Annotated in this window: 45 protein-coding genes (1 of these 45 cut by a window edge); 25 read left to right on the top strand and 20 right to left on the bottom strand. The window is 70.1% G+C overall.

Annotated features, from left to right (window positions below):
- Nucleotides 1-406 precede the first annotated feature (406 nt).
- The 8 genes from fxlM (FRADC12_RS12015) to FRADC12_RS11980 all read left to right on the top strand — a co-directional run bounded on the left by fxlM (FRADC12_RS12015) (nt 407) and on the right by FRADC12_RS11980 (nt 11,847).
- Entirely contained in the window at nt 407-1,678 is a 1,272-nt protein-coding gene (gene fxlM, locus FRADC12_RS12015) for a methyltransferase, FxLD system (protein ID WP_045876708.1), read from the top strand.
- Between the two features lie 169 nt (nt 1,679-1,847).
- Nucleotides 1,848-3,125: a methyltransferase, FxLD system gene (gene fxlM / locus FRADC12_RS12010; RefSeq protein WP_045876707.1), complete on the top strand. Its 1,278-nt coding sequence runs from the start codon at nt 1,848-1,850 to the stop codon at nt 3,123-3,125.
- Nucleotides 3,122-3,322, top strand: a complete 201-nt coding sequence (locus tag FRADC12_RS12005) for a hypothetical protein (protein WP_045876706.1) — start codon at nt 3,122-3,124, stop codon at nt 3,320-3,322. The genes fxlM (FRADC12_RS12010) and FRADC12_RS12005 overlap by 4 nt, the downstream gene beginning before the upstream one ends.
- Before the next feature lie 88 nt (nt 3,323-3,410).
- Nucleotides 3,411-6,539, top strand: coding sequence for a lantibiotic dehydratase (locus tag FRADC12_RS12000; RefSeq protein WP_045876705.1), 3,129 nt, complete (start codon nt 3,411-3,413; stop codon nt 6,537-6,539).
- Nucleotides 6,536-7,768: a lanthionine synthetase C family protein gene (locus FRADC12_RS11995; RefSeq protein WP_045876704.1), complete on the top strand. Its 1,233-nt coding sequence runs from the start codon at nt 6,536-6,538 to the stop codon at nt 7,766-7,768. The genes FRADC12_RS12000 and FRADC12_RS11995 overlap by 4 nt, the downstream gene beginning before the upstream one ends.
- A gap of 38 nt (nt 7,769-7,806) precedes the next feature.
- Complete coding sequence (locus FRADC12_RS11990) at nt 7,807-8,793, top strand: thiopeptide-type bacteriocin biosynthesis protein (protein ID WP_232303746.1); 987 nt, start codon at nt 7,807-7,809, stop codon at nt 8,791-8,793.
- Nucleotides 8,794-8,894: 101 nt separating this feature from the next.
- The gene (locus FRADC12_RS11985; protein ID WP_045876702.1) at nt 8,895-10,004 is read left to right on the top strand and encodes a coiled-coil domain-containing protein; all 1,110 of its coding nucleotides are present in this window, start codon (nt 8,895-8,897) and stop codon (nt 10,002-10,004) included.
- A gap of 307 nt (nt 10,005-10,311) precedes the next feature.
- On the top strand, nt 10,312-11,847 hold the full coding sequence (locus FRADC12_RS11980; protein WP_198152872.1) for a restriction endonuclease: 1,536 nt from the start codon (nt 10,312-10,314) through the stop codon (nt 11,845-11,847).
- A 262-nt stretch (nt 11,848-12,109) separates the two neighbouring features.
- Here the strand turns inward: FRADC12_RS11980 and FRADC12_RS11975 are convergent, their stop codons facing one another.
- Nucleotides 12,110-12,868, bottom strand: coding sequence for a GntR family transcriptional regulator (locus FRADC12_RS11975; RefSeq protein WP_045876701.1), 759 nt, complete (start codon nt 12,866-12,868; stop codon nt 12,110-12,112).
- A gap of 167 nt (nt 12,869-13,035) precedes the next feature.
- On the opposite strand from FRADC12_RS11975, the gene FRADC12_RS11970 reads away from it, so the two are divergent.
- The 3 genes from FRADC12_RS11970 (at nt 13,036) to FRADC12_RS11960 (ending at nt 16,009) form a co-directional block, all read left to right on the top strand.
- Nucleotides 13,036-13,758, top strand: a complete 723-nt coding sequence (locus tag FRADC12_RS11970) for a hypothetical protein (protein WP_045876700.1) — start codon at nt 13,036-13,038, stop codon at nt 13,756-13,758.
- Nucleotides 13,759-14,265: 507 nt separating this feature from the next.
- A complete protein-coding gene (locus tag FRADC12_RS11965; protein ID WP_045879470.1) occupies nt 14,266-15,306 on the top strand; it encodes a DUF2637 domain-containing protein in 1,041 nt (346 codons plus the stop codon).
- A 427-nt stretch (nt 15,307-15,733) separates the two neighbouring features.
- Nucleotides 15,734-16,009 (top strand): MerR family transcriptional regulator, encoded by a 276-nt coding sequence (locus FRADC12_RS11960; RefSeq protein WP_045876699.1) that lies wholly within the window; start codon nt 15,734-15,736, stop codon nt 16,007-16,009.
- 102 nt (nt 16,010-16,111) lie between these two features.
- Here the strand turns inward: FRADC12_RS11960 and FRADC12_RS11955 are convergent, their stop codons facing one another.
- The gene (locus FRADC12_RS11955; protein WP_045876698.1) at nt 16,112-16,528 is read right to left on the bottom strand and encodes a DUF6924 domain-containing protein; all 417 of its coding nucleotides are present in this window, start codon (nt 16,526-16,528) and stop codon (nt 16,112-16,114) included.
- Nucleotides 16,529-16,575: 47 nt separating this feature from the next.
- A complete protein-coding gene (locus FRADC12_RS11950; RefSeq protein ID WP_232303745.1) occupies nt 16,576-18,489 on the bottom strand; it encodes a helicase C-terminal domain-containing protein in 1,914 nt (637 codons plus the stop codon).
- 363 nt (nt 18,490-18,852) lie between these two features.
- Between FRADC12_RS11950 and FRADC12_RS11945 the strand changes: the two genes are divergently transcribed.
- The 4 genes from FRADC12_RS11945 to FRADC12_RS11930 are packed head-to-tail and all read left to right on the top strand — an operon-like array spanning nt 18,853 to nt 21,731.
- Nucleotides 18,853-19,284 carry a hypothetical protein gene (locus FRADC12_RS11945; protein WP_198152776.1) on the top strand — a complete coding sequence of 144 codons (432 nt, stop codon included), beginning with the start codon at nt 18,853-18,855 and terminating at the stop codon, nt 19,282-19,284.
- A 52-nt stretch (nt 19,285-19,336) separates the two neighbouring features.
- The gene (locus FRADC12_RS11940) at nt 19,337-20,701 is read left to right on the top strand and encodes a DDE-type integrase/transposase/recombinase (RefSeq protein ID WP_045875782.1); all 1,365 of its coding nucleotides are present in this window, start codon (nt 19,337-19,339) and stop codon (nt 20,699-20,701) included.
- Nucleotides 20,698-20,919, top strand: a complete 222-nt coding sequence (locus tag FRADC12_RS11935; protein WP_045875783.1) for a hypothetical protein — start codon at nt 20,698-20,700, stop codon at nt 20,917-20,919. The genes FRADC12_RS11940 and FRADC12_RS11935 overlap by 4 nt, the downstream gene beginning before the upstream one ends.
- Complete coding sequence (locus FRADC12_RS11930; protein ID WP_045875784.1) at nt 20,916-21,731, top strand: ExeA family protein; 816 nt, start codon at nt 20,916-20,918, stop codon at nt 21,729-21,731. The genes FRADC12_RS11935 and FRADC12_RS11930 overlap by 4 nt, the downstream gene beginning before the upstream one ends.
- 117 nt (nt 21,732-21,848) lie before the next feature.
- Here the strand turns inward: FRADC12_RS11930 and mobF are convergent, their stop codons facing one another.
- Entirely contained in the window at nt 21,849-24,617 is a 2,769-nt protein-coding gene (gene mobF, locus FRADC12_RS11925; RefSeq protein WP_052710865.1) for a MobF family relaxase, read from the bottom strand.
- A gap of 543 nt (nt 24,618-25,160) precedes the next feature.
- Nucleotides 25,161-25,754 carry a riboflavin biosynthesis intermediates N-glycosidase gene (gene ybiA, locus FRADC12_RS11920; protein WP_084011321.1) on the bottom strand — a complete coding sequence of 198 codons (594 nt, stop codon included), beginning with the start codon at nt 25,752-25,754 and terminating at the stop codon, nt 25,161-25,163.
- Between the two features lie 514 nt (nt 25,755-26,268).
- Here ybiA and FRADC12_RS31200 point away from each other — a divergent pair.
- Nucleotides 26,269-26,724: a hypothetical protein gene (locus FRADC12_RS31200; protein ID WP_157488820.1), complete on the top strand. Its 456-nt coding sequence runs from the start codon at nt 26,269-26,271 to the stop codon at nt 26,722-26,724.
- A 948-nt stretch (nt 26,725-27,672) separates the two neighbouring features.
- Here the strand turns inward: FRADC12_RS31200 and FRADC12_RS11915 are convergent.
- Entirely contained in the window at nt 27,673-28,851 is a 1,179-nt protein-coding gene (locus FRADC12_RS11915) for an ISAs1 family transposase (protein ID WP_045876696.1), read from the bottom strand.
- A 307-nt stretch (nt 28,852-29,158) separates the two neighbouring features.
- Here FRADC12_RS11915 and FRADC12_RS29610 point away from each other — a divergent pair, with 307 nt between their 5' ends.
- Entirely contained in the window at nt 29,159-30,160 is a 1,002-nt protein-coding gene (locus FRADC12_RS29610) for an NACHT domain-containing protein (RefSeq protein ID WP_157488818.1), read from the top strand.
- A 443-nt stretch (nt 30,161-30,603) separates the two neighbouring features.
- On the opposite strand, the gene FRADC12_RS11910 is transcribed toward FRADC12_RS29610, so the two are convergent.
- The 4 genes from FRADC12_RS11910 to FRADC12_RS32200 all read right to left on the bottom strand — a co-directional run bounded on the left by FRADC12_RS11910 (nt 30,604) and on the right by FRADC12_RS32200 (nt 37,439).
- Nucleotides 30,604-31,602, bottom strand: coding sequence for an IS30 family transposase (locus tag FRADC12_RS11910; RefSeq protein ID WP_045875091.1), 999 nt, complete (start codon nt 31,600-31,602; stop codon nt 30,604-30,606).
- A gap of 1,834 nt (nt 31,603-33,436) precedes the next feature.
- Complete coding sequence (gene fxsT, locus FRADC12_RS11905) at nt 33,437-35,956, bottom strand: FxSxx-COOH system tetratricopeptide repeat protein (RefSeq protein WP_084010609.1); 2,520 nt, start codon at nt 35,954-35,956, stop codon at nt 33,437-33,439.
- Nucleotides 35,957-36,943: 987 nt separating this feature from the next.
- A complete protein-coding gene (locus FRADC12_RS34870) occupies nt 36,944-37,156 on the bottom strand; it encodes a site-specific integrase (RefSeq protein WP_198152871.1) in 213 nt (70 codons plus the stop codon).
- A gap of 115 nt (nt 37,157-37,271) precedes the next feature.
- A complete protein-coding gene (locus FRADC12_RS32200) occupies nt 37,272-37,439 on the bottom strand; it encodes a PDDEXK family nuclease (RefSeq protein ID WP_198152870.1) in 168 nt (55 codons plus the stop codon).
- Nucleotides 37,440-37,517: 78 nt separating this feature from the next.
- On the opposite strand from FRADC12_RS32200, the gene FRADC12_RS11890 reads away from it, so the two are divergent.
- Both FRADC12_RS11890 and FRADC12_RS11885 read left to right on the top strand, forming a co-directional pair.
- Nucleotides 37,518-38,849: a DNA cytosine methyltransferase gene (locus FRADC12_RS11890; RefSeq protein WP_052710864.1), complete on the top strand. Its 1,332-nt coding sequence runs from the start codon at nt 37,518-37,520 to the stop codon at nt 38,847-38,849.
- The gene (locus tag FRADC12_RS11885; protein ID WP_045876694.1) at nt 38,846-39,976 is read left to right on the top strand and encodes a PDDEXK family nuclease; all 1,131 of its coding nucleotides are present in this window, start codon (nt 38,846-38,848) and stop codon (nt 39,974-39,976) included. Before FRADC12_RS11890 ends, FRADC12_RS11885 begins: the two co-directional genes overlap by 4 nt.
- 289 nt (nt 39,977-40,265) lie before the next feature.
- On the opposite strand, the gene FRADC12_RS11880 is transcribed toward FRADC12_RS11885, so the two are convergent.
- On the bottom strand, nt 40,266-40,685 hold the full coding sequence (locus tag FRADC12_RS11880; RefSeq protein ID WP_198152869.1) for a hypothetical protein: 420 nt from the start codon (nt 40,683-40,685) through the stop codon (nt 40,266-40,268).
- Between the two features lie 100 nt (nt 40,686-40,785).
- Between FRADC12_RS11880 and ligD the strand changes: the two genes are divergently transcribed.
- Both ligD and FRADC12_RS11870 read left to right on the top strand, forming a co-directional pair.
- Nucleotides 40,786-41,844 carry a non-homologous end-joining DNA ligase gene (ligD, locus tag FRADC12_RS11875; protein ID WP_232303744.1) on the top strand — a complete coding sequence of 353 codons (1,059 nt, stop codon included), beginning with the start codon at nt 40,786-40,788 and terminating at the stop codon, nt 41,842-41,844.
- Nucleotides 41,845-42,047: 203 nt separating this feature from the next.
- Complete coding sequence (locus FRADC12_RS11870; protein ID WP_045876692.1) at nt 42,048-42,452, top strand: hypothetical protein; 405 nt, start codon at nt 42,048-42,050, stop codon at nt 42,450-42,452.
- 103 nt (nt 42,453-42,555) lie between these two features.
- On the opposite strand, the gene FRADC12_RS11865 is transcribed toward FRADC12_RS11870, so the two are convergent.
- Both FRADC12_RS11865 and FRADC12_RS11860 read right to left on the bottom strand, forming a co-directional pair.
- Nucleotides 42,556-43,323 (bottom strand): hypothetical protein, encoded by a 768-nt coding sequence (locus FRADC12_RS11865; protein ID WP_232303743.1) that lies wholly within the window; start codon nt 43,321-43,323, stop codon nt 42,556-42,558.
- Nucleotides 43,311-44,429 carry an ABC transporter ATP-binding protein gene (locus tag FRADC12_RS11860; protein ID WP_045876691.1) on the bottom strand — a complete coding sequence of 373 codons (1,119 nt, stop codon included), beginning with the start codon at nt 44,427-44,429 and terminating at the stop codon, nt 43,311-43,313. The genes FRADC12_RS11865 and FRADC12_RS11860 overlap by 13 nt, the downstream gene beginning before the upstream one ends.
- Before the next feature lie 626 nt (nt 44,430-45,055).
- Between FRADC12_RS11860 and FRADC12_RS11855 the strand changes: the two genes are divergently transcribed.
- Entirely contained in the window at nt 45,056-45,334 is a 279-nt protein-coding gene (locus FRADC12_RS11855) for an FDXHR family putative zinc-binding protein (RefSeq protein WP_045876690.1), read from the top strand.
- A gap of 23 nt (nt 45,335-45,357) precedes the next feature.
- On the opposite strand, the gene FRADC12_RS11850 is transcribed toward FRADC12_RS11855, so the two are convergent.
- Nucleotides 45,358-47,340: an MHYT domain-containing protein gene (locus FRADC12_RS11850; RefSeq protein ID WP_045876689.1), complete on the bottom strand. Its 1,983-nt coding sequence runs from the start codon at nt 47,338-47,340 to the stop codon at nt 45,358-45,360.
- 307 nt (nt 47,341-47,647) lie between these two features.
- Here FRADC12_RS11850 and FRADC12_RS32195 point away from each other — a divergent pair, with 307 nt between their 5' ends.
- A complete protein-coding gene (locus FRADC12_RS32195) occupies nt 47,648-48,667 on the top strand; it encodes a hypothetical protein (RefSeq protein ID WP_045876688.1) in 1,020 nt (339 codons plus the stop codon).
- Between the two features lie 46 nt (nt 48,668-48,713).
- Here FRADC12_RS32195 and FRADC12_RS11840 read toward each other — a convergent pair whose 3' ends face one another.
- The 4 genes from FRADC12_RS11840 to FRADC12_RS11825 form a co-directional block, all read right to left on the bottom strand.
- Complete coding sequence (locus tag FRADC12_RS11840; protein WP_084010605.1) at nt 48,714-49,136, bottom strand: DUF3817 domain-containing protein; 423 nt, start codon at nt 49,134-49,136, stop codon at nt 48,714-48,716.
- A gap of 84 nt (nt 49,137-49,220) precedes the next feature.
- Nucleotides 49,221-49,712: a hypothetical protein gene (locus tag FRADC12_RS11835; RefSeq protein WP_045876687.1), complete on the bottom strand. Its 492-nt coding sequence runs from the start codon at nt 49,710-49,712 to the stop codon at nt 49,221-49,223.
- A gap of 511 nt (nt 49,713-50,223) precedes the next feature.
- On the bottom strand, nt 50,224-51,591 hold the full coding sequence (locus FRADC12_RS11830; protein ID WP_045876686.1) for a hypothetical protein: 1,368 nt from the start codon (nt 51,589-51,591) through the stop codon (nt 50,224-50,226).
- Entirely contained in the window at nt 51,588-52,436 is an 849-nt protein-coding gene (locus FRADC12_RS11825; protein ID WP_232303742.1) for a SigE family RNA polymerase sigma factor, read from the bottom strand. The genes FRADC12_RS11830 and FRADC12_RS11825 overlap by 4 nt, the downstream gene beginning before the upstream one ends.
- 859 nt (nt 52,437-53,295) lie before the next feature.
- Here FRADC12_RS11825 and FRADC12_RS11820 point away from each other — a divergent pair.
- Nucleotides 53,296-54,282 (top strand): NAD(P)H-quinone oxidoreductase, encoded by a 987-nt coding sequence (locus tag FRADC12_RS11820; RefSeq protein ID WP_084010603.1) that lies wholly within the window; start codon nt 53,296-53,298, stop codon nt 54,280-54,282.
- 74 nt (nt 54,283-54,356) lie between these two features.
- The gene (locus FRADC12_RS11815; protein WP_045876685.1) at nt 54,357-54,902 is read left to right on the top strand and encodes a bacterial proteasome activator family protein; all 546 of its coding nucleotides are present in this window, start codon (nt 54,357-54,359) and stop codon (nt 54,900-54,902) included.
- Between the two features lie 245 nt (nt 54,903-55,147).
- Here the strand turns inward: FRADC12_RS11815 and FRADC12_RS11810 are convergent, their stop codons facing one another.
- Together FRADC12_RS11810 and FRADC12_RS11805 are read right to left on the bottom strand one after the other, a co-directional pair.
- On the bottom strand, nt 55,148-56,551 hold the full coding sequence (locus FRADC12_RS11810) for a metallopeptidase TldD-related protein (protein ID WP_045876684.1): 1,404 nt from the start codon (nt 56,549-56,551) through the stop codon (nt 55,148-55,150).
- 84 nt (nt 56,552-56,635) lie between these two features.
- Nucleotides 56,636-57,671: the 3' portion of a TldD/PmbA family protein gene (locus FRADC12_RS11805; RefSeq protein ID WP_045876683.1), read on the bottom strand. The gene runs 530 nt beyond the window's last position; the window shows 1,036 of its 1,566 coding nt (coding positions 531-1,566); its start codon lies off the right edge, out of view; it ends in the stop codon at nt 56,636-56,638.

The raw sequence follows: 57,671 nt of genomic DNA, 5'->3' as shown, positions 1-57,671 counted from the left end.
CGGACGCGTGGAAACGTCCGGACGCGGGCGGACACCCGCCCTCTACTCGGACGCACGGAGTAACCGGCATCCTCCTGAAAGTGGCCGCGTAACCAACGCGAACGCCCGCCCCGCCCGAGAAGGAGGTCCGTCGTGCCGGCGCCATATCGATCGGAGTCCGCTGTCGCGACCGCATGGCGGCGCCCCTCCGTCACTGACGCGAAGGTGGTCGACGCCGTCGAGGCGGCCTGGTGCCGTCCAGGCGTGGCGGTTGTCCTGCGCGGCACTCTCAGCTGCCCGACCACGGTCTCCTCAGGTGCGTGGGCGGACTTCCTCGCCGCAGTCAAGCGCGGTGAGTACGACCAGCTGCCGTCAGGCGAGAGACGCCGTGCCCAGGCGACAAGCGATCACGCGCAAGGGACGCCCCGTGACTGACAGCGCCGGTACGGATGAGCAGGCAGCTCGTCTTCGTAACAAGGTTGTCGACGATCTTGTGGCCGACGGGACGATCGTGTCGCCGACTGTCGAGGCCGCGATGCGGCGGGTGCCGAGGGAGGTGTTCGCGCCGGAGGCCGAGCTGAGCGCGGTCTATCACCCGTGGAACGGGCTGGTGACCAAGCGGGACCCGGGTGGCCGGTCGTTGAGCTCCCTGTCAGCACCACATGCGCAGGCGCACATGTTGGAAGAGGCCCGGATCGAGCCGGGCATGACCGTCCTCGAAGTGGGCTCCGGCGGGATGAACGCCGCCTATCTGGCCGAGGTGGTCGGGCGGGCGGGGCGGGTCGTGACGGTCGACATCGACGAGTTCGTGACCGGCCGGGCCGCGCGGTTCCTGGTGCAGGCCGGCTATCCGGACGTCCACGTGGTGCTCGCTGACGCCGAGGCCGGTGTACCGGAGTTCGCTCCCTTCGACCGGGTGCTGGTCACGGTCGGAGCCTGGGACATTCCGCCGGCGTGGCGGGATCAGCTAGTCGAGGGCGGGCGGCTGGTCGTGCCTTTGCAGGTCATGGGCCTGATGCGGACCGTGGCGTTCGAGAAGGCCGGCGACCGGTTGGTCTCCGACTCGGCGAAGCAGTTCGGGTTCGTCCCGATGCAGGGCGCAGGCGCGCATCAAGGCGTCGAGGTGTCTCTGGCTGGGGGAGTGGTGACGCTGCTCTTCGACGAGGGGGCGCCGGCCGACCCGGCGGGGCTGGTCGACCTGCTCGACACCGAGCCGCTGGTGGTCGACAGCGGCGCGGGGCTTCGGATGGGTGAGCCGTGGGCGACGATGCAGATGTGGCTGGCCACAGCGCTGCCGGGGTTCTGCCGAATGACCATCGATAGCGAGCGGAACGAGTCTGCGGCTCGGCCGTTGCCCGGCCGAACTATCGGGTTCGCGGTCGTCCAAGCTGGCAGCGCCGCCTACGTCGTGCCCCGCCGTCTCGACGGTGACGACTTCACCCTCGACGTCTACGCCCACGGGTCAAGCGCCGCGGGTCTCGCCGTGACCGTCGCCGAGCAATTGCGGGTCTGGGACCGGGACCACCGTGGCGGCCCGGGACCCAGCTACGTCGTCGTCCCGGCCGGAGCTCCGGACGCCGAGCTACCGGCGGCGGGCCGCGTCATCGACAAGATCCACAGTCGGATCCTCCTGTCCTGGCCCCGTCCGGCGGACTCCCTCACGGACCAGAACGCAGCTCACCAACCCGTTCCCCAGTAAGGATCTGACCTGCGTGGCCGTGGGTTGTCTGCCTGTCCGCAGCAGCCGGCGGACAGGGACGCCGGGCGGTCTTGTCGCCCTCCGGCCGCAGGCCTGCGAACCGCCAACGATCGGGCTGGTCGGCTCCCGAGCCACCTATGGCTTGTCAACAGAAAGGGCCTCTAGCGACATGGTGCTGTCCACCGGGAAGGTCGCGGATTCGGACGCGGAGCGGCTGCGCGTGGCGATGGTCGCGCGTCTGGAGCCCGGGTTGGAAGCGATTGGTCTTCCGATGCCGGAGGCACTGCGGGCGGCGTTGCTCAGGACACCTCGCCATCTGTTCACGCCGGAGACCTCGTTGGAGCAGGCGTACGCGAACGAGTCGATCGTGACGAAGACCAGCGTCGAGGGGGTGAACCTCAGCGCGGTGTCGGCGCCGGGTGTCATCTCGGGGATGCTGGCGCAGGCGGGTGATCTCGCCGGGAAACGTGTCCTGGAGATCGGCAGCGGGGGATACAACTCGGCGCTCCTGCGGGAGCTGGTCGGCCCCGCGGGTGAGGTCACGACGCTCGACATCGACCCGGAGGTCGTCGACCGGGCCCGTACCTGCCTCGACCTCGCCGGCTACCACGATGTGCGAACGCTGTGTCGGGACGGCGAGTTCGGAGCCTCGGAGTACGCGCCGTTCGATCTGATCATCGCGACGGTCGGTGTATGGGACGTCACCCCGGAGTGGGTGCGGCAGCTGACACCGAGCGGCCGTGTCGTCCTGCCGCTGCGAACGCGCGGCCTGACCAGATCGTGGGCGCTGGACCGGGACGGCGACCGGCTGGTGGGCACCAGTCAGATCCAGTGCGGATTCGTCCCGATGCAGGGCATCGGCGAGCACCGCGGCCGGTCGGTCGCGCTCGACGAGTCCGGGGTCGGCCTCTGGCTCGACGAGCTCGGGCCCCTGGACGCCGACGGGCTGGCCGGGGTGCTGGGCCAGCCGCGCGCCGAGGTGTGGAGCGGGGTCACGTTGCGTCGGCGCGAGCTGTGGGCGGACCAGGACCTGTGGCTGCTCGCCGCGCCGCGGTCTTGCCAGATGACCAGCAGCCAGGCCGCTGTGGAGCGCGGCGTGGTCGACCCGTCCTGGCGGATTCTGACGCCTGCCCTGGTCGAGGGAGACAGCCTGGCCTACCGTGCCCGGCTAAAGCCGCTGGACGATCCCGCGACGGTGTTCGAACTCGGTGCCTTCGGCCATGGCCCACGCGGAGGCGAGTTGGCCGAGCAGCTCGGGCAGGAGATCCGCGACTGGGACCAGGCCCGCCGGCGCGGTGCCCGACCACGGCTGACCGTGCTGCCCGCGAACACCCCTGGCGAGGACCTGCCCGACGGCTACGTCATTGCCAAACGTCATTCCACGCTGGTCCTGTCCTGGGACCACGCCACCTCCGCACCACCCTCACCCGATGGGAGCCCGTCATGACCACCCTCACCACCGCGCCGCCGCCCGCGACCGACGAACTCGGGTACGACGAGTTCGACCTGGACGTGAGCATCGTGACCGCAGGCCTGCCGGCTGGCGGATTCGACTCGGCCGACTGCACCAGCGACAACTGCTCCGCCACCGAGGACAGCGCGGGCGTCACCTGCGACCAGGTGCAGCTGGGCTGCGCCGGCTGACCCACGACCTGTGGTCCTTGGCCGGTCGAAGGCTCCGTGGCCGTCCCGTGCTCTCACCGGGGCGGCCACGCATCGAGGGAAGGCGGGAATGGTCCGCTACCGGGGCATGGACGTCGCGGTCCTTCGGGCGAGCGCGCGCGGTGGCCCACCCAGACGACAGGACTGGCCAGATCTGACCGGCGAGACTCCTGAGCACGTCCGCGAATGGCGGGCCTGGCTTCGCCGGGCGTGGGGCGACGAGGAGCTGGCCGAGGCGATCGAGGTCGCCAGCCCCGCTCTCGCCACGGCGGTCCGGGAGATCGACAAGAACGACGCGATCACACCGGCGCGGGTGCGCCGGGCGGTCGAGTCGGTCATGTCCTATCTCCTGCGCATGACGACACGGCCGACACCGTTTGGCCTGTTCGCAGGCGTAGCACCGGTGACGTTCGGCGATCGAGCGCAGGTCCGCTGGGGCGATGCTTCCCGGCCGGTCGCCCGGCCCGACGCCCGCTGGCTGTCCGAGCTGGTCTCCGTCCTGGAGGCTGACCCTGCGGTGCTCGGCGGCCTGACGGTCGTGGCGAACACTCTGGCCTTCGTACGCGGGGAGCGGCTCGTTGTTCCCTGCCAGCCGCGGACTGATGAATCCGGCGCCGTCACCCTGGTGGACATCGAGGTGCGTCATAGCGGCCCGGTGCGAGCGGTCCTGCGGGCGGCCCAGGACCCTCGATCAGTCGCCGATCTCGTGGCGGTCCTTGCGGTCGACTTCCCCGAGACGCCGCGGCAGGTCGTCGATCGGATGCTCACACAGCTGGTCGCGACCGGGGTCCTGATCAGCGGCCTGCGCCCGCCGGCAGACGTGACTGACCCGGTGTGCCACCTGACCGAGCGGCTTCGCTCGATTCCGGAGGCCGGACGAACCAGCCTGCGCCCGTTGGAGGAGATCAGTCAGCTTCTCCGCAGCTACAGCTCTGCTCGCACGGCACGCGAACGCACCAACCTGCGTGCGGCGGCGACCGCCGGAATGATGGCGCTCCACGAGCGGCCCGCGCCCCTGCTCGCCGCCGATCTGGCCCTCGATGCGGGTGTCGTCCTGCCGCCCGTGGTGGTGCGGGAGGCAGCGACCGCGGTGGCAGCGCTGGTCCGGCTTGCGCCCGCTCCCTTCGGCGGACCTGGATGGCGGAGGTGGCACGGGCGGTTCCTCGAACGCTCTGGGCCGGGTGCCGTCGTCCCGCTCGGCGAGGTCGTCGACGCCGATCGTGGACTGGGCTTTCCGGACGGCTACCGGCGTACGGCGGGCGGCCCGTCGGCTGAGGCGGCGCCGGCGCGAGACCGCGTTCTTCTGCGTCTCGCCCAGCGCGCCGTGCTGAACGGTGAGGAACTCGTCCTCGACAACCACACGATTGCCGACCTCGCCGTCACCAGCGAGACCGCCGGCGAGCTAGCCGCGGTCGCGCAGACGGAACTACGTTTCGTCCTGCAGGCGGTCACACCTCGGGCGCTTGACCGCGGCGATTTCACGCTGGTCGTTGCGAGCGCGGCCAGGAGCGCCGGCACGTCCATCGGCCGATTCCTGTACCTGTTCGACCGCGCCGACCGCGACCATATTGGCAGCGCGTTCGCCTCCGTGCCGACGCTGAACCCCGGCGCGAGGGCTGTTCAGGTGTCTTGCCCGGCGCTGATGGCTCGGTCGCAGCATCTCGTCCGGACGCCGGCCCTGCTCCCGATGCTTCGCCTCGGCGAGCACCAGCCACCCACCGGCGCGAAGCAGATCGACGTCGGGGATCTCGCGGTGACGGGCGACGCGAACCGCCTCCAGCTGGTGTCGCTGTCGACCGGCCAGGTCGTGGAACCGATATCGCTGCATGCGCTGGACTTCCAGCACGCGACGCAGCCATTGGCCCGGTTCCTGTCCGAGATCACCACGGCCCTCGTCGCGCCGTGCGTCCCGTTCTCCTGGGGCGCGGCCCGCGCCCTGCCCGTCTTACCTCGGGTCCGGTTCGGACGCAGCATCCTGCGTCCCGCCTCCTGGACCCTGACCTCCACCGACCTGCCAGGGCGGCAGGCCCCGCAGATCGCGTGGGAACGGGCATGGGAGCGGCTACGCGAGGCCTACCGGATTCCGGCCGTTGTCTACGTCGGCGAACGCGACATCGTCGTGCGGCTCGACGTGTCCGAACCCGCGCACCGTGCGCTGCTGCGCTCCCGGCTCAACCGGGACGGCGCGACCACTCTCACCGAAGCGCCCGACAGCACCGCCTTCGGCTGGATCGACGGCCGCCCGCACGAGATCGCCCTCCCGCTCATCCGCGCCGACCCGCCGCCCGCTCCCACGTCCGTGCGTCGCCACCGGCCGGTGCCGATCGCACGGCTTGGCGGCCATCTCCCCGGCACGTCGCCGGTGCTCTATGCCCGGCTGTACGGGAATCCCCGCCGACAGGCCGAGATACTGACCGCGCATCTGCCCGAACTTCTCGACGCCTGGCCACACACGCGTCCGGAAGCGCGTCCCGCCCTTTGGCACCTGCGACACGACTCTGATCCGGCCCACCTGGGCCTCTGGATCGGCCTGACTACACCGGACGCCTACGGTGACGCGGCCCGCCACCTCGGCACCTGGGCGGAATCCCTCCGTCGAGCCGGCCTGCTGCACACGCTGGAACTCGGCACCTACCGACCCGAGATCGGCAGATACGGCACCGGGCGGCTCCTGGCCGCCGCCGAGGGCACGTTCGCCGCGGACTCCGGCGCCGCACTCGCGCAGCTCACCCTGATCGCGGCGTCCTCGGACCTGGACGTGCGGGCGGTCGCCGCGGTCAGCATGGTCGACCTTGCGGAAGGGTTCCTGGGGGACTGGGACGCTGCGGCGCGATGGTTGACCGACCATGTCCCCCACGGAGGCAGCCCGCGCCTCCCCCGGGACCTTCGCGAGCAAGGCCTCCGGCTGCTCACCACAGCCCGCGCCGAACTCACGACCAGCCACGGACCGCTCAACCGATCGTGGGCGCAGCGTCGCCACATCGTCCACAGCTACCGGCGCCGTCTTGACGAGACTGCCGCGGACGACGTGGCGCCCGACCTGGACGAGGTGCTCGCGTCGCTTCTGCAACTGCACCACGGCCGGATGATCGGTCTCGACGTCGAGTCCGAACGGTTCTGCCTACGGCTCGCCCGCGCCATCGTGCTGACCTCGCAGCTGCGGACCCCAGAACCTGCGGATCGCGGAAGCCCACGATGAGCATTGGCGACGACCTGTCGCGGGAGGCCGAACGGCGGGCACGCGGGCTCGCGCAGCCCGGGTCGGCCGCCGAGGCAGGCCCACCCGGACAGGCACTGTCCAGCGGCAGCGCTGGCATCGCGCTGCTGTTCATCGAACGCGCCCGCGCAGGACTCGACAGTTGGCAGCCCGCGCACCGCCACCTGCTCGACGCGTCCGCACGGCCCGTCGCCGACCACGACACGGCCGGCCTCTACTTCGGCGCTCCTGCCGTCGCGTTCGTCCTCGACATCGCAGCCGGCCAGTCCGCTCGCTACCGGGAAGGCCTCGCCGCCCTCGACGACGTGGTGACGCGGCTGGCCCATCGTCGGGCCCGTCAGGCCCTGGATCGGATCAAGGCAGCCAGGCCCCCAAATTTCGACGAGTACGACCTGTTCCTCGGGCTAACCGGGCTCGGTTCCCTGCTGCTCCGCCGCGCCCCCGCCAGCGGTGCGACCGAACAGGTTCTGACCTACCTGGTGGCGCTGACCCGACCGCTGACAGTCGACGGCGAGGCGCTTCCCGGCTGGTGGGTAGACCACGACCCGCACCGCGGCCGGGCCGGCTCCTTTCGCGGCGGTCATGCGAACGTCGGCCTCGCGCACGGCGTCGCCGGCCCGCTCGCGCTGCTCAGCCTCGCCGCCCGCCGCGGCCTCACCGTCGACGGCCAGCTCGAAGCGATCGCGACGATCTGCGCCTGGCTCGACACCTGGCGACGGGACGGCCCCACTGGACCGTTCTGGCCGCAGCACCTCACCCTCACCGAGCTGCGTTCCGGCCGATGCGAGCGAAGCCAGCCGGGCCGGCCCAGCTGGTGCTACGGCACCCCCGGCATCGCCCGTGCCGGCCAACTCGCGGCCCTCGCCCTCGACGACCCGGACCGCCGCCGCACCTACGAACAGGCGCTGCTCGCCTGCCTCGACGATCCCGCCCAGCAGGTCCTTCTCACCGACGCGAGCCTCTGCCACGGCCACGCCGGGCTCTATCAGACCGTCCTCCGCGCCGCCGCCGACGACCCGACCGGCCATCTCGCCACCCGCCTTCCGAAACTCGCCGGTGACCTGCTGCGCACAGCCCGAGCAGCGCCCGCCATGGGGCCGACCGAGCGCGGCTTCCTGACCGGCAGCGCCGGCACAGCGCTGGCCCTCCACACCGCCGCCGCACAGACCCCGCCAGCTTCGGGATGGGACGCATGTCTGCTGATCAGCTAGCGAGACCCATATCCGCCGACCCGACCGAGGCGGCCGTCATGGATCTGCTGTCCGGCCAGCCCCACGACGAGACCGCCGCCGCCGCAGGCCTCGGACCCGCGGATCTCCGCGCCGCAGCCGAGATCTACTGCACCGCCGGGCGCGCCGCGCTCGCCTCCCATCGAACCGCCGGCTGGCAGCAGGTCTACCTTCGCTTTCCTGCCGGAGTCCGTGCCGACGAGATCGCGGCCGCCCACCTCCTGCCCGTCCTGTTCGACGCCGAGCACCAGGGCACGCTCGACGGCTGGTGGTTCATCCGGAAGCACCCCTGCTGGCGCCTGCGCCTACGGCCCAGGGCCTCGGAAACGGGCCGCCTTGACGGGATCGTCGCCGCACTTGACCGGCTCGTCGCCTGCAGGCGTCTCCAGGCCTGGTGGCCCGGGATCTACGAAGCCGAGACCGCAGCCTTCGGCGGCGGCCTGGCGATGGATATCGCCCACGACCTGTTCACCGCTGACAGCCGCGCCATCCTCCAACTCGCCACGACCCCCACCGACGGCGAGCCCAGGCGGCGGGAACTGTCGATCCTGCTCTGCGGAGCGTTCCTGCGCGGCGCCGGGCTCGAATGGTACGAACGCGGCGATCTGTGGGCCCGCGTCTGCGCGGACCGCCACCGCCCCACCGACGTCTCCGGCGACCAGGTCGCGGCACTAAGCAAGACCCTCACAGCCTTCCTCCGGGCCGACACCGCACCCGACGGACCGATCTTCGGCCACGGTGGTCGGGCTGCGGCCCAAGCCGCCTGGGTCAGTGCCTTCACCGAGGCCGGCCGGCGGCTCGCGGACGCGAACCGGACGGGCCAACTCCACCGAGGCCTACGCGAAGTCTTGAGCTATCACGTGCTCTTCCACTGGAACCGGCTCGGCCTGCCCGGCCGCCAACAGGCCCTTCTCGCCCACGCCGCCCGCCAGGCGATCCTCGGACCCAGCCCGGCGAGCACCCATCCGCCGACGCCCGACCCTGCGGGCAGCGTCATCCACGAATGACGAGTCCGCCCTTCGAGGCGTGCGCTCGCGGTTGTACCGCCTGTGGACAACCGGACGTAGACGTCCGCATCCATCCATATCGTCATGCTATGAACGAACGAATGGATGTCGCGGAGCGACGGACGGTCTGCGCCTACCCCGGCTGCGGTGAGCCGGCCGCGCCGCCGCCAGCGACCGGCGGACCCGCACCGCGGTACTGCGCACGGCCAGACCACACAGCGCAGACAGCGTTTCGCGCGCGCCGGTCTCGCAAGGCGCCCGTCGGCGCGCAGGCTGAGCTGGTCGAGGCCGGTGATCGGCCGGCGAGCCTCGCGGGCGCTTCCCTGCGGGCCACGGTCGACCGGCTCGCCGAGCTGCTCGGCGAGTTCGAGGCCGCCGCCGGCGCGGCCAGAGAGCTGCTCGGGACCGCGACCGACCCGGAAGCCGTCGCCGCCGAACTCGCCGCCGTGCGGGCCGAGGCGTTGAAAACCGTCGCGAACGCCGAGGTCGGCCTGGCCGGCGAGCAGCAGGCCCGGCTGACCGCCGAGGACGCCGCAGCCGAGATGCAGGCCGAGCTCGAACGTGCCCGCGCCGACGCCGCCCAGGCCCGCCAGGAAGCCGCCGCGGCAGCCGCGCAGGCGGCGGAGCAGACGCGACGGGCGCAGGAAGCCGACGACCGCGCCGGCGACGCCATCCGACGGGCACAGGTCGCGGACGCTGCACGTGCGGCTGCCGAGGCCAGCCGCGACCAGGCGCAGCGTGCCGGCGAGGCCGCCATCCACCGTGCAGAGATCGCCGAGACCGAGGCCGCGCACCTAAGGACCGACCTCGACCGGGCCATGGAACGCGTCACCGCCGCCGAAGCCGGCCGCGACCAGGCCCACCGCGCACGCATGGACGCCGACCGGCAGCTCGCATCAGCCCGCGCGGACGAGTCCACCGCCCGCCAGAGCGCCGAAATCGCCCAACTGCGCGCCGCCACCACCGAACAGCTCCTGACCGCCGCCCGCGAGACCGCCGCCGCCCAGCAAGCCCGCGCCGACCAGGCCGTCACCCACCTGGAAGCCGCCCGCACCGAGGTCCGTGAGGCGGTCGAACGTGCCGCTCGTGCCGATGCGGCCCGCCAGGCCGCGGAGCAGTCGCGGGACGCCGCACTCGACGAGCTCGCCACGATCAATTTGCAGGCTGATCCGCAGATGATCGGCGAGCCGCGAGACTCATCAGGCTCCTGACCACGTGTTCTGTCCGCCGGCGGCGATGGCGCACCGCAACAACAGCGGAGTCGTTGCTGCGGCCGGGGGACGAGTCGGAGGAGAACTGGCCGAACGGTGATCAGGCGACGACATGGCGACGCTCCGATCAGCGGCAGGAATGGCTCCGGCACCACTGCCAACCGCGCGGGTAGCTACCGACTGGCCACGGACTTCATCCGCTGGCCGCGCCGGGCGGCGAAGCCCTCACAGTGGGCCACTAAGCTGAGTAAATCGCTGACTGGATGATGGTCGTCTCGCTACCCTGAGAGAGGGTGGGGAGGCGATCGTGGCTTCAGGTTCCGGGTCTTCGGAATGGCAGCGCCAGATGGCGGAGCAGCGTCGACGTCAGGCGGCGACTGATCGACAGGCCGCGCGGGAGGCGGAGCAGGCCCGCAAGCAGGCGTTCGAGGCTGGCCGCCGGCAGGAGGCCGCCGATATGACCGCTGCCCTCGAACAGAAGGTGCATGAGCTCAACAGCATTCATACGGCCGCTCTGAGCGCGCCGAATCCGGCAGTAGATTTCGGCGCGTTGAAGCGTGGCCTTGTTTTGCCGGGTCTTGATCTAGGAAATGATGCGAGACCGTTGCCATCGCCGAACTGGGCACAGTTCGAGCCACGTTCGCCGGGTCAGATCGGGAAGATCCTCGGTGGTCAGTCTCGCTATGCCGCCCGTTACGCCGAGGCGGAGCTGGCTTTCTCGAAGGCGATGGACGAGCACGCCGAGGATGAGGCGGCACGGCAGGTACGAGTCGCGGCCGCTCGACGCGCCCACGCCGCGCGGGTTTCAGCACTCAGAGCGGAGATTGAGAGGCACAACGCCGGAGTCGACCAGTTCGCCGCAGCAGTGAGAAACCGCGATCGCCACGCGGTCAGCGACTATTTCCAGATGATGGTGGACAGGGTCAAGGGCCCCGGCGGATTTCCGGTGCGACGGAGAGCTGGATTCGTACCCGAGTCGTCGCTCCTGGCGATTGAATGGTACCTCCCGGGACCGGATATCGTGCCGACAAAGAAATCGTTCAACTGGGTCAAATCTAGAGATGAGTTCTCTGAGTCCAAGCGGCCTGCCGAGGACATAAGAAAGATCTACCAGCAGTTGACGGCGCAGGTGGCGTTGCGTGCCCTGCACCTCGCCTTCCGAAGCGATCCGCTGCGTATCGCCGACGCTGTCGTGTTCAACGGGATGGTACAAACCATTGATCCCGTGACCGGCCAGGACATCGAGCCGTGTCTCATCACATTGCGTGCGACTCGCGAGCAGTTCGAGCCGCTTAAGATCGAGAGTCTTGATCCGGTCAAGTGTGTGCGCAAGTATTTTGCGGCGGACGTCTCGGTTCACCCCGACGAACTGGTGCCAGTAACTCCCGTCATGGAGTTCAAGATGGCTGACCCCAGAGTCATCGACCCGATCGACATCATCAGCCGGATCGACACGCGGCCGAATCTTCTGGAGCTGACGCCAAAGGATTTTGAACACTTTATCCAAAACCTGTTCACGAAGATGAAATTTGATACGCAGGTTTTCAAGGCGGACGGTGATGGCGGCGTCGACTGTGTCGCGTATGACCCCACGCCAATCCGCGGCGGTAAATACGTCATCCAGGTCAAGCTGTATAGGAAGACGGTCCCGCCAACGGCTGTTCGTGACCTCTACGGGACCATGCAGCACGAGGGTGCGAAGAGTGGGATTCTGATCACGACGAGTGGCTATGGCCCTAGCAGTTACGAATTCGCGAGTGGGAAGCCCCTGGAGCTCATCGACGGAACAGGTCTGCTTGCGATCTGCCATGAGCACGGAATCCCCGCGAGGATTGTCCGGTGAATTAAAAGCTGCGAATTTGCAGCGTGCCGGTGTCGGAGGTCTCGCAAAGACTGTCGGATGGTCATGCCGGTCGCGGCGGTCCGACTTTAGTCTTTGAAAGAAATCCCTTGGCAGGATGGGCCGGATGGTCACCCATTAGATCTGGACGGTCTCGAATGTCCAGTCGCTACCTGGCAATCATGCAGAGGCCCATGCTGGTACCTCGCGCGCGGCGAGTAAACGGACTGGCACTCGGCACGTCAACCTCTTGAATTCCTCTCCTTCAGCTGACGGCGAGGCGGTAGGCAAGGACGTTCCGGTGGCCGGCCATGACGATGGTGGCTGTCTCGACAGGTGTATCGCCGGCGTAGTAGGTCCGGTTCATTTCCAGGACTGAGACGCCTGGTGGCAGCGCGAGGGTCTGCACTTCGGCGGGGGTGGGTGGTCGGGCGGCGATCTCTTCGGTGACGGAGTCGATCCTCAGGCCGATTGCGTCGAAGCGGGCGACGACGCCGACGGCGGCGCCGGCCTCGGGCAGTTCGATCGGGGTTCCAGAGGTGAGGGCTGCGGGTTCCCAGGAGACGGCGGTCTGGATGGGTGCTCCGTCGTGGCGGTAGAGGTAGCGGGTGACGATGACGGGCTCGCCGGGTTGGATCGCGAGCCGGGCGGCGATGTGCTCGTCGGCGGTTTCGCGGGTGGTCTCGTGGTCCCAGGTGGGGTGGCCACCGGCGGCTTCGACGGTGCGCGCGAACGGTGAGGTGGGTTCGGCCGAGCTGGCCGGTCGGCGTTGGTAGAAGTCGGTCGCGATTCGGCGGACCGGCTGGCGCGTCTGGACGAAGGTGCCGTGCTGGCCGCGGGTCTCGACGAGTCCTTCGGCTTGGAGCTGGGCGATGGCCCGTCTGATCGTCTCCTGTGCGGCTTGGTAGGTGCGCGCGAGCTCGCGGTGGGGTGGCAGCCGTGAACCGGGTGGATAGTCGCCGGACTCGATCTTTTCGCGGAGTGAGGTGGCGATCCGCGTGTAGGGCGGTCCGTCGGGCGACATGCCCTAGACCATAGCCGCATCCGCTGTCCTGCAGCAGGATTGCATGCCTTAGGGCGCATGGACATGCCTTAAGGCATGGTGTTAGTGTCGGCCGACGCCTCCGGCCGGGGACCCTCGACGGCCGGTTTGCGTACCCGTCAGCCTCGTCGCTTGGTCTGGAGGACGCGATGGCCCGGCCCGCGCCACGCTCCCTGCTCACTCCGAATTCGGTCGGCCCGCCCTCGTCTCCCCGTGATGCGGCCGAGCCTCATCCCGACGCCGACCCACAGTCCGGGCCGCGCCCGGCAGTCGGCTACGTCTGTCTTCCTGGCGATGAGGACCAGATCAACGGCCTGCACCACTGTCTCGACGTCCAGGCTCGGCATGCGGGTCTGGACCTGGTCGAGGTGTTCGTCGACCGGCTGGCGCCCGATGAGGAGATCGCCCGGCCGGGGCTGGCTCTCGCCGTCGCGGAGATCGCCCGTCATCTGGACGCGGTGCTGCTCGTGCCGGACCTGTCGCATCTGCCCACGAGTCGGGAGGGGTGGGCGGCGTGGGAGGAGTGGTTCACCAGCGTGGTGACCGAAGTCCACAGCCTCAGTACGGCTGCTATCCCCACGCAGAATGCGCGTTCCCGGCTGGTCACCGCGGTCCGACGGTCCGGCGACGAGGCTCGCCTGGTCGAGGTCGGGGATGGGCGGCTGACGGCGCGGGGCCAGTTCGAGGTGACGGTCCGGCCCGACGATGACGCCGCCAGCGTGATCGCCGTCCTACGGCAACTTCCGCCCGAAGCGCGATTCGTTGAGTCCTGGGGCGACGTCGACACGACGCTGATCTTCGTGCTTGCACCGCGGCCGGAGCTGCCGGCCGGCTGGGACGGGTTCGACCAAGCGAGGTCACCGGGCCGCTAGGCCGGGAACTGGTCGGCTTCACGGCGGAAGATCTCGGCGCCGAGCTTCACGCTGCGTTGGCTGGCGTGGCGCTTCGCCCGGAGGACGAACAGGTCTTGGCGTGGCTGGCTGTCTGCCCAGGCGGCTGAGCGCGCCCTCACTGCGAGCAGCCTCCTGCGCCGTGCCAGTCCGGCCTGAGTCGACGACCCCGACGAGTTCGCCGGGGCGCGCGATGTGACTGCGGATGGTGCCGCCAATGACAGCTCGCACCTGGTGCGCGGTGCGGTGTCGTTGACGGTGACATGGACGGTGACGCTGGCGGTGACTCGTCGGGACCTTGGACCCCAGTTACCAGCGCCGGCTTCCGGAATCGGCCCGCAGATTCGCACTGCCTAAGTAAGGACCCAACCAGCTTGGTAGGCCGAGATGCCCCCTCCCACCCGCACCGAGCACCGCACTGTCCGACCAGCAGATGACCCTGAAGCTCCGGCCGTCGTCGCGCGCACCGCCGCCGGCCTGTCGACGCATCTGGCGGCCAGAACAGAATCGGCTGACAGAACCGCTGTCCGCGCTGCGCCGACGGCCAGGCCGCGCGACGACGTCGCCGTCGTCCCGCCCTCGGGTCGGCCGCGCGGGTCGCGATGGGGGAGCGGGGAGCTGTGGATCCGGCTGGCGACTGTCGCCGCCGTCGTCACGGTCGCGCTGATCGCTGGCATCGTGTCCTACAGACACATGGCAGGCGTCGCCCGTGAACACGGCGAAGACCACACCACCGCTGCCATCATGCCGATCTCCGTCGACGGACTGATCGTCGCCGCCAGCCTCACCCTGCTCGCCGACAGCCGCGCCGGCCGCCGCCGCTCCCCACTGCCCTACGCCCTACTCACCCTCGCTTCCGCCGCGAGCATCGCCGCCAACGTCATGCACGCCCAACCCGACCTCGCCGCCCGCGTGATTGCCGCGTGGCCCTCGGCCGCGCTGATCGGGTCCTACGAACTCCTCATGAGTCAGATCCGCAAAGCCCGCCCCCGGCCAGACACGACGGCCGGTCGAGGCAGCCCCGGCCCGGAGGGCGCCCGACACTCTGCATCGGGCCGCGATCCGCGGACCGGCTCCTACGGGCGCGTGGAGACCACCGGGATGCAGAGCGCTGCGGGCCAGAACGATCTCCTCGGGCGCCGACACGCGCAGCCCGCATCAACGGACGGACACGCCGGAGACCTGACCGCCCCGAGCCAGCTTGACTCGGCGCCTGTCCCGCGCGCCGACAACGACGCGTACTGGCTGCCGGAAGGCGTCACCCCTTGGCCAGACGACGCTGCCGGGTGGGACGAGGCGCCGGAGCCGATCTCGCGGGCCGTGCTCGACCGGGTCTTGCAGACGTCGCGACGTGGCAGCAAACGTGCCCGCCTCGCCGCCGTCCTGTTGCGCGACATCGCCCCTGACGACCCTCGCACCGACTACGCCCTGGCCCGCGACCTCGCGCCCGCCCTCGACCTCCACGCCGGCACCGCTCGCCGCTACCTGGCCGAATGGCGCCGGCAAGCCACCACCCAGTGCGCCGCCTGAGCGCGGGTGCCGAGGATGCCGACCGAGCCTTGCCTTCCGCGATCAGGACAGCGTCGCGAGGCCTGGGTGGGAGCGAGGGAGTGGGAACGGCAGGGCGGTCTCGTATGCCAGGCCGGATCGCTCGGCGACGGCTCGGCTGCCTCGACTTTTGGATTGGCCCTGACCTGCGGCGATGTCATTCGCGAGGACCCGCGCGTGAAGCGTCCTGTGCACGCTCGTGGCGGGGTCTGTTCTCCTCGCGGTTCGGGGGTGGTCGCGATGACCTCCGCGATGTTGCCGCGGATGACGGGTTTTCTGCGATGGCCTTTTGGGTGCCGTTCGCGGTGTCGGTAGGGATGTGGTCAGTGCGGACCGTGACGTGTCATGGAGACGCCGGGCGGGAGGTGGTCGGTGATGACTGCCTGGACGCCCGCTGGAAGGAGCGGTCGTGCGCAACCCGCTGACTCTTGCCGAGATTGAGGCGCTGCCGGCCGCGGTCGATCTGGTCACTGCCGGCCGCTCGCTCAACCTCGGCCGGACGCTCGCTTACCGCCTCGCCCGCGCCGGGCAGTTCCCGGTCCCGGTTCACCGCCGGGGCGGGGTCTATCGCGTGCACACCGCCGACATCCTCGCCGCGCTTCGCCCCGTTGACTCGGACACGCCGGCGTCTGCGTCCGGGCCGGACGGGTCTGGAGAAGGCCCGGGGCACGGCAGGTCCCGATGAGCCTGCCAGACATGGTGACCAGGCAGCCCGCCGAGCGGGCGACCCCGCCCGGCAAGCCCGTCGGTGGCGCTGCTCCAGCGTGAGCGTGTCCGCACGGGCCTGTCAGGTCGGGAAGCCGCGGAAGACGCCGTCAGGGGCGACGTTGTCGGCGAAGTCATGGAAGTCCATGTTCGCGAGCGACAGGTTGTTCTCGACGCTCCAGAGCTTGGCTGGCACGACGCGAAACCAGCGACCAGGCTCTCGATAGAGATCCACGACGACCAGAGACATCTCCGGATCGCGGACCGTACTGTGGTCGACGAGGAACAGGAAGGTGTGCTGAGCCGGGTACGGCGTCGCCGCCACCTGTGTCACGGTCAGGTCGGCGAACGCCCGGTCGCTGACGAACCACAGGTCCGCAAGAAAGCCATCCGGCGAGGGCTCTCTACTTACGGCTTGGACCGTCGCCCAGGCTGCGTCGTCCGTGAAATCGGCACGCAGGACGAGGGTTCCCGGCGTAGAAGGCAGCGTCAGCACCATTCCAGAATGCCTGCTAGAGACCGAGCGGGGTCTGGGTGCGCGTCGCGCTATTCCATCGCCAGTTGCCCGCCGTGCAGGTCCGCGATGTCCTGGGCCTGGTCGTAGTGGGCGGCGTCGGCGGGGTTGGTGGGGCGGTTGCCCAGTGCGTGGCGGGTGGGGTCGGCCGTGTCGGGCTGGGCGGGGGTGCCGTAGGGCAGGCCGAGGGCGTGGTGGCGGTAGTGCTCGATGCGTCCGGCTGCCTGCTCCCAGCTCATCGCATCGGCGCCGGCATCGTGCGGCCGGGGGCCGAGTAGCGCCGTCAGGTAGTCGGCGGGTTCGGACTGCGCGTGGAGGAGGGCGTCCGTGACTTGGCGGTCAAGCGCGGCTTCGACGCGGCGCAGTCTGTTTTCCAACTCCGCCCTTTCCCCCTGGGCCAATCGCCGGGCCGTGCCGCTATCGGCCGCCATAGCCAAGCCGGGGGCGGCGTGGTCGGCGGTGCGGGTGAGTGCCGTGGTGAGGCTGCGGCGTTCGGTGGCGAGGTCGTGGGTGGGGTGGGTGGCGAGGTGGGTGGTTTCGGCGCGGGTGAGCAGGTCGAAGGTGGTGTTCCATTCGTGCTGGGCGGTGGTGGGGGCGGGTAGGTCGTAGAGCGTCGGGTCGATCCCGGCGTGGTGGCAGAGGTCGGTGACGCGGTGGTCGAGGATCGCTGCCGCGGTCTGGATGTCGTGGATCGGGCCTTGGCGGAGGGTGGCGGCGAGGTCGGCCGGTGGGTGGCCGGCGTCGAGGAGGGCGTGTAGACCGGCGATGGCCCGCTGGCGGGGCACGGTCTGGCCGGGGCCTGTGAACCCTGCCCGGACGGGGTCGGGAAAGGTTGCGGCCCAGGCGTCCGCGAGGTGGACGGCTTGGTCGTGGAGCTGGAGCCAGGGGTCGTGTGCCCGGTCGTGGGGGGTGGCGCCGGGCGGTGGGCCGGCTGTCCAGCTGGGGGCGGCGGGCTTGTGGCGGGCGTGGTAGACGGCGAGTCCGCCGGCCGCGGCGTCCCAGATCGCGCGCTGCGGCCCGGCTGTGGGCCGGGGGCCGATCCGGTCGACGAGTCCATCCGGTGGGTCGGCGAGGGCGGCGGTGCGGATGGCGGCTTCGGCGGCGAGTTCGGCGCGGCGGAGCACGACCTGCCACGGCGGACGGCTGAGGGCCTGGCCGTTGCCGTATGCGTGGTCGGCGGTCGCGGCCGATCGCGCCTCTGGCCCGGCCACGCCGGTCTGGGCGTCGGCTGGCTTGTTCGGCGCGCAGTGTGCCGGGCGGCTCGGGGTGGCTCGCGGCTGTGGCTCGACCGGCGTGGCCCGGCTCGGCTCGGCTGGCGCGTTCGGCGCGGTGCGGCTCGGCTCGAACGGCGCGTTCGGCGCGGTCTGGCGCGACGGGCCAGGGGTGCGCGCCGCGCCGGGCCGGGCGGGGCGCGTTGTCGTCGGCGCGATCGCCGTCGGCCGGCGCGCGCCGAGGCGCGGCTGCGGGATCCGCTGGGAGAGGCGCAGGGCGGTGAGCTGGGCGAGGGTGTGGGTGGCGCGGAGCTGGTGGGCGGCGGTGGCGATCGGGTCGTGGGCGGCAGCGGTGTGTTCGGGTTCGGAGTGTTGGAGGTGGGCGGCGAGCCGGCTGATCGGGTCGAGCGGCCCCGCGGTCGCGGGGAGCCAGTTTTCGTCGTCGTCGCGGGCGGTGAGGTCGTCGCGGCGGATGAGGTAGGCCGCGAGGTCGGTGCGGGCGCGCGACAGCATGACGTAGAGGCCGGCGCGTGAGGTGTCGTCGGTGACGAGGGCGCGGGCGGTGTCCATCGTCGAGCCCTGTGCTTTCGCCGCGGTCAGGGCGTAGGCGTGGGCGAGGCCGCCGTCGCGGCCATCGTCGAACTGGTGGGTCAGGTAGGTCCACGGCACGACGACGGTGCCTTTGGACGGGAAGTAGACCGTCACTGTCTGGGCCGCCGGGGTGTCAGGTGTCACGCGTCGTTCTAGGTGGGCACGGCGAGGCGGGTCGGCGCCATCGTGCGTGGGCATGTGCCAACTGTGATCTTGTGGTGGGTTTCTTGTTGGTGCGCGACGACAGGGTGAGCACGTCGGAAATGGCGACGGCCCTCCCCTGATCACCTTGGCCGGTTCGGGGAGGGCCGTGCGAGGCGCGCGGAGGCGCTGGTGTTCACCGTAGACGTGGATCTGGTCGAGGTCGAACGGCGGTTGGCGGTGGGTGGCTTGACCTGTCCGGGGTGCGGGAGTGGTCTGGCTGGCTGGGGGTGGGCGCGGGTGCGCCGGGTGCGGGGGATCGACGGGGAGATCCGGCCGCGGCGGGGGCGGTGTTCGGGCTGTCTGGTGACGCATGTGCTGCTGCCGGTGTCGTGCCTGGCGCGGCGGGCGGACGCGGTGGCGGTGATCGGTGAGGCGGTCGGGCTCGCGGCCGGGGGGATGGGGGTGCGCCGGGTCGCGGCGGCGGTTGGCCGGGCGCCCTCGACAGTGCGGGGCTGGCTTGGCCGGCTGACCGGGCGGGCGCCGCGGCTGCGGGCGGCGCTGGCGGTGCGGCTGCGGGCGGTGGCCGTCGACCCCCGGGTCCTGGAGATCGGCGGTGGGCTGTTCGCGGGTCTGGTGGCGCTGGTCGTCGCGGTACGCGACGCGGCGGCGGGCCGCTGGGCGGTGCCCACGTTGTCGGCCTGGGAGTTGGTGTCGTTCGTGACGGCCGGCGGTCTGCTTCTGCCTGCGTTCGCCCCCGAGTCGATCAACACGGGTCCGCGTCTGCCCACCTGGTGATCGTTCCGCAAGGCTGTTGATGTTGCTGTCAACCGTCTTGTGGAGGTGGTGGATGTCGGTGTCGGACGCCGAGATGGCGCGGCGGGCGGAGCGGGCGCGTGCGGTGGGCCTGTTCCGCTACGGGCTGGTGCGGGAGGCGGCGGACCCGGGGCTCTCGGCGCGGGCGCGGGGCCGGCTGGTGCGCCAGTTGGCGGCTGGGGAGCATGCCGGGCCGGACGGGACGCCGGTGCGGGTGTCGCGCAAGACGCTTGACCGGTGGATCCGGGCGTGGCGGGTCGGGGGGTTCGACGCGCTGGTGCCCGCGCCCAGGCGGGTGGAGGCGCGCACCCCGGCCGAGGTGTTGGCGTTGGCCGCCGCGCTCAAGCGGGAGAACCCGGCGCGCACCGCGGCGCAGGTCGGGCGGCTACTGCGCGCGAGTTCGGGGTGGGCGCCGTCGGACCGCACGCTGCAGCGGCATTTCGAAGCCCTGGAGCTCAATACCCGGCCCGACGGGACGGCGCCGGCGGCGTTCGGCCGGTTCGAGGCCGATCGTCCCAACGACCTGTGGATCGGGGATGCGTTGCACGGGCCGCCGGTCGCCGGCCGCAAGACCTACCTTTTCGCTTTCATTGACGACCGTTCCAGGGCGCTGGTGGGCTACCGGTTCGGCTATGCCGAGGACTCCGTCCGTCTCGCGGTAGCGTTGCGGTGGGCGCTGGCCTCGCGCGGTGTTCCCGCCGCTGTCTACGTGGATAACGGCTCGGCGTTCGTGGACGCGGCGCTGCGCCGGGCCTGCGCAGTCCTCGGGATCAGACTCATACATTCCACCCCGGGCCGGCCCGAGGGCCGGGGGAAAATCGAACGTTTCTTCGAGACTGTTCGGGGCGAGTTCCTCGTCGAGATCGCCCCGGTCGGCACCCATGTGTTCGGTGACCTGTCGGCGTTGAACAACGCGTTCACCGCCTGGGTGGAGACGGTCTATCACCGCCGGGTGCATTCCGAAACACAGATGGCGCCGCTGGCCCGCTTCGAGGCCGGCGGCCCGTTCACCCATCCCAGCGACGCCGCCCTGGCCGAGGCGTTCAAGTGGGAGGAACACCGCAAGGTCCGCAAGACCGCGACGATCTCCCTGCACGGCAACACCTACCAGGTCGAACCGCACCTCGTCGGGCGCACCGTCGCCGCCGTCTACGACCCGTTCGACCTGTCACACGTCGAGATCCGCTGGCAGGGCCGCCCCGCCGGGGTCGCGATCCCCGCCGTGATCGGCCGCCACGCGCACCCGAAAGCCCGCCCCGAGACCCCGCCCACCCCACCACCGGCGGCGACCGGCATCGACTACGTCGACCTGCTCACCGCCGCCCACGACACCGAGCTCGCCGCCGCGACCATCAGCTACGCGGCGGCCACCGCCCCCACCGGCCAGGACACCCCGTGACCGGCGCCCACCTCGACGACGCCCTCGCCCTCGCGCACCGCGCCGCCGACCTCGCCCACGCCGCCGCCACCCTCGCCGACCCCTACCACACCGACGACCAGCTCCTCATCGCCGAAACCGTCCTGACCACCGCCCTCGCCGTCGAACGCCTCGCCACCACCCTCATCGACCAGTGCATCGAGGACCCAAACCCCGACCAGGAAGGACCCAGCCGGTGAGCATCGACCGGATGCAGGCCCACTACGGCTTCACCCGCATGCCCTTCGGCCGCGACCTACCCATCTCCGCGCTGCACCGCCACCGCGCCCACAACGAGGCCGTCGCCCGTATCGGCTGGCTCATCCACACCCACGGCCTCGGCGTACTCACCGGCGAGGTCGGCGCCGGCAAGACCGCCGCCACCCGCGCCGCCACCGCCACCCTCGACCCGTCGCGGAACACCGTCGTCTACCTGCCCAACCCCGCCGTCGGCGTCCGCGGCATCCACAACGCCATCGTCACCGCCCTCGGCGTCACCCCCCGCTTCCACCACGCCACCCTCGTCCCCCAGACCGCCGACGCCCTCGCCGCCGAAACCACCGAACGCGGCCGCCACGTCATCCTGATCATCGACGAGGCCCACCTCCTCGACACCACCCAACTCGAGGCCGTCCGCATGATCACCAACGCCGACATGGACTCCGCAAGCCCCCTGACCTGCCTCCTGATCGGCCAGCCCACCCTGCGGCGCCGCCTCAAACTCGGCGACATGGCCGCCCTCGACCAGCGCATCACCCTGCGCTACACCATGCCCGGCCTCGACCCCGACGAGACCCGCGCCTACATCACCCACCACGTCCGCTTCGCCGGCCGCTCCGACACCCTGTTCTCCGACGACGCCATCGACCTCATCCACACCACCGCCCGCGGCCTGCCCCGCGCCGTCAACAACCTCGCCATCCAAGCCCTCATCGCCACCTACGCCCAGAACAAGACCATCGTCGACCACGCCGCCGCCCGCACCGCCATCACCGAGGTCACCACCGAATGATCACAAAGGCGGCGACAAGCTGAGCACCACGACGACAACCCGAGCACCAAGGCCCCGCCGGCACCCCGCCGACGGGGCCTTCCTCATCCAAGATCATGCCCACCGTCAACGACGCCATCATGGACATCCAGCGCGGCGCCTAACATCAGGGTCGAGGTGGATGGCGGTGATGACGCCGATGGTGCCGGTGCGGATGTAGGCCGAGCCGGGCCGGCCGGTGGGGATAAGGGTGTGGCCGGTCTGGGTGAGGGTCACGACCTCGTCGCCTACCTGGAAGTCTCGGCCTGCGACCGTGAGGGCCGGGCCGGTGAGGGTGCCGTCGGCGGTCAGGAGTGTGCGGGCGGCGCGGTTGAGCGCTTCGACATCGCGGTGGCGTTCAGCCATCAGGTGCGTGCTGATCGGCTTCGGTGGCCGGAGCGGCGGAGGCCGGCTACCGTCCGGACCGGGCCCGCCGTCGGCTGGCGGTGGTGGGGTGGCGTCGAGCTGGCGGCGGCGTTCGGCGTACCAGTCGGCGACGGCCTGGGTGAACAGCGCGTCGGGGTCGTCGACCAGGTGGATCTTCCCGGCTGTGGCGAGCCGGTCGAGGGCGGCGATCGGGGTGCCGGTTTCGGCGCGCAGCGCGTCGAGCGCGGCGCGGATCGCCGCCATGCCGGCGCCGGCCTGGCGGTGCACCGTCGTCAGGGTCGGGACGTCGGGGGTCGTCTCGACGAGGTGGCCGAACCAGCCTCCGGCGGTGACCGATCCGAGCTGCGCCGGGTCACCAAGCAGGATCACCACGGTTCCGGTTCGGGCCGCGTAGTCGAGGAGGCGTTCGGCGTCGCGGGTCCCTACCTGGGTCGCCTCATCCACGATCAGCACCGAGCCGGCCGGCCAGGCGTCGGCGAGGGTGCGGGCGGGGTCGGCGTCGACGTGGTCCAGGAGGGTCAGCCAGCTCGCGACGACCCGCGCCGGGACACCGATCCGGTCGGCCAGCTCCTCAGCCTGACGGCCGCCGTGCGCGGTCGCGAACACCGGGTGGCCCTCGGCGTGGAGGATTGCGGTCAGGACACGCATCGCCTCGGTCTTGCCCGTCCCGGCGGCGCCGACGGCGAGGCGGACCAGGTCCTGGTCGGCGAGCAGCCGGCGCACCAGCTCGGCCTGCTCCGCGGACAGCACCGGCCCGGCGCTCCCAGCGTCGGGCGCGCCAGTCGCGCCGCGCCGGTCCGGGACAGCCGGCCGGGCCGAGCCGGTAGAGCCGCGGGTGGCGGCCACGAACGCGTCAACGATCCGAGGGCTGGCCAGAACGTGGGGCGCGGCGCCGGCGGCGACCCGACCGTGGCGGACCAACGCGAAAAGCCGCTGCTCGGCGTCGAGCATGTCTTCGACGGTGTAGAGCGGTTCCGGTTCCTGACGGCGCCGTTGGCCTGGCGATGTGGCCCGCAGGTGCACGACTCGCCGGTCGGCGAGGAACCGGTCGGCGAGCCGGTCGATCGCCTCGCCGTCGAGGCGATCTCGGCCCCACGCGGCGATCTGGCGGACGGTCTCGCGGCGGCCGAACGTCGTCGCCTTCTCCGTCGATCCCGCCGGACCTGCCAGCAGCGTGAACAGCTCGGCGAGGTCGTCGTCGCCGATCGCTGGCGGCCGGTGCTCGCCACCCGCGGCAAGCTGGCGGACCTGGCCGACGGTCCAGCCGGCCGCTTCCAGCCGCTCGACCTGCAGCCGGCGGACCGTCTCGTCGGCCAGCACCGTCTTCGGCGCCCGGGAGCCGCGCTGCGCGGCGGTCATCGTCGCCCCTGACGGCTCGAGCCCGCCGGCGACGAGCTGCGCGAACTCCTCCATCACCTCCCTATGGCGGGTCGAGAACGCCGCCAGCAGATCGGCGGGGAAAGCCGCCAGCTCCGCGACTCCGTTGCGGACCGGCCCCCACTCCAGGCCGCGGCGCGCGGCGAGTTCGCGGCGCAGCACCGTCGCGCCGACGAACCCCGCCGTACGGACCTGGGAGAGAAACGCTTCTCCGTCGACGGCCCGCCACTCCCAGCCCGACGCGCCTGGCTCGTCGTCGCCTGCGGCCACGACCACGGCGTTGATCACAATGTTGTGGACGTGCAGGTGCGCCTCGACGCTGCGCGAGACGTCATGCAGATACGACGCCACCGCCAGGCCCCGCGACGGCCGGTTGTGCCCGTGGACCTTCCCGAAAGCGGCATGGCGCTCCAGGTAGCCGATCGTCGCGTCGACCGCCGCGTCCAGCGCGGCCGCCACATCCGCCCGCAGCGCCTCATCGCCGAACGCCCACAGCAGACTGACCGACTTCGGCGCCGCGCAGACCACGTCGAAACCCAGCACCGCCGCCGGCGCCACCCGCGCCGCGACCCACCGCTGAACCTCGTCACGGCGAACCCGCCACCACCCATCCGCGCCCTTCACCCCGACCAGACCATCCGCAGCCGCATCGGCCTGCCGGGCCGTCGCGGGTTGCCCGGTTGCACGGGCGTCCTCGGCGCCTCCCGCCGCGTCCGGCGATCCCTCGTCGTCGCCGACGGCGGCCTGACCGGCGTGGGCAGCTGTCTTCTTGACGAGGGAACGCAGGTAGGTCGCGCTGACTCCGGCCAGCGCGGATGCCTGCGTCAACGTCAACAGCTCGCCACCCTCACCCGACCCAGCGCCACCTGTGGCCGCGGTCGCGGTCGCTTCCCGGGCGGACAGCGCCCGCGCCGCCGACCCTGCTGCCGTCAGCAAGCGCCGACCTGACACCGCATGCCGGCCCTCCAACAGCCGGCTCAATGCCTCGGACGAGACCTCGCCACGCAGCCCGACCAGCTCCGCGAGCTGCCCCCGCGCCAGGCCCGACGCCCGGTTGTAATAGCCCGACAGCCCAGCCGCCGCCCCAGGCTGACCGCCCTCCACCTAAGCGACGACCGCCCGCACCGCCCGCCCAAGATCCCCCGGCGACCTGGGCCGCACCCGCAACATCCGCGCAGTCGCGATCACCAGGCACCACCCGCCTGGACGGGCTGACGACGAGACGGACGAGGAGCGGGAGAGCGGTGATCGCGGCCAGGCATAGGGACGCTCCGATCAGTGGCAACAGCGGTCCCGGCATCACCGGAACTCGCGGGTTACCACCGACCTTGAAGACCGACGTCATCGCCAAGGCCATCGCGAACGACACCGCGAGCGCCATCGCGTCGCACCCGGTCACTACGACTGTCACCACGAGGGTCATCGCGGACGGCATCCGTGCAGCTGGCGGCCAGGCCTGGCTCTGTCGACCGGGCCGGGACACCCTGCTTAGCCGGCGCCCGGGATGGAGGCGACATCCGCCTGACGACCGCGCGGTCACCGATCACGGTCGGAGCGGGCGCGGTGACGTGCTCGCTGCCGCGCCGCCGACTCCGGCTGGCGGACCGACTGCCGCCGGCTTGCCGTCCGGGGCTGGTGAGGGGGCGGTCAGGCCTGCAGTGCTGCGCGGACGTCCATGAGGGCGAACCCGAGAAGGTTCAGACCGGGCCAGTCGACCGGACTCTCGGCGCGTGGATCGCTGGCAGCCACGCCAATGCCCCAGACCGCGTCCTGCGGGCTGGCCTCGACGAGGACATCGTCGCTGGTGGCGAGCAGGAAGCCGCGTAGTCGGTCCTGTTGTCCGAACTTCGCGAGGTTCCCCGCTACGACGATGTCGTAGCGGTGCCGCTCCCAGGTCGCCTCGTCGAAACCAGCCACGCGGCGGCCGAGCGCCTTTACCCGGCCCGGGTCCGGCGCGGCGAGGATCGCCTGCGCGGTCTCCTCGTCGCCGAACAGCCGGGCCTTGCCCGCCATCATGAAATGCTCCGCCGTGGCATACCGCTGCCCCTCGACGGTGAAAGCCGAGGCAAACCACTGGCTCAGACAGCTCGCCCCGACCCCACCACCAGCCAGCGGCCGATGACCCCAGAAGAATCGAAACGACAACGCCACACCATCAAGCTCCGCCTGGACCAGATCCTCCACAGCACGCGGACGCCCGAGCGACCCCAAAGGCACCGGCTCTCGCGGCTCACTGATCACGAGCACGATCCTTCCACGAGTCTGGGCCCAGCCTCACCTACTTTTCCCGACCACCAAGAGTCCTCCGCACCGACAGCCACTGCCTGCGGCCACCAGCCCACGGACACCCTGGAACGGAACCCCGCATCCAAGATCGAGAGCCGGGCCCATCTGCTCCGGCACAGATGGCGCTTGTGGCTCCGCCACAAGCGCCCAGGCCGCTCCGCCAAGCACGGAAGGCCTCCGCCCCAACCCTAAGGAGTGTGGCGAATGGGCTGCCGCGCTTGGCGCAAACGGGTCGGCGCATGCTGCCGACTCACTCGATTTGGAGATCAAGAGCCGGACGGCACGGGCCGCGCCGCGCGACGGCTGAGCACGGCCCTGGCGGGCCGTGCTCGCCGGCGCGTCGCCCGCTATACAGATACCTGATTCGGGAAGCCTACCCGGAACACCGCTTTAAAAGCCCTTCTGCTATCTTGACGAGCCGACGCATCTGCCGCGCTAGGGTGGCGCAGAGTTCCAATCCGGGGGAAACATGGCCATCGAACTCGGCTTCGTTAGCACACTCACGCAAGCGGCCGCCAGGCTTCTTGGCTTGTCGAAAGGGGCCAGACAACGCCGCGATGTTATGCAATACACGAAACTTTACGCGACCCTTAAGAAAGAAGACGGGCTCGAGATAGCGGCCCAAAATATCGCCGCACTTCTTGGACTGACAACCCGGCAGCTCTTGAATCGAGAGACGATCGCAGCAAAACGCACATATCAGTGGGGAAGTCTGGTCGCAGCCATCTTCCTCGACCTCATTATCGCAAGTCCAATCATGTGGCTCTTCCCGCCCAACAAGTGGTGGAAGCTTCTCATCATCGCCGTGATCGTCGGCATAGCAATACTCATCCTCGGCGCCGGAATCTCGACCGTCCGAAAGCAGCCGACGTTGGACGAGATCGCTCAAGTTTCTCCAGCCCAGAACGGCGCAACCGCAGGGTAACCAGGCCGAGAGATGCGGCCGACCACCTCAGGTTCATCGAAGTGACATGCTGCTGCGCCGCTTCCGTTCCTCGGCGCTGGCGCGCCTGCGGTACGGGTCGGCTTGCCAACGAAGATCGTCGGTCACCTCTGGAGTTGGAGGCGATCTGACAGCAACCTGACAGCCAAGCCGCCGGACGAACGTCGGCCACCTGGGCCACGGGCACACGGCCTGCGGCCAGCCACGCGGAGACCGCCAGCTCCCGCCGGGCGGCATCCAGATACGCCACCGAGCGTCCGACCCGTGCAACAACGGGCGCCCCGGCGAGCCGGAACACCGCATGCTCACCCAGCCGCATCAACACCGCGTCGACCGGATCGAGACTGGCCAACCCGCAGGCGTCCGCCAGGACTCGGGTCGCATTCGCCTCGTCCAGCGGGGCCGCCGACGTAAGCCCGTCTACCTGCCCGTCGTCGGCTCCAGCCACCCGCCGAACGCTAGCGGACCACCCGACAACATGTAGCCCAGACGAGCGAACGCCCAGGTCCGCACAGCCACCGGCACGGCGTCACCCGCGTGCGACTAGCAGCGAGGCCCGCAGCCTGCCGAATTGCTCGGTTTGGGATCAAGGGAACTGCGGCGCCGAGACCGCGCCGCGCGACGGCTGCGCGTGGCGCTGGCGCGCCATGCTCGCCGGCGCGTCGCGACTGGAACGTTATTCCCAGCGCCCCAAATGCGCGTATCCTCCGCGGAAGCGCAGCAGACTACTCGAGGCCGGGGGCTCAGAGTGCGAAACCGGACAGTTCCTGCCGTCACTATCGTGTTGGCCGCTGTAACGGGTCTGTTAACCAACATATGGACCTCCAACGAAAGTTCCGTGTGGCTCATTGCGGCGACGGTTATCGTGCTGCTCGGTTCGGTCCTCTCCCAGGGCCTCGCGAAGATCGCACTGCGTGTTGATCGGCTACGCTAGGTAGCGAGGTACTGGACGGCTCTATTACGGTCGCGGCCAATCTCCTGCACAGTTTCCTTGATCTTGGTGACGCCGTGGAGGCGTAGTAGGCCGAGCGCGAGATTGCGGAGGATCGCGAGATTGTGCGGGCCGTTTTCTTGGTGGGCTTGGCAGGCATCTTCCCGCCAGGTGGTGTCGCGGACGTAATGGACACGGTTCTCTATGCCCCAGTGCATTCGGACGTGGGTGTGGATAGCGTCCGGAGCGGCGCGCTCACCGCGCAGGCTGGTGACAATGAAGGCGTATTCCTTGCTGAGACGGGCGCCGGTGAGATCGAATTCTTCGCGGCAGATGACGGCTATTGTTCGGGCCCGTGGGAAACGGATGTCATCCACGGGTCGCGTCCAAGTCGTCCAGCGCTTGATACTTCCGCGGGAGCATTCCTCGACCTCATGCCCCGGTGTTTTCTGAATAACCGGCAGGAGGCGATCGAAGATTTGCTGGAAGAGCTTCGGCTGGTTCCCCTTGACAGTGAACACGTAGTCGATTCGTTTTTTCCAGAGTAGGATCGCGGTTTTGACCTGCGTGTGCGCGGCGTCTGCGGTGATGACGGTTCGGCCGCGCTCGTGTTTGATGTTTTTGAGTAGGTTCGCGACCTGGGTGATCTCGTTGGTATCCGCGGGGACCTTGGTCTGGGCGATGACGACCCCCTGGTTGTGAGTCATGGCAGAGAACAGCGTGAACTGCTGGTTCTCCGTGCTCCAAGCGCCGCGCAAGACCTTACCGTCCAGGGCGATCACCAGATCGCCGTTGTGATCGCGGGTCGCTTGTTCGTGCAGCCAGGTGCCGACGACCAGGTCCAGCACATGCGAGTTGACTCCTTTGAGGGTCTCGCGGATGGTGGATTCGCAGGGAACGGTGTAGCAGCCCCGAAAATAGCCGTAGGGCGCGCCGAGTGCGGCGAGGAGCCCTTGGGAGAGGTCGGCCGCCTCGCTTCCGATCTCGCGGTAACACGTGGCGCCAGCGAGCGTCGCGACGGTCGCCGTGGCAAGCACGAACTCGAGGTCGTAAACCCGGCCCCGGGCGTCGCGGAAATCCTTCACAAGACGCAGCATGGCAAGAAGTCGACCGATTTTTTCTTTGCCGGCGTTGTCAAGGCCGCTCGACAAAGCGGCGCCGGTCTGGCATGATGACACTTGGCGGCCTTCTGTCTCGGGGGATTGTTTGTTCGCACTCTCATTGTCCCGATCAGGAGGCCGTCGTTTCGCAACGGCGGCTCTTGTTTTCGTCAATTCAACGGCCATGGCGACTGGGCGCACAGCGGCGGATTTTCGGGTAGGCATTCGTAGCTGCCGATGGCGTCATTTCCGATAGCTCGGAAGCGCGGGCGGCGAGATTCCGGCCGGAAGGAACTGCACCCGCGAGACCCGTCGAAACCTGGACCGAGAGCTCGATCGTGACGATTACTCAGAGCGATAGTTCGCTACCTGGAGTGATCTTCCCTTGGCCCTGGTCCTCTCCGCCTATTACGCCGCCGCAGAGATTCCGCGGGGAAGATTTGAATCCGCTAAGGTTCGGTTGCAGCTGGCGACCAGAGTCTTCCGCGAGACTGAATCAGACTACTATCTTTCTGGCGATCTTCCCTCTGAACTTAGCGATGAGCTGATACCGCCTATCGAACGATCGAGTTCACCTCCGGACGCCAATCAGCTTAGCGGTCTAGCAATGGGCGGACGGTCAACATCTTTTGTGATCTCGGGTGCGCCTGGTGCAGGAAAATCTTTCACGTTGCGGGCGATCGCAGCTCAGCTTGCCCGAAGAACGCTCGTAGAAGAGTCCGCCCCGCTGCCAATCTATGTGGCGGCCCACGGCCTAATTCCGCGAGGCGAGTTTGAAGATGATCTGACTGACTATGTCGCAAAGACGTACGATCTACCGCGTAAGCTAGCGGATTCCTCAACAATGAAAGGGGATAAACTTGTATTGATACTTGACGGTTTGGATGAATCTTCCGATCCGATAAGGCTAATGCAAGAATTTCAAAGCTGGCGCAAGGATCGCCCCGAGGTAATCTGCATTGCCAGCTGCCGATCAAGCGCCATTCCTGCTTTCCAAGACTATTTGACCGATCTTTCAACTATCGAACTCAGCTCTCCAGGTCGAGGAACAGATGGGCGCACCGGGGGAATCGACCAGGGCTATGATCTCGTCCTTCGTGATCGAGAGACTGGGCAAACGTCGATTGCCCAGGTGAAGCGGCGCCCATCGGACAGCGGTTATTTGACGCTTCCTCTTCGAGCGCGGCAGGGGATCTTGTTGGATGCGATGCGGCCGGATAGAAAATATAGCGCAGCAGAGCTCGGCAGCGCGACGGCGCTAACACCACAAGAGACTTCGGAGGCTCTCGACCACCTTGAGAGTGCGGGCCTGATATCGAGGCTTGCCGAGTATGCAGGGGAGCCGAGCTATATGCTCACCGACTCCTCGGAGGCTGACCACCGATGAACTGGAGTGTGTGGGCCGGCCCTGCGCTCGCCTCGGTAATGGGAGGGATGCTCTCGCTATATGAGGTATTCAATGTACGAGGAAAGATGCCGCCATGGGGCGTCCGCATTTGGGTAGTGGCCCGAATCGCCGTGGATGCCGGCGTCGCAGCGGCTGTCTATCCCGCAGCTGCCGCAGTTCTGGCGCATCGATACTCCTGGTGGATGGCTTCGGTAGCGGCGGGGCTCGGTGCTCCGGCATTTCTTAGACTCCAGTTCAATGTAACAGGTAAAGGGCGAGTCGTTCGAGGCATCGGGCCAGAAGCCTTCTATAAGAAAGTAAGGGATGTATGCGACGACAAGATTGACAAGCATATTTCCTCGGCTGACGCCAATTGGCTAATTGGCGTCGCGGCCCCCGCGTTGCAGAAACTGCCAACGGATTACCTTGGCGGAATCAAGCGGTCATGGCGACACATGACTTTCCAGCAGCTCGGTAAAGACCTCGAGCGGCGTCGCCCATTTGAGCGTCTGCCGTGGCCGCCCATTCAGCTGCGTGGCCACCATATCAAGTTCTTCCTGCGTGTGCAAGGACAGGTCGGTGCCCTTCGGGAAGTACTGGCGCAGCAACCCGTTGGTGTTCTCGTTCGAGCCGCGCTGCCACGGTGAGTGCGGGTCGCAGAAATACACGGGAATACCGGTGCGGACGGTGAAATCGGCGTGCCGGGCCATCTCCTTTCCCTGGTCCCAGGTCACCGAGTTCCGCATGAACTCGGGCAGGGTCTCCATCTTCTTGCCCAGCAGGTAGGCGACCTTGTCGGCGTTACGGTCGTACGGTATTCGCACCAACATCACGAACCGGGTCGTGCGCTCGACCAGCGTGGCGATCTGCGACTTGTTGCCCTTCCCGATGATCAGGTCGCCCTCCCAGAAACCGGGGACGGCGCGGTCCTCGGCCTCCTTCGGCCGCTCGCTGATGTTGACCATGCCGACGATCCCGCCCCTGGTCAGGGTGCTGCGCGACCGGTTGACCCGCCTGGCCCGGCCCTTACGCAGCGCGATCTTCAGTTCCGTCCGCAGCTCGCCGCGCGCCTGGAGGTAGAGGCACTCGTAGATTGTTTCGTGGCTCACGCGCATGCTCTCGTCGTCGGGAAAGTCCGTGCGCAGTCTCTCGCTGATCTGCTTCGGCGACCACTTCTCGACCAGGCCGGTGTTCACCGCGTCGTGCAGCTCCTTCGACGCGACGAGTTTCCGTTCCTTCGGGCGGGCGCACATCAGATCACACCGTGCCTGCGCATCCACCGCCCGATACGCCGCGGCACCGCCGTTACGCTCGATCTCCCGGGAGATCCCCGAATGATGACGACCGAGCACAGCGGCGATATACCGAGCCGAACGCTCCTGACTCAACTCCCGCGAGATGACCTCGCGGTCCTCCACCGTCAACCGCTCCCGTACGCCCATCCACCATCCAGCCCCTCGACACCATCGCGATCATCCTATCGGGGCGTCGCTATGACCGTTTGATGCCGCCCTTGTCGACAGGGTGCAAGGATATTTCCGTTTGCGAACGAGAATCTCTGAATCTGAAAGAAGCGCTGAGATAAAATATATCGATAAGCTGGTACCTGGACTCCGGGCAGGCGAGACTGCCTCCTTCAGAACTCTGGCGTTCCATCTCTCGCAAAATGGTGCTCGCGAAGATCTAGATCTCCTCGTCACAATGGGGCGCAACTGGGCCTATTCGGGCGAACAGGCGACCGATCGACATGTGCGCGAATTTTCGAAATCATCGCCGAGCGACCCGCGCAGCGCGGCCGAACTCGCCGAAATAGAGTCAAGTAACGGTGGCCGCCGCAGTCGCCGGGAAACATAGAAGGCCGCGAACTTGGGCGAACATCGATGAGTGGGATCGATCCAGGATCGCGACATGCGGTAGAGGTCGGGCCGTTTGACGCCCACCGGCCTCCTGGTGGACGGGATGCGAGCGGCAGCCAAGCCGGCGGACGACCGTGGACGAGCATTGAGCTGTATGAAGCCGAACCGCCCGTGACCTGCGTCGGCCGGACGTCCATGGACGGCCACGGACAAATTACCAAGATCTCTTTATCCGCGGGTCAAGGACGATGCTGCCGCACCGCTTCCGTTCCTCGGCGCTGGCACGCCTGCGGTACGGGTCGGTTTGCCCTCGAAGATCTGTTCCTACGTCCGCCACGGACGGGCGCCGTCCGCGGTACGGCAGGGTGCGACGGCTGCCAGTGGCACTTCTGTGCCCCGCTCGGTTCCCCATCGTGTGTTGTGCTGATCTAGCTATGACGAGCCCGACCCGGGAGGCTAACGTCGCTACCCTGCGGCCACCGGGGGGATGACGTGGGTTTCTTAGCGGTCATGGCTTTTTCGATCGTCATTTTCGGGCTAGTCGCGTTGGCCCTTGGCCACGTGCACTGGGCCCGCGTCCATAACAGGCGTGCCGCAGGACTCGTCACGGCCGGTGGCGTCGTGGCCTTCATTGTCGTCGGACTCCTCTTACCAAAGAACCCGGCCACAGGCACCGCGGCAAGCGTCACTTCTAATGTGCTGTCGAACAGCCCACGCGCAGTCGCCAGCATCACCACACCTCCCGCCATGAGTGAGACAAGCCAGGACGCGGCGACGCCCCTCCAGACGCAACCAGCTGAGTCGCCGGCTCCGACGCCTTCCGACCTGTCACATACGACAGGCACGTTCGCGCCGCGCACGACTCCGCCTGGTCCTGTCGCCGTGCACACATCAGCGCCAAGGCCCGTCGCAGCACGAGCAACCCAGCCTCCGCCGCCACCTCCCACGAACCCGCCCGCCACCGCGGCGCCGAGATCCGTAGCAGCCGCGCCACCGACTCAGCCAGCAACCCAGGCGCCGCCGCCAGCTCCGGCAAACCCGCCCGCCGCCGCCCCCGCCGCGACTTGCCACCCACTGACCAACGGCGGGAACTGCTATGAGCCGGGCGAGTACTGCCGCAACGCTGACCACGGCGCGCACGGCGTCGCGGGAAATGGCGAGGCGATCGTATGCACCGACAACAACGGCTGGCGGTGGGAGCCCGCATAAGGCCGCCCGGCACGACCCTCCGCGACGCGGTGAGCAGACCGGGCGGCCCGCGGCCGATCGTGCCTGCGGGACCGGGCATCAGAGTTGACAGCCAAGTCGACAGCCGAGCCAGCGGAAGTGACCGGACGCCAACGGATATCGGTGGACGCAACACCCCAGGTGAGCGGACGCTGCGGACGTCCGTCTGCGCCCCTTGATGATCCAAATCAAACTACGGACTAGATGGGCTGCTGCCCAAGTCGATCTCCATGTCTGCCAGCGCTCGACGGGCCGCAAGGGCGTCTGGATGCTGCTCGCCGAGCGACCGGCTGTAGCGATTCAGGACGTCCTTGAACATCGTCCGCGCCGTCGCGTAGTCACCTTGATCCCGCATGACTCCCGCGAGGTCGTACGCGGCGGAAATCGTGTCCGGGTGATCCTCGCCGAGAATCCGGGCGCGTTGGGTCAGCACGTCCTCGAGCATCGTCCGCGCCGTGCCGTAGTCACCCTGATCTCGCACGACTCCTGCAAGGTTCTGCGCCGCGGAGATCGTATCCGGGTGGGCCGCGCCGAGAAGACGACGGGACCGGGTCAGCACATCCTCGAACATCGTCCGCGCTGTGGCATAGTCGCACTGTTCCCACACGACGCCTGCGAGTTCGTGCGCAGCGGCGATCGTTGACGGGTGATCTTCGCCAAGAATCCGACCGGACCGGGTCAGCACGTCCTCGAACATCGTTCGTGCGGTGGCGTAATCTCCCTGATCCCGCACTACAAACCCGACTGCATGCGCGGCAGCGATCGTAGACAAGTGATCCTCGCCAAGAATTCGGCGGCGTCGGGTAAGGATGTCCTCGAACATCGTCCGCGCGGTGGCGTAGTCACCCTGATCCCGCACGACGCGGGCGAGTTCATGCTCGGTAGCAACTGTGGACAGGTGATCTTCGCCGAGAGTCCGTCGAGACCGGGTCAGCACGTCCTCGAACATCGTCCGTGCCGTCGCATAGTCACCTTGATCCCGCACAACGAAGCCGACCGCATGGGCAGCAGCGATCGTTTCTGGGTGATCCTCGCCGAGAATTCGGCGGCGTCGGGCCAGGACGTCCTCGAACATCGTTCGCGCGGTGGCGTAGTCGCCCTGATCCCGCACGACACGCGCGAGTTCATGCGTCGCAGCGATTGTGGACAGGTGATCTTCGCCGAGGACTACCTGGCTCCGAGCTAGGGCGCGCTCGCCTAGCGCGCGGCTGCTCGGGTAGTCGCCACGGTCTCGCAGGTACCGGACAAGCCAGGTGATCATGTCGTGGCTGTCCGCGTCGTTGTCTTCCACCAGCCCGACGGCCAACGCATGGGCGTGCAGCAGGGCGTATCGGGGCCACGCCTCCGGCTGGTCACGCACCTGTGGATGCCCACGAGCGACGAGCCGACGCGACACCGTACGCAACAGCGGCTGCAACTCGACGGGCGTGTCATCCCGCAGTACTCGCGCGACCAGCCGATGCATCACCACGGCCCCCGGTGCCTCGGTTCGACCCACCAACGCCAACGCCAACACCCGACCGACGGTGTCCGCCCACGCGATCCGATCTGCTGCCACGTCATCCAGCGGGGCTGGCAGCATCCCAGCTACGTGCGGCCCGACCAGGTCCAGTGGTATCGGCTCAGGACCAAACTGGGCCAGCAGCCGAGCCAGCATCACCACAGCCGGGTCGCCTAGCTCGTGGAGGATCACTGTCCACGTCGCGGCGACCGGGCGTATGCCGCCTGGCGCGCCCCGGACCATCAGCCGCCGAAGCTCGGTCGCCAGGAGACCCGCGTACTCACCCGACGCCATTGAAGTGGCCGCCAAGAAGGCCCCCGCCTGCTCTACCGCCAGCGGCAGATTCCCAAGCGCCGCAACGATCCGACCCGCGTCCTCGTCACCGATCTGCTCAACGTGCGAGCGCAACAACGCCACTGCATCCACCGACGGCAACACGTCGACCGCGACCGTACGAGCCAGCCCCGACCAGCGGTGATCGCGCGACGTCACCAGAACATGCCCGCCCGACCCCGCGGCCGCCCGCAGCACCCCAAACAGGTCCGCCGGCGCCCCCACGTTGTCCAGGACCAGCAACCAGCGAGAGAACGCACCACCCGACGCCAACGATGCCACGAGTGCTCGGACCGACTCCTCAGCGGACCCAGCCGCCCCAATCCCGACCCGCTCCGCAAGCCGGCTCAGGGCAGCCAACGCCGACGCTGGCTCCTCCGCGGGCACCCACCACACCAATTCGTACTCTGCGCCAAACCGGTAGCAGTACTCGACAGCCAACTGGGTCTTCCCAACCCCACCCAGGCCGTGCAGCGCCACTGGCAGCACGGCGGCCGAACCCGACCCCACCAGCCGCTCCCGCAGCGCAGCCAATTCCTCCTCCCGGCCGGTGAACAGCGGATTTCGTGGCCAGCTCACCTCCCACACCACCCCGCCGGTCGAGCCACCCGCCGGCAACTCATCAGACCCCGCAGCAAGACCCGGATTACCCGGAAACCGCTGACGAGCGACCGCCAGCAACCGCGCCACGCCACCAACGGCGATACCGTGCGCGAGCAGCCCCGAGACCGCCGTCCAGAACACCCGCGGACTCTCAGGACTCCACGGCACATCTGCCACGGCGATCCCGGCCTCCCGCACCACCTGCCGCGCCGACAGCGGATCGGCAAACACCTCAGCAAGCGCAGCGATCTGCCTGTCGGTCAGACCCGTCCCCATGCCACCCCCCAGCAGCCCGAACCGACCCGAAGTACGGACGTCACGCTGCCGAGCAGCATCCCATCTCCCAACACGGCCAGGACATCAGTAAGACCCTTCGGAGTGCCCGACAGACCTCTCGGACATCCGCGGCCGCGGACAGTCGGTGCGACTGGCTTCTCTCGACATGCGGTTCGACCAGTCAGACGAACGCTCTGTGACGACCGCCTTCCTGACCTCCATGCCGCATCTGTAATGCAACGCGGCCGGACGTCCATGGACGCCGGTAGACGGTGCCGAGCCCGTGACCTGCTCCGACGGACGCTGTCGGGCGTCCGTGGACAGGGTTCCGAGAATTACGGAACAGGAGGTTCCGCGCTGCGGTGGACGCTGGCGTTCGGAAGCCCTCCGTGCAGCGATCCTGCTGATAGCGGTCGCAGCGTCCTGGGCGTCGATGGACACGCACGGCGCCGTGACCGGCCAGGCCCCCCGGCGGTGTGGCGTCGGCTCCCTTTGGCCCGCCACATCCAGCCCCGTGTCGGGCGATGTGAAGTCGCCGTGCCGGCTCCGGCCGCTGGCGAGCCCCCCAAGTCCGACAACCTGTCGCGGCGGGCCGCCTCCACAACAGGCTTTGGCACCTCGCACAGAAGATCATTGTGGGCGTGAGGTGGGCGTAGAAGCCCCGGTACGACGCAGTTCGGGCCGGCACTCGACGGGCCGGCCCGAATGCGATCATGCTGCGGGGCAGAGGCTTCCCGGCACCTTTCGGCTCTCGCTGGCATACCGCGACACCCCCGCTGACCAGCGGTTTTCCGACTTGAAAACTGCTATGGGGGCAACCTCATCGTGGGTTCGAATCCCACGCCCTCCGCGTCTGACGTCACGGATCACGCTGGTAGAGAGCATGATCGGGCCGTTCTACCGGCCCGCGTGGACGCTCGCCGTACCCGACCATTCCCGGCCGTAGCCGGCCGTTGCCGAGTAGCTGCGGACAATGCGCGGTCGCGATCATGCTGCCCCCTCCAAGCCCAGCGCGGCGGCGATCCGCAGGCGCGCGGCTTCGTCCTGGCCGACGATGCACTTCGCGTAGACCTGAAGCAGCACCGCGACGAAGTGGCCGGCCCACTCCGCGATCTGCGTCGGCGGAACTCCGGCGTTCAGCCAGGTCGAGACGGCCGCGTGGCGCAGGTCGTAGGGCGTGCCCGCGAGCGGAGATGTCACCTCTGCCGACGTAAGCCAGACCGCTCCGCCCGAACCCGCCGCGCCAGTGCCACCGGCGCGGCTTATAGCCATGCCCGCCGTCACCGACGGCACAAGATCTACACCTCCTGAATGCTTACCGGACGAGGTCGGGGTTGCAGCCGGCCGCCAGCGTTCGACGGAGCCGGAACCGGGCGCCCGCTGCGTGCAGGGCACGGCGTAGCAGGATCTCCGGCTCGGTGTCGATGTTGCGGCGACCCCGCAGCCCGGCGGCTGCCGGTGTCGAGACCCACCTTTCGGACACGTTCCGATCCTTCCACGGGCCATCTGAGCCGACCTGTCGGACCCGTCCGCTACCGTCCTCTCTACCGAGGAGGCCACCATGGAGAGCACGGAGGAAGCCGCACAGGTCGGGCACGCCGAGCTCAGCAGTCGTGCGGGCAGCGGTCACGTTGGCCGTACGGATGGGTCCTTCAGCGCCGTCGACCTGTTCGCTGGTGCTGGTGGCGCGTCCGCGGGCCTGGCCGCCGCTGGCGCTGACCTGCGTCTCGCCGCCGAGATCGACCCTGAGTACGCGTCGACCCATCAGGCCAACCTGCCAGCCGACGTGCTGGTCGGGGACCTGCGCAACGTCGACAGTGAGAAGATCGCCCGAGCGGCCGACGTCGCGCCTGGCGAGCTGTCGCTGTTGTTCGCCGGGCCACCGTGCCAGGGTTTCTCGATCATCGGGTCGCGGGTCGTCTGGGACGAGCGCAACAACCTCTTCCGTGAGGTGCTGCGAACGGCCCGTGACCTCCAGCCGAAGTGTGTAGTGATCGAGAACGTCCCCGGGCTAGTGACGCTGGCGGGCGGTGCCTACCTCCGTTCGATCCTTCAGGGGCTCTCCGACGTCGGCTATGCGGGGGCATGTGCCGAGCTGCTCGCGGCCCAGTACGGCGCGCCGCAGATGCGCTGGCGGCTAGTCATCGTCGCCTGGCGCAAGGATCTCGGTATCCCCGCCGGCTATGGCTTCCCGGCGCCGACCCACGGTGGAGAGATCGGCGACCTGCTTCCGAACTGCACGATCACCGCGTCGCAGTCGGCCGGCTTCCTGACCACCCGTGACGCGATCGGGGACCTGCCTCCGATCGTCGCTGGAGAGCAGACCGGCCGGTATGTCGGGCCGCCCACGACCGTCTATCAGAGCCAGATGCGCGCCGGCCTGGACGACGAGCTGTGGAACCACTACGCCGCGAAGCTCTCCGAGTCGAACCTTGCCCGTATCGCCCGGCTCAAGCCCGGGGAGGACTGGCGCGACCTGCCGTTCGACCTGCTGCCCTCCGGGATGCAGCGGGCGCTACGCAAGGACCACACCCGTCGGTACCGGCGGATGTCGTGGGACGGAGTGCCTCGCACGATCGTGACCCGCTTCCGCGACCCGAAGACCGGCGAGTACACCCATCCGGAGCAGGACCGCACCATCTCGATCCGCGAGGCCGCCCGGATCCAGGGATTCCCCGACAGCTTTGTCTTCCACGGCAGCCGATCCAGCCAGTACGACCAAGTCGGCAACGCCGTTCCTGTCCAACTGGCGCAGAGCATCGCCGAGGAAGTCCGCCGCTGCTTTGACGGCCAGCCCACGCGCCAGCTGGACAGCCCGTTCCGGCGACGGCCGATCAGGTTCCTAGGCCCCCAAGGAAGCCTGCTCCCAACACTCACGGATAGCGCCGCGTGACCGACGAAGCCTTCTACCCGTTAACGTCCACCCCCAACAAGCGCCCACATCTGGCCGAGTGGCATGGCCATCGTGTTTTCCCTATCGTCGCAGCCCACCCCACGGCGACTGCGGACCAGAAAGACGGCCGCTGCCCCTTCCTTTCGGAGATCGTCGGAAGCCGGCACAGCTGCGTCAAGGCGGATAACAGCAAAGGTGTCTGCTCGATCAGCGCCGAGAGCAACGGCCACCGTCAGGACTGGCTTGTCTGCCCTTATCGGGCGCTGGACGAGACCATGTTGGAGGCCATGACACGCCGGCTGTTCTCCGCCGCTGCAGGACAGCCAGTCGCGATCCGGCCGGCATCGACCCTCTCCGAGGACCAGGTTGAGGCGATCCTGACAGACGGTACCGGCACCCGTGTCTTCTGCTACTTCCAGGACAAGCTTGGCGGCGAGATCAGCCTGTCCAAGACGGCGGCCTCGCCCGAGATCTCGTTCGACATCACGCTGGTGGAACTCCTCCTGTCAGCCGACGGCACCCAGGTCCGGCTTGGCCGGTACGGCATCATCGAACTCCAGACCACAGATACGCATGGGACCTACAAACTCGCCGTCGAGGCGCTGCGAGGCGCGCTTGACCTTCACCCGCGGGACTTCCCAGCCCAGGTCGCCGCGAATCAGGAGTGGGCAGGCCGGAGGGTCGAAGGACCGAACATCTCCAACGTCTTCAAACGCACCTTCTACCAGGTCGCCTTCAAGTTCCAGGTGACGAGACGGGATACGTCGGTCGGCTGCATCCTCTCGATACCCCGGCCTGTCTGGGATTCCTGGCAGCCGTTCCTTGGCAAGCCCGACCTGCACCAGCAGCCCGACGGCACGTGGCGCCTCTTGGACGATCATAGTAGCGCCCCACCGAACTGGATCTATGTCTTCGACATCGCCGAAGAGCCAGCCGCACCCGGTTGGCCAGCCCCCATCGAGATCAACATGATCATTGGCACCGACGCGCAGACCCTCAGCCGCGCTGCACTCGACGTCGCTCCCGGGAAGGCAATTGAGAACTCAGCCGGACGCGACGCCGTGCTCGACACGCTGAGCCGGCGACTCCGCCAGTACCTGCCTGGACTCGTCCCAGGATCGATCTGACCACCGCTGGCCGAGCCGCTCGACGTTCCGTGACTGCCCTCTGGTCCCGCTCCGTACTGCATTTGTACTGAGTCGAAAGTCAGGGCTGCGGCGAGATCGCTCTCGGTAGCGTGTGGCAACTCAAGGTAGTCGGATTCGGTCGGCACGGATAGGCCGGCAGCGACGTGAACCGCCTGTGGTTACTGGGTTTCCGGATCAACTCAAAGTACTTCTCCAGGCCCGACCAGACTGGAAGCGTAGTTTGATCAATCCGGACTGTTATCTTGCCGCAGCCCTGGTCGAAAGTAGCTTAGGGTGAGGCTGTCAGGGTGACTTGGTGGCCGAGCTGTTGGAGCTGGTGGACGAGCTTGCGGGTCTGGCGGTCGGGGTCCTGGCGGCGCTGGTAGTAGTCCGGGCCGAGGCCGCGGTAGGTGGTCTGGTCGTGGAGTAGGTGCCAGGCGATGACGAGCATGGTGTGGGAGACGGCGACGAGGGCGCGTTTGCTGCCGCGGCGGGTGGCGATGCGTCGGTAGTGGGCGGACAGGTAGGTCGTCTTCGACCGTGCGGCGGAGGAGGCGGCTTCGCCGAGCGCTCCGCGTAGCCAGCTGTCACCGCGGCTGCGCGGCCTCGTTCTTGCCTGCGACGCACTTCGGAGGAACCGCGTGGCCGACAGGACGCAGCCGTCTGAGCCCGCTGAGTCGTCGCGGCCGCTCGCGGCGTACCAGCGCAAGCGGGACTTCCCCAGCACGCCGGAACCGGGCTGATCCCGCCGACAGTCGCCGCGGATTCCGGACGGCGGGCCCCGTGGCGGTTACTGTCGGCGCGTGGCTGTGGCCGAGCACGGAGCCCCGCTTGAACTCGACGTCGGCGAGCGGACCGTCCGGGTGACCAACCCCGGACGAGTCCTGTTCCCCGAGGCCGAGGTGACCAAGATCGAGCTTGTTCGTTACTACCTGGCCGTCACCGACGGCATCGTGCGTGCGCTGCGGCTGCGGCCGACGACGCTCGAACGGTGGCCGAAAGGCGTGGTCGAGGGGGCCCGGCTCGCCCAGCGGGACGGGACTCCGGGCGACGCCTTCTATCAGAAGCGGGTGCCGAAGAGCGCCCCGCCCTACGTCGAGACGGTCCGGATCACCTTTCCGAGTGGCCGCAGCGCGGACGAGATCTGTGTGACCGAGCCGGCCGTCATCGCCTGGGCGGCCAATCTCGGCACCATCACATTCCACCCGTGGCCGGTCCGCCGGGCCGACGTCGACCATCCGGACGAGCTGCGCATCGACCTCGACCCGCAGCCGGGTACCGACTTCGCCGACGCGGTCACCGTCGCGGGCGAGGCGCGCACACTGCTCGACGAGCTGGGCTGGGCCGGCTGGCCCAAGACGAGCGGTGGCCGCGGCGTGCACGTGTACGTCCGGATCGAGGCCCGCTGGACGTTCGTCGAGGTGCGCCACGCCGCGATCGCCTTCGCCCGCGAGCTGGAACGTCGCCGTCCCGACCTGGTCACGACGGCCTGGTGGAAGGAACAGCGCGGCGAGAAGGTGTTCGTGGACTACAACCAGAACGCCCGCGACCGCACCATCGCCTCGGCGTACTCCGCCCGGGCCAGACCGTGGGCGCCGGTCTCCACACCACTGACGTGGGACGAGCTGACCGTCGACCTCGACCCGCGAGACTGCACGGTGCGCACCGTGCCAGACCGGTTCGCCCGTGTGGCGGATCCGTGGGCCGGCATCGACGAACAGGCCTACGACCTCACGCCCCTGCTCGAGTGGTGGGAACGCGACCAGCGCGATCGTGGCCTCGAGGACATGCCCTACCCGCCCGACCACCCGAAAATGGCCGGCGAGCCGCGCCGGGTCCAGCCCAGCCGCGCCCGCCCGAGCGGCTGACCGTAGCCCCCCGGCCGGCGGCGGCCCGAAGCGTCCGGATGAGCGCGCGGTTTCACGCGCCCACCAGACGGATCGTGGGCTTCCTGCGCTCGCCCGGTCAGGCGAACCCACCGTCCACGCGGTGTGGGCGTTGGCTCGGCGGGTACTGCCCGGGGGTGACTAGCAGTGCGACATCGTCCGGCGTTGGCCGGCCGGGGGACGAGATGACCGTGCCGCGCCTGGACGAGGCGACCAGCGCGGCGGTGGGGAAGCTCGGCGAGGCGTTGGAGTGGGTGGAACGTGCCCGAGGGGCGCTGTACGAGTTCCACCAGCTGTCCGGCCACGCGGACCGGACGCTCGCCGAGGCGATCGAGGACCTGGCGGCGGCCGGGCACCCGAGGGCGGCCGCCCAGCTGCGCCGCGAGCTGCACGGGCGCAACGTGCTCGACGGACGGTGGACCTTCCAGATCGTCGAGGAGTACGACGAGCTCTACTACCAGCCCTTTGTCGCTTGCGACGAGCGCATCCGGACCACGTTCACCGGCGGCCGCCGCCACGTCCATGAGGCCCGGATGAAGGCCGCCGAACGCGACAGGGCCGGCCGCGACCGCTGGGGCCTTGGCGCCTAGCCGACCACGTCGGCTCAGGCCGCGTGGCGGTCTGGCGGTGCCGACTCCATGTTCCGCCGCCACGGCGCATGAGAGGACGGGTGCCAGTTGGGAGGCGCGGCGCCTAGGCGTCTCGGCGCCTGGCCACGATGATGCCCACGGCCAGCAGCGCGGCGGCGAAGGCGGCGAAGTACGCGAGCGAGCCCCACGGGCCCAGCGGCATGTGCTCCTCTAGCGCCGCGTCCGTGCCGAGTGGCTGGCCGTCGTACAGGAAGTTGGTGGCGGCGGTGAACGGCAGCCAGTGCTGGACGTGCGACCCGATCCGGGGGATGACCGGCAGCAGGTCCTCCAGCAGCAGGTTCCAGATCACCACGGTGGCGATCGCGCCGGCGGAGTGCCGGATGAGCAGGCCCGCCGCCACGGCGATCACCGCAGCGATCGCGTACACCAGACCGCTTCCGAGGACGATCCGGAAGTCCCTCGCATAGCGCAGCGCCAGCGGGGCGTCTGGCCGGAGCAGCACCGACGCCGCCCAGGAGCCGATGGCGGCGATCTCACCCGCCAGCCCGGCGAGCCCGGCGACGACGGCGGCTTTGGCGAGCAGGGCGTCGGTGCGGCGCGGGAACGCGAGGAAGGTCACCCGGATCGTGCTGAACCGGTACTCGGTCGTGACCGACATGACGGCCATCACCATCATGATGATCGAACCGAACTTGCCGGCGAACTGGGTCGAGGCCGGCGTGAAGGTCGACAGGTCGTCCTTGGTGACCGTGGCGGCCACCAGCAGGGACAGCCCGATGGTCGCGGTGGTGGCGATCGCCAGGCACCACCAGGGCGACCGGGTCGAGAACAGCTTGATCCGCTCGACCCGCAGCAGTGTCAGGCTGACCATGAGGTATCCGCCTCCCAGGCCGGTCCGCCCGTCGGTTCGGGGTAGGCGCTCGGCTGCGGGTATGCCGGGGGGTCCGGGTAGTGGGGCGGGTCCGGGTAGTCGGGCGGGGCCGCGTAACCGGGCGGGGCCGCGTCCGCGGCGGTCCCCGTCCCGCCGTCGTCGCCGAACCCGCGCGGGTGGTCCGGACGATCGCCGGCGCGGTACTCGACGTCCCGGCTGGTCAGCTGGAGGAACGCCTCCTCCAGCGAGCCGCGCTGGACGGCGAGCTCGTGCAGGACGAGGCCGGCCGCGCCGGCGAGTTCGCCGACCTTCTCGGTGGTCACACCGCGTATGGCGAACGCGGCGGGGCCCGCGTCGGACGCCGGTACCTCCTCGACCGCCAGCCCACCGGCGGAGAGCACCGCCCGCAGCTGGTGTGGCTGCGGCCCGCGAACCCGGACCGTCGCGCCGGACGCCTGTTCGGTGAACGCGGTCGTGGTGGTCTGCGCGATCAGCCGGCCCCGACCGATGACGACGAGATCCTTCGCGGTCAGTGCCATCTCGGACAGCAGGTGGCTGGAGACGAACACCGTCCGGCCCTCGCCGGCCAGCCGGTGCATGAGCCGCCGGATCCAGAGGATGCCCTCCGGGTCGAGGCCGTTCACCGGCTCGTCGAACAACATGACCTCGGGATCGCCCAGCAGCGCGCCGGCGATGCCGAGCCGCTGCGCCATGCCCAGCGAGTAGCCGCCGGCCCGGCGGTGGGCGACGTCGGTGAGCCCGACGATGTCGAGGACCTCGTCGACCCGTCGATCGGGCAGCCGGTTGGCGGCGGCCAGCCAGCGTAGGTGGGCGCGGGCGGACCGGTTCGGATGGACCCATTTCGCGTCGAGCAGGGCACCGACGTGGCGCATCGGGTCGGCCAGCTCCGCGTAGCGCCTGCGGCCGATGCGGACCTCGCCTGCGGTCGGGCGGTCGAGCCCGAGGATCATCCGCATGGTGGTCGACTTGCCCGCGCCGTTCGGTCCGAGGAAGCCGGTCACCCGGCCGGACCGCACGGTGAACGACAGGTCGTCGACCGCGAGCGTGCGGCTGTAACGCTTGGTCAGCCCACGCGCGTCGATCATCACTCTCCCGCTCGTAGCGCCGCGAACGCCGGTGGTCGTCCGCCTTCTGGGGCAGAAGAGACCAAGCCGTGACGCCTGGTGGCAGTCTGCCCTGCGATCGTGCCCGGTGCCGTTCGGTGACTTCGCCGCGGGTTGTCCGAATCGGTCGTCCAGCGGCACCGCCGGCAGGTCGGCGGGGGGAGTGGTCCGGACTCTCGGCGAGATCGCGGAACCCTCGCGTGAGCCCGTGGTGTTGCTCACCCCGGATGTCCCGGCGGTCCGTCCGGACGGGTTGGTCCGGCTACGTAACATCGCGCCATTCGTGCTGCGGCCCAGGCGAAGCCCATGGTCCGACGGTTGGGCTGGCCGGTGCGGGCCCGATGGAGGCATCAAGACGGCCGGATCTTCCGCTCACCTGGCCGACATATGACCAAATATCGGAGATCCGGCACGATGGGGGCGGCCGAAGCGGCCGAAGTGGGAGGGGGCCACGTGACCGTCGAGCAGCCGTGCGACAGGATGGCCCGGTGCCTGCCCGCCGGTCCCCTTCGTCCGCATCACTGGTGTCAGCGCCGCCGGTCGCGTCCCCGCCGGCCCAGTCAGCCTCGGCTGCGGGTTATCGGGAGTCAGCAGCCAGGACGGTCGCTGTGAGCGCCGGCCGGCCGGCGCGTCGCGTGGCTGGCGTCCAGCAGACGTTGCCCGTGCCGCTGCGCGGCCTCGGCCAGCCGGGCCGCACCAAGCACGTCCCGGTGACCGCCAGCTGCGGCGGCTGCGACCAGCGATGGACCGACGAGGCGGCGACGCACTGCCGAGGCTGCCACGGCCACTGGCCCGACCTCGCCGGCTTCGACGAGCACCTGCCGGAGTGCCCGAGCTACGTCTCGTTCGTGCCACCGACCCGCAGCCGGGCGCGCAAGGCCTCCTGACCTGCCGCCGGCCGGCCCGCTCGTCAGTGGTCGGGGTGGGCCTGGGCGAGGCGTAGTGGCCTGGTCGGAGCGCTCGGGTCGTCCGCGCGAGTCGTGGTGTGCCGGCTCAGGGCCGGCGTCAGGAACCACCAGGCCGGAGGCGGGAACCACAGCGGCACCGCCCACCTCGGCGCGGGTCCCACCCCGCCGAACTGGCCACCGGTCCACGAGCCGTCCGCCTGCACGTTCGTGCCGTCGTGGCGTGGGCCGTTGGCGGCCGTGACGGAGACCCCCAGTGGATCGGCGGCGGGCCACGGCGCCACGTGTTCGTCGGCTGGCACGACAGTCCCGGGCGCCGGTGGCGGGACCAGCGGCATCGGCGGTACCGACGGGGCTGCCAGCCCGGTTGGCGGTCCCGCCGGTACCCCGGCCGGGAGCGGGGCGGTCCAGACGGGCGAGCTTGGGGTGAGTACTGCCGGGCGGTGGGCCGGCGGGGGGCCGGCTGCCGGGGTCGTCGTCGTGGCCGGCCCGTCGGCCTGCTCGCCCGTCGTTGGCGGCCCGGACCGCGGGGCCCGAATGAGCGCCGGCACCAGCACCGCGACCAGTTCGCCGGAATCAGGGCCGGCGGTCCGGGCCGGCGGGCCCGCGGCCGGCAGCCCGCGACTCACCGGCGCCGGCGTCGCGGCCGGACGCGGGCCCGCCGGGACCGCGGTCGTTCCACCCAGGTCGTCGAAAGGTGCGAGGTCGCCGGGGTCGACGGTCGGTACATCGTCGATCGCGGCCTGGACTGGGGCCGCGCGCTCGTCGGCCGGGTCCTCGTCGTCGAGTTCGAGCAGATCGACGGCGTCATCCACCGAGCCGGTGAAGGCCCGACCGACGTAGGCGAGCTCCTCGAAGGTCAGCTCGGCGTGCGCGAGGGGCGCGCCTGGCTCCCGCACCGGCACCCGTCCGGGCGGCGAGGTGGCCGCGTCCCGGGTGGCCGCCAGCGCGCCGGTCCTGGTTGGCGCCCGGGGCGACAGGTCCTCAGACGGGCGCCCGGTCGGGATTCCAGCAGAGGCGCCCGCCAGCCGGGCCGGGGTGGTCGGTGGCTCCGATCCCGTAGGCGCGGGACCGTCGTCTCGTCGCGTGAGCTGGGTGTCCTCCGGACCGACGTCGGTGGTCAGCCGGCCGCCTGCGGTCCCGCCGCGGCGGGGGGCCCAGAGCCGGGTCGTGGTGCCGAATCCGGCGACGCGGGGCTGCAGGAGGCCGCCCACGGCCGCGACCGCGATGAACATCAGGACGATCGTCGACCCGGCCGCGGTCACGAGGCCCAGCGCGAACGGGTCCAGTCCCGGCGACCGGCTGCCCCTCGCGTCGGGGATGGTTCTGGTCGCGGACAGGGCGGTGTAGTAGCCACCTCGGATGGCGGCCCCGAGCAGCATGGCGGCCACGAGGGCCCGCAGGTACCGTTCGCCCGGACGGAAGGCCACCCAGCAGAGCACGGTCGCGGTGGCCACGTTCATCACCACGGAAAGGACCGCCAGTACGGCGTCGTAGCCAAGCGTTCCGGTGGCCCGCAACGCGTTGATCGTCATGAAGGAGGCGGCCGACCAGCCGGCCCCGCTCAGGGTTCCGCCGGCGACGAGCCGCCGCGAGCTGGCCGGGTTGGTCGCGACGATCGCCAGGCCGGCTCCGGTGGCCAGCGGCACGACCAGCGCGCTCATGACGATCAGGCGCAGGTCGAACAGCGCGGTCCCGCCATACGCGCAGGAGACGGTGCCGGCGAGCTGGGTCGACCAGACCGCCGCTCCGACCGCGACGGCCGCCGTGGCGGTCCAGCCTGCGTTGCGCACCGCCTGGGACCTCCGGCCGCGCGGCGTCAGCCGGATTCTGGCGGCGCAGGCGAGCGCCGCCAGCGCGGCCGCGGAGGCGAGCAGGTAGGAGACGGCGATGCTCGGACCGCAGGACGACGAGAGTTGATCTTTTGCCGCCAGCCCGGACGCGAGCGACGTCAGGTGAGGAAAAGGGACAGCGGCGGCAACAGTCATGGCGATTCCTTGCTCGGTGACATCGTTGTCACTGTGTGTCCTATCCCGGACGCGACCATCTTGGCTCGGGGGAGACCACCGGAAGGCACGGACTCACCGGCTCGCCGCGATCGGAAATGGCGACCTCAATTCGGTCAAGGAGCCGGACGGCGACCCGACTACCTGCTACTTTCCGTCGCTGAGCATGTGCTAGGGCCGATGGCGGCGCGGTAGCCGTCGCCTGGCCGTCTGGGTAGTCGCGGCGCGCGTCCACTCGTTGCTGCGCCGCCCGCGCGGCCGGTGCCATGGCGGACGGGAGGAAGCGGGCGTGACCCTGTGCGGCCTGCTGCGGCTGGACGGAGCGGACGTCCGCCGGTCCACCCTGACGGCGATGCTCGCCTCATCCTCCCTGGGCCTGCCGGCGGCCCGCGGGGTCCATCTCGACGGCCCCTTCGGGGTCGTCACCGCCGCCGGAAACACGGGCCGCCCGATTCCGCCGATCGCGGTGGACGACAGCGGGCTGATGGTCGTGTCGCTCGCGGCCCGCGGCCACCTGCGGCTCGCCGGTTGGCCGCCCTGCCCCGCGGCCCGGCCTGGCGGCACGGGCCTCCACCACGACGCGGCCGAGGCGGTCGGGCCTGGCGGTCTGGGCGGTCCGGGCGGTCCGGGCGGTCCGGGCGGGCCTGGCGGTCCGGGCGGTCTGGGCGGTCCGGGCGGTCCGGGCGGGCCGCAGGAGCCCGGGAGCGTCGCGGAGCCGAGCGGGGTGGCACGGGACGAGGACACCACGGCCTGGGGCGTGGCCGCGGCCTACCGGGCGATCGGTGAGCGCTGCCTGCGCCAGCTGCCACCGGACCGGCTCGTGCTCGTCTGGGACTCGCGGGCGCGCCGGCTGCTGGTCACCCGTACCGGGCGGTTCGCTGTCGACCTGCTGACCTGGTCGGACGGGCGCCACGTCGCCTTCGGCACCGAGCCGGCGCAGCTGTTGGCCCCGTTCCGGGCGCCTGTCGCAGGCCCTCGGCCCGGAGTTCCGTACTCGCGGCTGCCGGACCCCCGGGCGCCGAGCGCTCCGTTCGGGGACGGTGGCCTCCCCGACGTCCACCGGGCGCACGGCCGGCTGGCCGAGGTGTCGTTCTCCCCCGACCAGCCCGGCGGCTCGCAGCCAGGCGGAGGTGGCCGGCCGCACCGGCTGGTACGCCGGCTGGCGGCCGGCGAGGGGATCTCGATCTCGGTGACGGCGGTTCGTCGCGGCCCGCGCCCGTCTGGGCCGGCCGTCCTACGGCTGGTGCCGCGCCCAGCCTGGGCGCCAGGGCTCGACGATGCCGACCGTCGCCAGCCTGAGCGCGGCTGAGCCCGGCGTCACGACCTCGGCCGCAGCCTGGACGGGCCAGGCACCGTCAGCGCTCGGTGACGGCGCCGGTGAGCCGAGGCTTCAGTTCGCGGGTGACCGATCGCTCGGCCACGAAGGACACGAACGGGATCGTGCCGGCGAGCATGATCAGGATCGTTCGTCCCGGCGAGAACTTCGCCTTGGTCGCCAGGTTGAACGTGGCGAGCAGGTAGACGATGTAGAGCACGCCGTGGACCGGGCCGATCGTCTGGACCAGCTGCGGGACGCCGGCGGCATACTTCAGCGGCACCGCGACGAGCACCAGTACGACGAGGATGACGCCGACGACGTAGGCGAGAATCCGGTACGGCTTGTAGGCCTTCGCGAGTGCCTCCGGAGCCGCGCCCGCTCGGCTGGGCGTGGCCGGCGGCGGGCCGGGCACGGGCGGCGCGGTCGCGACGGCGGCCGGGTCCTGGCTGGGTGCGGTCATCGTGTTCTCCGGCGTGATCGTCGTGGTGGCACCGGTGCGACGGGAGCGACGGGTGCGGCCTGGTAGGCGGGGGTCATCTGGAGCTCAGGCGGAGTCGCGGGTGCGCAGGGTGGCCAGGTAGTCGTTGTACGCGGCGAGATCCTCGTCCTCGGGGTCCTCGTTGTCGGGCGGGGTCGCAGCGAGCGACGCCGGTACGGCGACGGCGGCGAAGACCAGCGGGGCGTCGGCGCGGGCGACCGCCGAGGTGGCGCCGTCCAGGCCGGTAACCGGCACCAGGCCCGCCACCGCTGAGCCGGTCGCGGTGACGGCTGGCTCGGCGCCCGCGACGGCGGCCGGCCCGGGACTCTGCTGGCTCGGGCGGATCTCCTCGCCGATCATCTTTCCCCACAGGTACAGCACGAACGCGGTGAAGATCCACCATTCGATGCCGTAGAAGAGGTTCTGCAGGGTGCCGTGGCTGGACTCGCCCTTCGTCCACTGCCAGCGGCCCATGTAGATGAAGAACGCGATGAGGCCGAGCGCTAGCAGGTGACGCAACAGCCACGCTGGCGAGAACAGCTTGAGCACCCTGCGCACACCCTGACGCTACCCCCGACCCGGTCCGGCGGGATGTGGTGGTAGCTCACGCCTCACCTGCCGCCGGCCGCCAGCCGGGTGTGCCGACGAACGTGCATCAGGGCGTCGACGAACCAGCCGGGAAAAATCTTGTCATTGGCGGCAACCTGGCGGGCCGCTCGAGCAACTACTACCTGAATGCCGAACGGAGTTCGCGCCAGGAGGTTCGGTCGGTGTTCTGGCCCGCTTGTTCCCCCGCTAACCCCCCCCAGCCGGGCGAGCGGGCCACCTAAACCAGATAGGCATCGCCAGGCACCCGCCTGGCCGCACCGGCGATCGGAACGTCCGTTGGCAGGCGGACCTTCCATCCCCAACCGCTGCCGCCCGGCCCCCCCTTCCCGCCCGGGCGGCAGCGGTACTCCCGGAGGGGACGCCACGCAGGAGCTCGCGGCTCGCGTGCCGTCCCCTCCGAGGTTCTGACGACATTCACGCGGTCACAGTCTCGCTACCCGCGGATCTCCGCGCCCAGGTCTTAGTTGAGGACGGCGGCCGCGAAGGAGAACGAGCTTCCGCCTCCGCCAGTGATGCTGATCATCGCTGGTGTCCAGTACGGCAGCCCGCCGAGGTCAATCGTGACCACCGCCGTCGAGCTTGGCAGCGTGACCGCGAAGCTGCTCGACTGCAGCCCGGCCGCGGACACGTTCACCCGCAGGCTCGCGGCTCCGCCCACATAGAGCGAGAGCTTTCCGACATGCGGGCCGCGGTACGCCGTGATCGTGGCCGAACGGCCGCCGGGAATCCGCAGCCGGGTGGTGGAATGGCTGGCCTGCGGGCGCGGCGTCCCCCAGGTCCAGCTCACGCTCGTGGGATAGCCGCGCTGCGCCGACCCGACCCCGGCGATCCTGCTGACGTCGAGGAGCTGGAACGGGATGGCGGCCCGTGCCGCGACCCCACCGTGGCCGTCGCCGAACACGACCCAGTCGGTCGTGTTCCGGCCGGGCAGGACGAGGTCGCTGCCGGAGCGAAACGAGGTGACCCCCCAGCCGAGCACGGCGCGCGGCCAGTCGGCCTGACCGGGCGGGACCTGGCCGCCCCGCCCGGGCCCCGTGCCGGGCTGCTGGCTGGTGCTGGCGCGGCCAGGCGAACTGTTGTCGGCTGTCGGGTTGGCGGCCGACTGGTTCTGGCCGGCCGACGGCGCGACACTGGGCGCGTCCGGCGGCGGTGTCGCGGGGGCCGGCAGCGGCGCGGCCGGCTGCGTGACCAGGCCGCGCGGCGCCGGCGTCACCAGCACGCGCGATGGCTTCGAATCGCTCTGCACCACGCTCGCGATGCCCGCGCTGACCCCGATCACGCTGACCACGGCGGCGAGGGCGCCGGCGGTGACGAGGCGCGGCCGCGCGGGGCCCGCCCGGTGTGCTCCGGCTGTACGGGAGCCGACCGGTCCGCCGGCCGGGCGGGTCGAGTGCGGCCGGGTGCGCGGGCGCCGCCGGGCGGCGTCCGCCGCGCGCTTGCCGGCGGCGAGATCGCGCTGGGCCGCGGTCGTGGCCGTCAGCACCCGAGCCCGCAGGCTCGCACTGTCGACGGCGTACTCCCCGAGGGCCTGCGTGAACTGTTCGGCGAGCGGTTCGGGCCCTGACGGCTCCGCGGGCCCTGACGGCTCCGCGGGCCCTGACGGCTCCGCGGGCCCCGACGGCTCCGCGGGCCCCGACGTGCGGGCGGCCACGACCGGGCTGCCGGCGCCGTAGTCGTCGAACACGGGGTCGGAGTGGGCGAGGTCCGTTGCCGTCAGCCCGGCGATCGTGAAGTCGCTGGCCGACTGCCTCGTCGGAGCGGCGTCATCGGTCTTGTCCGGACCGTCGACCGTCGTGGAGCTGGGGACGCGCCTGCCACAGATGTTCACGCCTCCCCTCCCCGCAGCGCCACCCGGCGAATACGTGGCCTCTTCCTGGCCGCCGCACTCGCCCCTGCGCTGTTCGCCGCCGGTACGCCGGGGCCACCGGCGGCCAGCAGTCGTTCCAGCTCGCTGACCGCCTTGGAGGTCTGGCTCTTCACGGTTCCGATGGAGATCCCGAGCGTGTCGGCCGTCTCCGCCTCGGACAGGTCGAGGCCATGGCGCAGGATCACGCACTGGCGCTTGCGCAGCGGCAGCCGGAGCAGGGCGGACTCCAGGTCCAGGACGGCGGGGACGTCCGGCCCGTTCGTGGCCTGGATCGGCAGTTGCCGGCCGAGCTTGGCGAGCACGTTGCGCTCCCGGACGGTCCGGCGGATCCGGCCGGCGGCGAGGTTCGCGACGCTGCGCCGCACGTAGGCCAGCGGGTTGTCGGCCGCCTGGACCCGGTCCCAGTGCACCCAGGCCGACGTGAGCGCCTCGGCGGTGATGTCCTCGGCCGCGTCCCGGTCGCCGCTGAGCAGATAGGCGAAGCGGGCGAGCTCGCGGTGGTGCGCCTCGAAGAAGCGCTCGAACTCGGCCTGGGCCGGCCGACCGCCCGCGCCGGCCGGGTGCCGGTCCGCGGTTGGCGGCTCCGGGAACTCCTCGGCCTGGGCCGGGCCCGCGGCGGGACGAAGCGCGCCGGTTCCCGCGCGTCCTGGGGTCGTGCCGGATGGCGGAAACACGCGGCTGGCCGGACGCGACGGCGTCGCGGTCACCCTCGACGGGTTCACGGACCTGGCCCGCGCCGCTGATCGTGACGCCGACCCGTGACGCGGGCCGCCCAGCTCGTTGAGGCTCACGTCGTCGATGTACACGGCACGCTCCCCACGGCATCGGCAAGCTCACGGCACGGTACCCCGTCGGGGCCGGTGCGTAGAAGGCTGACGACGTTCGGGAACCTTGATAAGTCTGGGAATTCGGCGAATATCGGCGAGGATCTGGGCTTCCGGAGGTTTCCGTGTTCGCCATGATCTCCGGTCGGATCGGCCGGGCCAGGACGAACCGGCGGTCCATCCGTCCCCTGACTACAGGCCGAGTGCTGTGTCCGCACGTGCCGATCGCCGGATCGCCGCGGCGATCCGGTGCCGACAGGTGGTGCGGGGCCCGGCTCAGACCGGCTCTGGCTCCGGCGTCGACGGGTCGGTCGGCGCGGGCTCGGTGAACGGGGATGGCTCGTGCGGGGCCGGCGGGAGATCGCCCGGACTGTCCGGCAGCAGTGGGCCGGGGTCGTCCGGGATCGGCGCATCGGGATCGAGCGGCGGCGGATCCGGTGGCCGGGCCGCCGTTCCGACTCCGCCGGGGCTGGCCGCTTGGGCCGCGGTCGGTCGGGTTCTGGTGCCTGCGGCCCGGGTATGTGCTCCGTGGCCCGAGGCAGGCCGGAGCCCTTCCGAGTGGGTCGACAGATCGGCTGGGGACGTAGGAATCGCCGGGCGCCCATGCGCCCGCACAACCCCGACCGTGAAGGCCTCCATGGTCAGGGCCGTACCCGTGGTCCCAACCTGGAAACGCCGCGCATCCGGAAACGACCGACCCCGGGCGATCGCCGCGCCGCCGGGCGAACCGGGCCGAGCCCGTCGCAGGCTCCGCCGCTCCGGGCGGGTCTATCACCGGCGCTGCCAGTTCGGACAGGTCCGTCGCGGGCTCCGCCGCTTCCAGCGGGACTAAGGTTGGCGGGTGTACGCGGTCACGCTGGACGGCCCCGGTGGTCCCGAGGTGCTGAAGTGGCGCGAGGTGGACGACCCGCCCGCCCCCGGGCCGGACGAGGTGGTCATCGACGTCGTCGCCACCGCGGTCAACCGGGCCGACCTGCTCCAGCGCCAAGGTCTCTACGCGCCGCCGCCGGGCGCCTCGGACATCATCGGGCTGGAGTGCTCCGGGCGGATCGCGGCCGTCGGCGCGGACGTCGACGGCTGGCGGACCGGGGACGAGGTCTGCGCGCTCCTGTCTGGCGGCGGGTACGCGACGAAGGTCGTCGTCCCGGCCGGGCAGGTGCTCCCGGTCCCGTCCGGGGTTGACCTGGTCACCGCCGGCGGCCTGCCCGAGGTCACCTCGACCGTCTACTCGACCGTGTTCCAGCGGGCTGCGATCGCCGACGGCGAGACGTTCCTCGTACACGGCGGCGCCTCCGGGATCGGCACCTTCGCGATCCAGGCCGTCCGGGCACTGCGGCCGAAGGCGCTGATCGCGACGACGGCGGGCTCCCCGGGAAAGCTCGAACGCTGCCGTGAGCTCGGCGCCGACGTCACCGTCAGCTACCGGGACGAGGACTTCGTGGCCCGGGTGAAGGAGGCGACCGGCGGCCGCGGCGCGGACGTCGTACTCGACAACATGGGCGCGAAGTACCTGGCCCGCAACGTCGATGTGCTCGCGCCCGACGGCCGGCTGGTGGTGATCGGCATGCAGGGCGGCATCAGGGCGGAGCTGAACCTGGCGACGCTGCTGACCAAGCGGGGCGCGGTCCACGCCGTGTCGCTGCGTCATCGCCCGGCCGAGCAGAAGGCGGCGATCGCGGCCGGCGTGCGGGCCGAGGTGTGGCCGGCGATCGAGGCCGGCGCGATCCGGCCGGTGATCGACCGGGTGCTCCCGCTGCGCGAGGCGGCCGAGGCGCACCGCGTCGTCGAGTCGCTCGGGCACGTCGGCAAGGTGCTGCTCGCGGTCTAGCCGCCGCGTCGAGGGTCCAGACGGTCTCGCGGCGGCCCGAACCAGGGGGAGCCGGAATGCGGTTGGATGGGGACATGACAGATCAACCGGAACCGCGGGTGGTGGTCGTAGGCCCGGACGGCCGGCTGCGCGGTCCGCTGGGCGGCGTCGGCGCGGACCGGGACCGCCCAGCCGACGATGGATCGGGCTCGCCCGACCCGCGCACGGCCATCTCCTCGATGGTGTCGCAGCCGGACAAGGTCATGCGGATCGGTACCATGATCAAACAACTGCTCGAGGAGGTCCGGGCGGCGCCGCTGGACGAGGCGAGCCGGCTGCGGCTGCGCGAGATCCACCGCAGCTCGATCCGGGAGCTGTCCGAGGGCCTCGCGCCCGAGCTCAAGGACGAGCTGGACCGGCTCAGCCTCCCGTTCGACGACAGCCAGACGCCCAGCGACGCCGAGATCCGGATCGCCCAGGCCCAGCTGGTCGGCTGGCTGGAAGGCCTGTTCCACGGCCTGCAGACGGCGCTGTTCGCCCAGCAGATGGCCGCTCGCGCCCAGCTGGAGGAGATGCGCCGGCGTGCCCTGCCCAGCGGCCAGCCCGGCCAGGAGGGGCTCGGCGGCGGCACCTACCTCTGAGTGCTAGCGGGGCCGGCGCTGTGGCCCCCGCGCCGGCGTTTCAGCGAACGGCAAGGCCGCGAACCAGAGACGCTTCGCGTAGTCCGGTGGGCGAGCAGGCCGGAGCGAAGCGACCGGCCTGACTGGCCCACCGGACGGAGCGAAGCCCGTTCGCGGCGGAGGACGCCGGCCGGAGGTCCCGACCGCAGCGAAGCGAGGATTGGGGCTGTAGGCCGGCGCCCGGACGCCGCGAACCAGAGACGGGGTCAGCTCGCCGGGCTGACCGAGCTCATGTTGAAGTCGGGGACGCGTACCGCCGGCATCCGGGAGAGCTTGAACCAGTCGGCCCACTCGCGGCCCAGGGTGCGGCTCGCCGCGCCGGTCTCGGTGATCCGGCCGAGCATACTCACCGGCGACTCGTTGAACCGGAAGTTGTTCACCGCCCCGGTCACCTCGCCGTTCTCGACGAGGTAGACGCCGTCCCTGGTCAGCCCGGTGAGCAGGAGCACCTCCGGATCGACCTCGCGGATGTACCACAGGCAGGTCAACAGCAGCCCGCGCGTGGTCGAGGCGACCATCTCGTCGAGGGTGGCCGTTCCGCCGGCGTCCATCGTGAGGTTGTCCACGAACGGCGTGGGCCGCGCGCCGGCGGCACGCGCGGAGGAACGGGTGTGCACCAGGGCGGCGAGCTTGCCGTCCTCGAGCCAGTCGGTCCGCCCGAGCCCCAGCCCGTTGTCGAAGACGCTCGACGTCGCGGACGAGTGACCGCAGGCTACGAACGGCGTGCAGCCCAGCTCGGGGTCGGCCGGGTCGCTGTACAGCGTCATCCCCGCGGGGCCGAACGCCTCACCCAGCCTCGTCCCGCCGCCGGACCGGCTGAAGACCGTGCGGCCCTCGGCGGCGTCCCGCCCGGCCGCCGACCAGTAGGCGTCGAGGATCAGGTCGGAGACGGCGGACGGCGGCAGCAGCGTCTCGTAGCGGCCGGCCGGCAGCTCGATCGTGCGGGCGCACCAGCCGAGCCGGCGGCGCAGCTCGGCGTCGGTCGCGGCCACGTCGACGTCGGAGAAGTCGTGGGTCGACTGGCCGTGCCAGACCGAACCGCCGGGCTGACCGTTCTTGGCGTTCCACTCGACCGAGCCGGTCGGCTGGCTGTGCCGCAGCCGAAGACCGGTCGAGGTGCCCAGCCAGGTCGTCGTCAGGTCGTGCTCGGCGAAGCCGTACAGGCCTCGGCCCTCGGCCCGCGCCGCCCGCAGCGCCTCGCCGAGGTCGGCCGCGAACGTCGAGAACACCGACGTCGAGGTCCGCTCGGCCACGGCGTCGAACGGCTCCGGGCTGGTCGCCACGCCGGGCTGACCGGGTGTCAGCAGCTCGGTGTAGTCCTCCGCGTCGTCGGCGTCCTTGGCCGCGCCCTCGGCGGCCCGGACCAGCTCGGTCAGCTTGTCGACCCCGGTCGCGCCGGACTCGATCGTGCTCACCGACCGCACTCCGAACGAGCGGCCGACGATGCTGACGACGGTGACCGACCGGTCTCGGGCGGCACCGTTCGTGGTGAGCGTGTTGTTCGCCCAGCGCAGGTTGACGGTGCTGGACTCGCTTGCGATCACGATGCAGCCGTCGGCGCGCGACGCGGCCAGCGCTCGTTCGACGATCTCGTGCGACGCCTCGGGCACCGCTGCCCTCCCATTCGTGGACTCGGGTGGTGGTGCGGACTGGTGATGCCCGGCCTGGTGGTTCGGCCTGGTGGCCCGGCGGGGCTACCGGCCCGCTTCGTGCCGCGTGTTGAGGATGCTGATCCCGCGGAACAGCGTCGACGGAGCGCCGTGGCTGACGGCGGCGACCTGGCCGGGTTGGCCCTTGCCGCAGTTCATCGCGCCGCCGAGCAGGTAGGTCTGCTCACCGCCGAGCCCGTCGAGTGCGCCCCAGAAATCGGTCGTCGTGGCCTGGTAGGCGACGTCACGCAGCTGGCCGACGATCCGGCCCTTGCGGATCTCGTAGAACCGCTGGCCGGTGAACTGGAAGTTGTACCGCTGCATGTCGATGGACCAGCTCTTGTCCCCGACGATGTAGATGCCGCGGTCGACCCCGGAGATCAGGTCCTCGGTGGACGGCCCGCCGGGCGTAGGCCGCAGCGAGATGTTGGCCATCCGCTGGATCGGCACGTGCCCGGCGGAGTCGGCGAACGCGCAGCCGTTCGAGCGGGTGACGCCGAGGCGCTCGGCGTTCGCCGCCGCCATCCGGCGGTCGAGCTGGTAGCCGACGAGCGTGCCCGCGCGGACGATGTCCCATCGGCCGGCGGCGACGCCCTCGTCGTCGTACCCGATCGTGGCCAGCCCATGGGGCGCGGTCCGGTCGCCGGTGACGTTCATCAGCGGCGAGCCGTAGCGCAGGGTGCCGAGCTGGTCAATGGTCGCGAACGAGGTGCCGGCGTAGGCGGCCTCGTAGCCGAGCGCCCGGTCCAGTTCGGTCGCATGGCCGACCGACTCGTGAATCGTCAGCCACAGGTTGGATGGGTCGATGACCAGGTCGTAGCGCCCCGGCTCGACTGACGACGCCTTCGCCTTCTCGGCGAGCAGGCCCGGAATCGTCTCTATCTCGGCGTCCCAGTCCCAGCAGCCGGCCGCCGGGCCCGCGACCAGCCACTCCCAGCCGCGGCCGGCCGGCGGCGCGATCGTGCGCATCGTCTCGAAGCCGCCACCCGGGTCGACCCGGGTCGCCTCGATCTGGCAGAGCAGGCGCACCCGCTGCTGAGTGGTCGAGGTACCGCTCAGGTCCGCGTAGTACTTGTTCTCC

This window comes from Pseudofrankia sp. DC12 (genome assembly GCF_000966285.1).
GTDB lineage: Bacteria > Actinomycetota > Actinomycetes > Frankiales > Frankiaceae > Pseudofrankia.
This window is presented reverse-complemented; position numbering and strand designations above follow the sequence as displayed.

Coding starts and splice junctions, on each gene's coding strand:
- FRADC12_RS11940 (WP_045875782.1), top strand. CDS start 19,337: ATGTCGGTGTCGGACGCCGAGATGGCGCGGCGGGCGGAGCGGGCGCGT.
- FRADC12_RS12005 (WP_045876706.1), top strand. CDS start 3,122: ATGACCACCCTCACCACCGCGCCGCCGCCCGCGACCGACGAACTCGGG.
- FRADC12_RS11890 (WP_052710864.1), top strand. CDS start 37,518: ATGGAGAGCACGGAGGAAGCCGCACAGGTCGGGCACGCCGAGCTCAGC.
- FRADC12_RS12000 (WP_045876705.1), top strand. CDS start 3,411: ATGGTCCGCTACCGGGGCATGGACGTCGCGGTCCTTCGGGCGAGCGCG.
- FRADC12_RS11860 (WP_045876691.1), bottom strand. CDS start 44,429: ATGATCGACGCGCGTGGGCTGACCAAGCGTTACAGCCGCACGCTCGCG.
- FRADC12_RS11870 (WP_045876692.1), top strand. CDS start 42,048: ATGACCGTGCCGCGCCTGGACGAGGCGACCAGCGCGGCGGTGGGGAAG.
- FRADC12_RS11840 (WP_084010605.1), bottom strand. CDS start 49,136: ATGACCGCACCCAGCCAGGACCCGGCCGCCGTCGCGACCGCGCCGCCC.
- FRADC12_RS31200 (WP_157488820.1), top strand. CDS start 26,269: ATGGCCATCGAACTCGGCTTCGTTAGCACACTCACGCAAGCGGCCGCC.
- FRADC12_RS11970 (WP_045876700.1), top strand. CDS start 13,036: ATGGCCCGGCCCGCGCCACGCTCCCTGCTCACTCCGAATTCGGTCGGC.
- FRADC12_RS11865 (WP_232303743.1), bottom strand. CDS start 43,323: ATGGTCAGCCTGACACTGCTGCGGGTCGAGCGGATCAAGCTGTTCTCG.
- FRADC12_RS11815 (WP_045876685.1), top strand. CDS start 54,357: ATGACAGATCAACCGGAACCGCGGGTGGTGGTCGTAGGCCCGGACGGC.
- FRADC12_RS11850 (WP_045876689.1), bottom strand. CDS start 47,340: ATGACTGTTGCCGCCGCTGTCCCTTTTCCTCACCTGACGTCGCTCGCG.
- fxlM (WP_045876707.1), top strand. CDS start 1,848: ATGGTGCTGTCCACCGGGAAGGTCGCGGATTCGGACGCGGAGCGGCTG.
- FRADC12_RS11955 (WP_045876698.1), bottom strand. CDS start 16,528: ATGGTGCTGACGCTGCCTTCTACGCCGGGAACCCTCGTCCTGCGTGCC.
- FRADC12_RS11910 (WP_045875091.1), bottom strand. CDS start 31,602: ATGGGCGTACGGGAGCGGTTGACGGTGGAGGACCGCGAGGTCATCTCG.
- FRADC12_RS11975 (WP_045876701.1), bottom strand. CDS start 12,868: ATGTCGCCCGACGGACCGCCCTACACGCGGATCGCCACCTCACTCCGC.
- fxsT (WP_084010609.1), bottom strand. CDS start 35,956: ATGGGGACGGGTCTGACCGACAGGCAGATCGCTGCGCTTGCTGAGGTG.
- FRADC12_RS11985 (WP_045876702.1), top strand. CDS start 8,895: ATGGATGTCGCGGAGCGACGGACGGTCTGCGCCTACCCCGGCTGCGGT.
- FRADC12_RS11990 (WP_232303746.1), top strand. CDS start 7,807: ATGGATCTGCTGTCCGGCCAGCCCCACGACGAGACCGCCGCCGCCGCA.
- FRADC12_RS11995 (WP_045876704.1), top strand. CDS start 6,536: ATGAGCATTGGCGACGACCTGTCGCGGGAGGCCGAACGGCGGGCACGC.